At 61.1% G+C, this 54,262-nt stretch carries 66 protein-coding genes (2 of these 66 only partly in view); 44 read left to right on the top strand and 22 right to left on the bottom strand.

The annotated features are described in order from the left end of the window. From G453_RS0100885 to G453_RS0100795, 18 genes are all read left to right on the top strand, one after another. Positions 1-1,084: the 3' portion of a type 4b pilus protein PilO2 gene (locus G453_RS0100885; protein ID WP_027189513.1), read on the top strand. It extends 164 nt beyond the left edge of the window; 1,084 of the gene's 1,248 nt are visible here — the last part of the coding sequence; the start codon falls outside the window, past its left edge; its stop codon occupies positions 1,082-1,084. A 392-nt stretch (positions 1,085-1,476) separates the two neighbouring features. Then, complete coding sequence (gene pilP, locus G453_RS0100880; protein ID WP_027189512.1) at positions 1,477-2,106, top strand: type IV pilus biogenesis protein PilP; 630 nt, start codon at positions 1,477-1,479, stop codon at positions 2,104-2,106. Positions 2,107-2,116: 10 nt separating this feature from the next. Next, positions 2,117-3,658 carry a GspE/PulE family protein gene (locus G453_RS0100875; RefSeq protein WP_027189511.1) on the top strand — a complete coding sequence of 514 codons (1,542 nt, stop codon included), beginning with the start codon at positions 2,117-2,119 and terminating at the stop codon, positions 3,656-3,658. Beyond that, positions 3,655-4,719, top strand: a complete 1,065-nt coding sequence (locus G453_RS0100870) for a type II secretion system F family protein (RefSeq protein WP_027189510.1) — start codon at positions 3,655-3,657, stop codon at positions 4,717-4,719. Before G453_RS0100875 ends, G453_RS0100870 begins: the two co-directional genes overlap by 4 nt. A gap of 1 nt (position 4,720) precedes the next feature. Beyond that, complete coding sequence (locus G453_RS0100865; RefSeq protein WP_027189509.1) at positions 4,721-5,194, top strand: type 4 pilus major pilin; 474 nt, start codon at positions 4,721-4,723, stop codon at positions 5,192-5,194. 2 nt (positions 5,195-5,196) lie between these two features. Continuing rightward, the gene (locus tag G453_RS0100860) at positions 5,197-6,219 is read left to right on the top strand and encodes an ATPase, T2SS/T4P/T4SS family (RefSeq protein ID WP_027189508.1); all 1,023 of its coding nucleotides are present in this window, start codon (positions 5,197-5,199) and stop codon (positions 6,217-6,219) included. Then, positions 6,216-6,638 carry a type IV pilus biogenesis protein PilM gene (pilM, locus tag G453_RS0100855; protein ID WP_027189507.1) on the top strand — a complete coding sequence of 141 codons (423 nt, stop codon included), beginning with the start codon at positions 6,216-6,218 and terminating at the stop codon, positions 6,636-6,638. The genes G453_RS0100860 and pilM overlap by 4 nt, the downstream gene beginning before the upstream one ends. A 14-nt stretch (positions 6,639-6,652) precedes the next feature. Beyond that, complete coding sequence (gene pilV, locus G453_RS0100850) at positions 6,653-7,759, top strand: shufflon system plasmid conjugative transfer pilus tip adhesin PilV (protein WP_027189506.1); 1,107 nt, start codon at positions 6,653-6,655, stop codon at positions 7,757-7,759. Positions 7,760-8,606: 847 nt separating this feature from the next. Continuing rightward, the gene (locus G453_RS27650; protein WP_156920743.1) at positions 8,607-8,765 is read left to right on the top strand and encodes a hypothetical protein; all 159 of its coding nucleotides are present in this window, start codon (positions 8,607-8,609) and stop codon (positions 8,763-8,765) included. A 59-nt stretch (positions 8,766-8,824) separates the two neighbouring features. Beyond that, entirely contained in the window at positions 8,825-9,469 is a 645-nt protein-coding gene (locus G453_RS0100840) for a lytic transglycosylase domain-containing protein (RefSeq protein ID WP_235731656.1), read from the top strand. A 1,032-nt stretch (positions 9,470-10,501) separates the two neighbouring features. Further along, positions 10,502-11,083 carry a hypothetical protein gene (locus tag G453_RS0100830; protein ID WP_027189502.1) on the top strand — a complete coding sequence of 194 codons (582 nt, stop codon included), beginning with the start codon at positions 10,502-10,504 and terminating at the stop codon, positions 11,081-11,083. A gap of 142 nt (positions 11,084-11,225) precedes the next feature. Next, positions 11,226-12,893 carry a type IV secretory system conjugative DNA transfer family protein gene (locus G453_RS21620; RefSeq protein WP_169725268.1) on the top strand — a complete coding sequence of 556 codons (1,668 nt, stop codon included), beginning with the start codon at positions 11,226-11,228 and terminating at the stop codon, positions 12,891-12,893. Between the two features lie 452 nt (positions 12,894-13,345). Next, entirely contained in the window at positions 13,346-13,795 is a 450-nt protein-coding gene (locus G453_RS0100820) for a single-stranded DNA-binding protein (protein ID WP_043643887.1), read from the top strand. A 92-nt stretch (positions 13,796-13,887) separates the two neighbouring features. Then, positions 13,888-14,571 (top strand): SprT-like domain-containing protein, encoded by a 684-nt coding sequence (locus G453_RS0100815; protein ID WP_027189500.1) that lies wholly within the window; start codon positions 13,888-13,890, stop codon positions 14,569-14,571. An 834-nt stretch (positions 14,572-15,405) separates the two neighbouring features. Further along, positions 15,406-17,235, top strand: a complete 1,830-nt coding sequence (locus G453_RS25810) for a DUF3560 domain-containing protein (protein ID WP_051271328.1) — start codon at positions 15,406-15,408, stop codon at positions 17,233-17,235. A gap of 496 nt (positions 17,236-17,731) precedes the next feature. Next, a complete protein-coding gene (locus G453_RS0100805; RefSeq protein WP_027189499.1) occupies positions 17,732-17,968 on the top strand; it encodes a hypothetical protein in 237 nt (78 codons plus the stop codon). 12 nt (positions 17,969-17,980) lie between these two features. Next, positions 17,981-18,214 carry a hypothetical protein gene (locus G453_RS21610; RefSeq protein ID WP_043643885.1) on the top strand — a complete coding sequence of 78 codons (234 nt, stop codon included), beginning with the start codon at positions 17,981-17,983 and terminating at the stop codon, positions 18,212-18,214. Positions 18,215-18,305: 91 nt separating this feature from the next. Further along, positions 18,306-18,524, top strand: a complete 219-nt coding sequence (locus G453_RS0100795) for a hypothetical protein (protein WP_027189498.1) — start codon at positions 18,306-18,308, stop codon at positions 18,522-18,524. Positions 18,525-18,899: 375 nt separating this feature from the next. On the opposite strand, the gene G453_RS0100790 is transcribed toward G453_RS0100795, so the two are convergent. Continuing rightward, positions 18,900-19,193: a BrnA antitoxin family protein gene (locus G453_RS0100790; RefSeq protein WP_169725267.1), complete on the bottom strand. Its 294-nt coding sequence runs from the start codon at positions 19,191-19,193 to the stop codon at positions 18,900-18,902. Next, complete coding sequence (locus G453_RS0100785) at positions 19,165-19,446, bottom strand: BrnT family toxin (RefSeq protein WP_027189496.1); 282 nt, start codon at positions 19,444-19,446, stop codon at positions 19,165-19,167. The genes G453_RS0100790 and G453_RS0100785 overlap by 29 nt, the downstream gene beginning before the upstream one ends. 160 nt (positions 19,447-19,606) lie before the next feature. On the opposite strand from G453_RS0100785, the gene G453_RS0100780 reads away from it, so the two are divergent. The 10 genes from G453_RS0100780 to G453_RS0100740 all read left to right on the top strand — a co-directional run bounded on the left by G453_RS0100780 (position 19,607) and on the right by G453_RS0100740 (position 24,064). Continuing rightward, on the top strand, positions 19,607-20,350 hold the full coding sequence (locus G453_RS0100780) for a ParA family protein (RefSeq protein WP_027189495.1): 744 nt from the start codon (positions 19,607-19,609) through the stop codon (positions 20,348-20,350). Position 20,351: 1 nt separating this feature from the next. Then, a complete protein-coding gene (locus G453_RS0100775) occupies positions 20,352-20,702 on the top strand; it encodes a hypothetical protein (RefSeq protein ID WP_027189494.1) in 351 nt (116 codons plus the stop codon). A gap of 22 nt (positions 20,703-20,724) precedes the next feature. Next, positions 20,725-21,243: a hypothetical protein gene (locus G453_RS0100770; RefSeq protein WP_027189493.1), complete on the top strand. Its 519-nt coding sequence runs from the start codon at positions 20,725-20,727 to the stop codon at positions 21,241-21,243. Between the two features lie 11 nt (positions 21,244-21,254). Next, complete coding sequence (locus tag G453_RS0100765) at positions 21,255-21,581, top strand: hypothetical protein (protein WP_027189492.1); 327 nt, start codon at positions 21,255-21,257, stop codon at positions 21,579-21,581. 30 nt (positions 21,582-21,611) lie between these two features. Beyond that, positions 21,612-21,836 (top strand): hypothetical protein, encoded by a 225-nt coding sequence (locus tag G453_RS0100760; RefSeq protein WP_027189491.1) that lies wholly within the window; start codon positions 21,612-21,614, stop codon positions 21,834-21,836. A 38-nt stretch (positions 21,837-21,874) separates the two neighbouring features. Further along, entirely contained in the window at positions 21,875-22,369 is a 495-nt protein-coding gene (locus tag G453_RS0100755) for a thermonuclease family protein (protein WP_051271322.1), read from the top strand. 129 nt (positions 22,370-22,498) lie between these two features. After that, positions 22,499-22,642: a hypothetical protein gene (locus tag G453_RS27645; protein ID WP_156920741.1), complete on the top strand. Its 144-nt coding sequence runs from the start codon at positions 22,499-22,501 to the stop codon at positions 22,640-22,642. A gap of 115 nt (positions 22,643-22,757) precedes the next feature. Continuing rightward, the gene (locus tag G453_RS27640) at positions 22,758-23,150 is read left to right on the top strand and encodes a hypothetical protein (protein ID WP_156920739.1); all 393 of its coding nucleotides are present in this window, start codon (positions 22,758-22,760) and stop codon (positions 23,148-23,150) included. 86 nt (positions 23,151-23,236) lie between these two features. After that, positions 23,237-23,482, top strand: coding sequence for a hypothetical protein (locus G453_RS0100745; RefSeq protein WP_027189488.1), 246 nt, complete (start codon positions 23,237-23,239; stop codon positions 23,480-23,482). Between the two features lie 189 nt (positions 23,483-23,671). Then, complete coding sequence (locus G453_RS0100740; RefSeq protein WP_027189487.1) at positions 23,672-24,064, top strand: hypothetical protein; 393 nt, start codon at positions 23,672-23,674, stop codon at positions 24,062-24,064. Positions 24,065-24,300: 236 nt separating this feature from the next. Here G453_RS0100740 and G453_RS26895 read toward each other — a convergent pair whose 3' ends face one another. The 10 genes from G453_RS26895 to G453_RS21600 all read right to left on the bottom strand — a co-directional run bounded on the left by G453_RS26895 (position 24,301) and on the right by G453_RS21600 (position 36,485). After that, the gene (locus G453_RS26895) at positions 24,301-25,014 is read right to left on the bottom strand and encodes an IS30 family transposase (protein ID WP_424991852.1); all 714 of its coding nucleotides are present in this window, start codon (positions 25,012-25,014) and stop codon (positions 24,301-24,303) included. A gap of 295 nt (positions 25,015-25,309) precedes the next feature. After that, positions 25,310-26,305 carry a phosphonate dehydrogenase gene (locus tag G453_RS0100730; protein WP_027189486.1) on the bottom strand — a complete coding sequence of 332 codons (996 nt, stop codon included), beginning with the start codon at positions 26,303-26,305 and terminating at the stop codon, positions 25,310-25,312. Further along, on the bottom strand, positions 26,302-27,093 hold the full coding sequence (phnE, locus tag G453_RS0100725; protein WP_027189485.1) for a phosphonate ABC transporter, permease protein PhnE: 792 nt from the start codon (positions 27,091-27,093) through the stop codon (positions 26,302-26,304). The genes G453_RS0100730 and phnE overlap by 4 nt, the downstream gene beginning before the upstream one ends. Positions 27,094-27,104: 11 nt before the next feature. Further along, a complete protein-coding gene (gene phnD, locus G453_RS0100720) occupies positions 27,105-27,962 on the bottom strand; it encodes a phosphate/phosphite/phosphonate ABC transporter substrate-binding protein (protein WP_027189484.1) in 858 nt (285 codons plus the stop codon). 68 nt (positions 27,963-28,030) lie between these two features. Next, complete coding sequence (gene phnC, locus G453_RS26890) at positions 28,031-28,843, bottom strand: phosphonate ABC transporter ATP-binding protein (RefSeq protein ID WP_072312567.1); 813 nt, start codon at positions 28,841-28,843, stop codon at positions 28,031-28,033. A gap of 124 nt (positions 28,844-28,967) precedes the next feature. Further along, positions 28,968-29,693, bottom strand: a complete 726-nt coding sequence (locus G453_RS0100710; RefSeq protein ID WP_235731676.1) for an ATP-binding protein — start codon at positions 29,691-29,693, stop codon at positions 28,968-28,970. 93 nt (positions 29,694-29,786) lie between these two features. Continuing rightward, positions 29,787-31,748, bottom strand: a complete 1,962-nt coding sequence (locus G453_RS0100705; RefSeq protein WP_027189481.1) for a hypothetical protein — start codon at positions 31,746-31,748, stop codon at positions 29,787-29,789. Between the two features lie 1,332 nt (positions 31,749-33,080). Beyond that, entirely contained in the window at positions 33,081-34,259 is a 1,179-nt protein-coding gene (locus tag G453_RS26885) for a tyrosine-type recombinase/integrase (RefSeq protein WP_084502012.1), read from the bottom strand. Next, positions 34,174-35,313 carry a methyl-accepting chemotaxis protein gene (locus G453_RS29085; RefSeq protein WP_205620040.1) on the bottom strand — a complete coding sequence of 380 codons (1,140 nt, stop codon included), beginning with the start codon at positions 35,311-35,313 and terminating at the stop codon, positions 34,174-34,176. The genes G453_RS26885 and G453_RS29085 overlap by 86 nt, the downstream gene beginning before the upstream one ends. A 287-nt stretch (positions 35,314-35,600) precedes the next feature. Next, on the bottom strand, positions 35,601-36,485 hold the full coding sequence (locus G453_RS21600) for a GGDEF domain-containing protein (protein ID WP_156920735.1): 885 nt from the start codon (positions 36,483-36,485) through the stop codon (positions 35,601-35,603). A 214-nt stretch (positions 36,486-36,699) separates the two neighbouring features. On the opposite strand from G453_RS21600, the gene G453_RS21595 reads away from it, so the two are divergent. After that, entirely contained in the window at positions 36,700-36,990 is a 291-nt protein-coding gene (locus tag G453_RS21595) for a hypothetical protein (RefSeq protein ID WP_043643882.1), read from the top strand. A gap of 77 nt (positions 36,991-37,067) precedes the next feature. Here the strand turns inward: G453_RS21595 and G453_RS0100675 are convergent, their stop codons facing one another. The 5 genes from G453_RS0100675 to G453_RS0100655 are packed head-to-tail and all read right to left on the bottom strand — an operon-like array spanning position 37,068 to position 38,711. Continuing rightward, complete coding sequence (locus G453_RS0100675) at positions 37,068-37,319, bottom strand: hypothetical protein (protein ID WP_027189476.1); 252 nt, start codon at positions 37,317-37,319, stop codon at positions 37,068-37,070. A 6-nt stretch (positions 37,320-37,325) separates the two neighbouring features. Beyond that, complete coding sequence (locus G453_RS0100670) at positions 37,326-37,580, bottom strand: hypothetical protein (RefSeq protein ID WP_027189475.1); 255 nt, start codon at positions 37,578-37,580, stop codon at positions 37,326-37,328. Positions 37,581-37,585: 5 nt separating this feature from the next. After that, entirely contained in the window at positions 37,586-37,741 is a 156-nt protein-coding gene (locus G453_RS27630) for a hypothetical protein (protein WP_156920726.1), read from the bottom strand. A 17-nt stretch (positions 37,742-37,758) separates the two neighbouring features. Then, complete coding sequence (locus tag G453_RS21590) at positions 37,759-38,238, bottom strand: thermonuclease family protein (protein ID WP_043643880.1); 480 nt, start codon at positions 38,236-38,238, stop codon at positions 37,759-37,761. Then, a complete protein-coding gene (locus G453_RS0100655; RefSeq protein ID WP_156920722.1) occupies positions 38,226-38,711 on the bottom strand; it encodes a lytic transglycosylase domain-containing protein in 486 nt (161 codons plus the stop codon). The genes G453_RS21590 and G453_RS0100655 overlap by 13 nt, the downstream gene beginning before the upstream one ends. Positions 38,712-39,085: 374 nt before the next feature. On the opposite strand from G453_RS0100655, the gene G453_RS0100650 reads away from it, so the two are divergent. The 5 genes from G453_RS0100650 (at position 39,086) to G453_RS0100630 (ending at position 42,830) form a co-directional block, all read left to right on the top strand. Beyond that, positions 39,086-39,805, top strand: a complete 720-nt coding sequence (locus G453_RS0100650; protein ID WP_027189472.1) for a DVU0298 family protein — start codon at positions 39,086-39,088, stop codon at positions 39,803-39,805. A gap of 68 nt (positions 39,806-39,873) precedes the next feature. Next, the gene (locus G453_RS0100645; RefSeq protein ID WP_027189471.1) at positions 39,874-40,218 is read left to right on the top strand and encodes a DVU0772 family protein; all 345 of its coding nucleotides are present in this window, start codon (positions 39,874-39,876) and stop codon (positions 40,216-40,218) included. 121 nt (positions 40,219-40,339) lie between these two features. After that, entirely contained in the window at positions 40,340-40,723 is a 384-nt protein-coding gene (locus G453_RS0100640) for a response regulator (protein WP_027189470.1), read from the top strand. Continuing rightward, on the top strand, positions 40,633-41,472 hold the full coding sequence (locus G453_RS0100635; RefSeq protein ID WP_084502009.1) for a metallophosphoesterase family protein: 840 nt from the start codon (positions 40,633-40,635) through the stop codon (positions 41,470-41,472). The genes G453_RS0100640 and G453_RS0100635 overlap by 91 nt, the downstream gene beginning before the upstream one ends. Then, positions 41,469-42,830 carry a protein kinase domain-containing protein gene (locus G453_RS0100630; protein ID WP_027189468.1) on the top strand — a complete coding sequence of 454 codons (1,362 nt, stop codon included), beginning with the start codon at positions 41,469-41,471 and terminating at the stop codon, positions 42,828-42,830. The genes G453_RS0100635 and G453_RS0100630 overlap by 4 nt, the downstream gene beginning before the upstream one ends. A 27-nt stretch (positions 42,831-42,857) precedes the next feature. On the opposite strand, the gene G453_RS0100625 is transcribed toward G453_RS0100630, so the two are convergent. The 4 genes from G453_RS0100625 to cbiR are packed head-to-tail and all read right to left on the bottom strand — an operon-like array spanning position 42,858 to position 46,231. Then, complete coding sequence (locus tag G453_RS0100625; protein ID WP_051271307.1) at positions 42,858-43,880, bottom strand: HD-GYP domain-containing protein; 1,023 nt, start codon at positions 43,878-43,880, stop codon at positions 42,858-42,860. Beyond that, the gene (locus G453_RS21585; RefSeq protein ID WP_205620039.1) at positions 43,877-44,965 is read right to left on the bottom strand and encodes a DHH family phosphoesterase; all 1,089 of its coding nucleotides are present in this window, start codon (positions 44,963-44,965) and stop codon (positions 43,877-43,879) included. Before G453_RS21585 ends, G453_RS0100625 begins: the two co-directional genes overlap by 4 nt. A gap of 7 nt (positions 44,966-44,972) precedes the next feature. Next, positions 44,973-45,479 carry a bifunctional adenosylcobinamide kinase/adenosylcobinamide-phosphate guanylyltransferase gene (locus tag G453_RS0100615; RefSeq protein WP_027189466.1) on the bottom strand — a complete coding sequence of 169 codons (507 nt, stop codon included), beginning with the start codon at positions 45,477-45,479 and terminating at the stop codon, positions 44,973-44,975. Further along, complete coding sequence (cbiR, locus tag G453_RS21580; RefSeq protein WP_051271304.1) at positions 45,476-46,231, bottom strand: cobamide remodeling phosphodiesterase CbiR; 756 nt, start codon at positions 46,229-46,231, stop codon at positions 45,476-45,478. Before cbiR ends, G453_RS0100615 begins: the two co-directional genes overlap by 4 nt. Positions 46,232-46,362: 131 nt before the next feature. On the opposite strand from cbiR, the gene G453_RS28280 reads away from it, so the two are divergent. Then, positions 46,363-46,506 carry a hypothetical protein gene (locus G453_RS28280; protein ID WP_169725266.1) on the top strand — a complete coding sequence of 48 codons (144 nt, stop codon included), beginning with the start codon at positions 46,363-46,365 and terminating at the stop codon, positions 46,504-46,506. A 439-nt stretch (positions 46,507-46,945) separates the two neighbouring features. On the opposite strand, the gene rpmB is transcribed toward G453_RS28280, so the two are convergent. Continuing rightward, positions 46,946-47,179: a 50S ribosomal protein L28 gene (rpmB, locus tag G453_RS0100600; protein ID WP_027189465.1), complete on the bottom strand. Its 234-nt coding sequence runs from the start codon at positions 47,177-47,179 to the stop codon at positions 46,946-46,948. A gap of 148 nt (positions 47,180-47,327) precedes the next feature. Between rpmB and G453_RS0100595 the strand changes: the two genes are divergently transcribed. The 9 genes from G453_RS0100595 to G453_RS0100555 all read left to right on the top strand — a co-directional run. Then, on the top strand, positions 47,328-47,864 hold the full coding sequence (locus G453_RS0100595) for a YceD family protein (protein ID WP_027189464.1): 537 nt from the start codon (positions 47,328-47,330) through the stop codon (positions 47,862-47,864). Positions 47,865-47,876: 12 nt separating this feature from the next. Then, positions 47,877-48,062: a 50S ribosomal protein L32 gene (gene rpmF, locus G453_RS0100590; protein ID WP_027189463.1), complete on the top strand. Its 186-nt coding sequence runs from the start codon at positions 47,877-47,879 to the stop codon at positions 48,060-48,062. Continuing rightward, positions 48,046-49,098 (top strand): phosphate acyltransferase PlsX, encoded by a 1,053-nt coding sequence (plsX, locus tag G453_RS0100585; RefSeq protein WP_027189462.1) that lies wholly within the window; start codon positions 48,046-48,048, stop codon positions 49,096-49,098. The genes rpmF and plsX overlap by 17 nt, the downstream gene beginning before the upstream one ends. Before the next feature lie 13 nt (positions 49,099-49,111). Beyond that, positions 49,112-50,107 carry a beta-ketoacyl-ACP synthase III gene (locus tag G453_RS0100580; protein WP_027189461.1) on the top strand — a complete coding sequence of 332 codons (996 nt, stop codon included), beginning with the start codon at positions 49,112-49,114 and terminating at the stop codon, positions 50,105-50,107. 153 nt (positions 50,108-50,260) lie between these two features. Then, entirely contained in the window at positions 50,261-51,007 is a 747-nt protein-coding gene (gene fabG, locus G453_RS0100575; RefSeq protein ID WP_027189460.1) for a 3-oxoacyl-[acyl-carrier-protein] reductase, read from the top strand. Between the two features lie 45 nt (positions 51,008-51,052). Further along, complete coding sequence (gene acpP, locus G453_RS0100570) at positions 51,053-51,286, top strand: acyl carrier protein (protein WP_027189459.1); 234 nt, start codon at positions 51,053-51,055, stop codon at positions 51,284-51,286. A 65-nt stretch (positions 51,287-51,351) separates the two neighbouring features. Beyond that, the gene (fabF, locus tag G453_RS0100565) at positions 51,352-52,596 is read left to right on the top strand and encodes a beta-ketoacyl-ACP synthase II (protein ID WP_027189458.1); all 1,245 of its coding nucleotides are present in this window, start codon (positions 51,352-51,354) and stop codon (positions 52,594-52,596) included. Between the two features lie 119 nt (positions 52,597-52,715). After that, positions 52,716-53,954 (top strand): serine hydroxymethyltransferase, encoded by a 1,239-nt coding sequence (glyA, locus tag G453_RS0100560; RefSeq protein WP_027189457.1) that lies wholly within the window; start codon positions 52,716-52,718, stop codon positions 53,952-53,954. Positions 53,955-54,067: 113 nt separating this feature from the next. After that, a protein-coding gene (locus tag G453_RS0100555) for a deoxycytidylate deaminase (protein WP_027189456.1) crosses the window boundary here: on the top strand, positions 54,068-54,262 show its 5' portion. 267 nt of this gene lie beyond the right edge of the window; 195 of the gene's 462 nt are visible here — the first part of the coding sequence; the start codon lies at positions 54,068-54,070; the stop codon falls past the right edge of the window.

Here is a 54,262-nt window from a genome sequence, read left to right as displayed (position 1 = left end):
CGGCGGGGATGAGCGCCGTTGGCGCGGCGTGAGGCCCTTGGCATCGAGTCTGCGCATCCCGTCGGATGGATTCCTGGGCTTTTTCCGCCTGGAGGATGCCCAGGGGCCGTACTGGTGGGTGTTCTCGCTGTTCCGTGGACAGATCGACGTGAAAGGCGACCTGGTGTTTTCGGAGCAGGACAAGGCCGAAGCCTGGTTCCAGGGACTTGCGGGGATACCTGAGACGGAATTCGAGTCGAAGCGCTGCGAGGACGTGGAAGAAAGCGTGCGGTGGATTACCGCCCTGCTGCCGCAGTTTTCACTGGAGCTGCCCTTCGTGCGAGGGGCCGCGCTCACTCCATTGCGGGACGGCTATGGGTTGCGCCCGGGCATGCTGTGGGCGGCAGGCGGCGTGGTGGTCCTCATGTGCGGCGGCTTCGGCTTGAAGCTGTACCTGGAGCATGAGGAGCAGCAGCGCGCTCAAGCTGCGGCGCAAGCGCTGCTGGTGGGAAAGGAGGAGCGCCGGCGCGAGATCGAGGCGCGCCCGGAGATGTATTTCCCGAAGCAGTGGGAGTCCGCGGGCGCTGTTGGTCCCATGCTCGATGCCGGTATGGCCGCGATCCTGGGGCTGCCCGTGACGGTGAGCGGTTGGGTCCTCGATGGCGCATCGTTCACGGGCAACGAGGTGTCGGGCTGGTATGCGCACCAGCCTGGGGCCAGTTTCCTGGCCCTGCCGGCAGGAGCGCGTCTTGAGACGCCGCAGAAGGCGGTGCTGTCCTGGCCGGTGCGAGTGCCCCAGGGGGAACGCCCGAAGGGGCTCCTTCCCCGGGAGCAGGCATCCCGGCGGCTGTACGAGAGCGCCCAACTGCTGGGAGCACATCTGAAACTCTCCTTTGCCGGGGCTCAGCGCCGTGAGGTGGATGGAATCGAGGTTTGGTGCCCGTGGCTTGAGGGGCAATGGGAGCTTGCGGGGGTGCCGTCGCTGGTTGTGTCGGACGGTTCGTTCCCGGAAGGCCTCACATTATTCCCGGGACTCACGCTTTCGAGTGTTTCCAATGACAAAGGCGCATGGGCGCTCAAAGGGAAGATTTATGCCCTCAGATAAAGACAACGTGATGCTTCCAGGCAAGGGCGACGCGCCCGAGAAGAAGCCCTCTTCACGCGAAGCGTGCAGGCTCTTTGCGGAGCGTACCCAGCCCGGACAGGGAACGCCAACTTCAACAAGCTGTCCCTATTCCCCAGGGCAAGCCTGTCCACCTCGCGCCCTCCCAGGCCTGCCTTTGAACAGTCCAGGCAGCCGAGCTGGCAACACTGCCCGGGCGAAGGGCACGGGCTCCGGCCCGCTTCGGGCCGGTGGGGGCCTGTGTGCCTTTCTCCCGGAGGCGCCTGAGCAGCAGCGCAGAGAAGAAGCGTACCGGAAGGCCATTGCTGACGCCATGCGTTCGGACCCGAGCGTGCTGTTGAGCGGTGAGATCAGATTCCCTGAGGAGGCTTCCAATGCTGCTCGGTGAAGGACGCAACAAGCGCAAAATCATTATGTGGATCGGGGCGCTGGCGCTGGTGGTGCCGTCGCTGTGGATGATCGTCGGGGAGGTCAGGCAGAGCTTTTCCCCTCCAGCGCCTCCAATCAAGGCCGGGGCGTCGGCTCCTTCTTCGCCTGGCGTAAAAACCTCTTCCGCTCCGGCTTCCGCGCCGAAGGCCGAGGCCCCGGGCGCAGCTACAGTTGCGCCGTCTCTCCAGGCTGGAGCGCCGTCCGTGACGGTGCCGGTGGCAGGTAATCTGAAGGAACTGACGAGGTTGCGCGCGGAGTTGGAGGAGGCGCGCTTGCAGGCTTCGATAGCTCAGGAGCGGGAGAAAGGGGCTCCGAAGGCGGCGGCTGCTCCGGTTGTGATCGCACCTCCTCCGGCCGTGACCTCACCCGTGCACAAGGAAGCCCAGACCGGGCCGGTGGTTGAAAGCGTCCAGGGAGCGGATGGACGCCTGACGGCAAGGGTCCGGCTTGGTTCCGGGAAGGTGGTGGGGGTTCGTCCTGGCGACCGGCTGGCCGACGGCGTTGTGGAAGCTGTGGGGCGTGACGGAGTTTCAATCCGGAAAGGCCGAAGCCTAACCATGATCGGATTTGAATAGGGAGACGCCCATGGAGACCGCGAAGATATTCGAAAAGATTCCGTCCAAGCTGCGCAGCCGTGTGGCGCTTGTGGACGGCGTGCTGCACGTGAGCGCCGAGGTGCGCGACGAACCAGAGGTACGGGAATGCTACAGTCATTTATACCACTCGTGGGGGGCTATTAAATACGAATTCCACCCGCCTGAGGAGTTCGACAAGCAATACGCCAACCAGTCCGCCAGGACCGGACAGGGCGAAAACGACGTGGTGCAGTACGCCATGGACCTTCTGGCCAAGGCGTACGAAGCGAACGCGACGGACATCCACATCATCGACTCCGGCCCGTATACGATGATCCGGTTCAGAATACTTGGGATGCTGGCGAACTACACGCACCTGGAAGGACCGTTCGGCCGCCAGGTGATCGCGTGCCTGTACCAGAAGATGGGGCAGTCGTCGGACACGAGCTTCAGCCCGTCGGAGCGGCAGGAAGGACGCATCGCCAAGCGGGAGTACCTGCCGGGCCCCGTGCATTCGGCGCGTGTTCACTGCGAGCCCATCGAAATCACCCAGGCGCAGGATAGCGTGGGCACGTCCATGGCCTTGCGGCTCCTGTACGACTCGACGCTGGCCCAGGGGAGCCTGGCCGAACGGATGGGACGGCTGGGATTCACGCCGGAGCATTGCGAGACCATGCAGTTCCTCACCCGGCGCACGGGTTTGACCATCATCTCCGGCCCGACCGGGCACGGAAAGTCTACCCTGCTCAAACACATCATGGAGGCCATGGTGGAGCGGACTCCGGAAAAGGCGTTCTTTTCGGTGGAGGACCCGCCTGAGTATCCATTGCGGGGCGTGCGGCAGGTCCTGATCGAAAAAGTCAAGGACGATAACAAGCGAGCCCAGGCGTACAAGGACGCCATTGCCGGGGCCATGCGTTCGGACCCGGACGTGCTGATGATCGGCGAGATTCGCTATGACGCGGCGGCATTGGCGGCCATAGACGCGGCGCTGACGGGGCACGGAGTGTGGGCCACTCTGCACGCGAACAACGCCTTCGGGATCATCGCCCGCTTGGTGAGCATCCTCTCGGGAAAAGCCATGAACGCCTTGGATCTTCTGTGCGACCCGAACGTGCTGGCGGGCCTCACCTATCAGCGCCTTTTGCCGGTGCTTTGCCCTGAATGCAAGGTGAAGATGCTGGAAATGAAACCCAAGGAGCTTGCGCGGTTCGTGCCTCGGGATGTCCAGCAGCGGCTGGACATCGTTTTGGCCGAGCAGGAGGGCGTGCATGTGCGCGGCCCGGGCTGCGAGAAGTGCCATGGGCTCGGGCTGGTGTCGCAGACAGTGGCGGCGGAGGTGATCGCCCTCGACCAGCGGATGCTGGCGCACCTGCGTGCGGAAAAGATGGCCGACGCATACGACTACTGGCTCAACGAGAAGCACGGCAAGAGCTACGTGCAGCACGCCTTGGACCTGATCCGGCAGGGAGTGGTGGACCCGTACTTGGCCGAAGAACGCCTTGGGGTGCCTCTGGACTTCAACCAGATGTTCCTGGAGGGGCGGCCGTGAAAAAGACGGAATACCTCTCGGCGCGCTTGAGCTTTGGTCCGGGCGTCCGCCAGCGCGCATGGCGCAAGCTGGCGGCGCAGACGAACCACGGCCTGAACCTGCTGCGCGCGGTGGAGCTCTTGCGGGCAAGAGCTGAACAACGCCAGTCTCCGGTGAGGCTGGTGTACGCTCAGGTGCTCGAATCGCTTTCGCTCGGCCTCGACCTGGGGACGAGCCTCACCGGTTTCGCCAGTCCGGAAGAGATCATGCTCATATCCGCCGGCCAGCGCTCGGGCACACTGCCCGAGGGCCTCCAGCTGGCGGCCGGACTGCTCACGGCCAAGGCTGCCATGCGCCGCGCAGTGTTCTCCGCCTTGGCCTACCCCGTGTTCCTGTTCGCCATGGTGGGCGTCGTGCTCGCCGTGGTGTCGATCATGGTCATGCCCAACCTGGCAGCGCTCTCCTCGCCCTCTTCCTGGACCGGCGCTGCCTGGGCTCTGTACGCGCTGACCAGCTTCGTCGCATCGCCGGCAGGAGGCATGGCCCTCGCGGTGCTCCTTGGGGCCATCGCCTGCGGAACAGCTGCCCTGCCGTTCTGGACCGGCAGGACGCGCCAGGTGGCCGACGCGATCCCGCCCTGGTCGATCTACCGGCTCACCGTGGGCTGCACCTGGCTCTATACCCTGGCCACCATGATGCGGGCCGGCGTGCAGCTGTCCCGTATCCTGGAGAGCATCCTCGATTCGGAATCGACCACGCCGTACCTGCGTGAGCGGGTTTTGGCGGCTTCTCGGGAGTTCGGCATGGGCAAGAACCTCGGAGAGGCCTTGTATGACTCAGGCTTTGATTTCCCCGACAATGAAATCGTTGACGATTTAAGGGTGTACGCGGCTTTGCCGGGCTTCCACCTGCGAATGAACGAACTGGCCACGGAGTGGATGGACGATGGGGTGGAGCGCGTGAAACGGCAGTCCCGTGTGCTCAACCTGTTCGCTCTTGTGCTGATTACGGGTCTGGTAGGCCTTATCGCCGCGTCGATAGGCTCTCTGCAAACACAACTGCTGCAAGCTGGAGGAATGTAAAATGAGCTTTCTTGAAACCATTGGCGCGATTCTCGTGGCGCTGATCGTCCTGGCCGGAGCGGCCTTGGGGCTGCAAAAGGCTTTTACCGGCGTGAAGCTCAACGACACCGAACAGAATTTAATCGTCTTGCGCATGCAGACGCAGCAGTTGTTCTCGGGAAGCCCCGGCTACACGGGTCTGGACAATACCATGGCGCTGAACGCGGGCCTGGTTCCCAAGCAGTTCGTAAAGGGCACGGAGCTGGTCAACCCATTCGGGGGAACCATCACCCTGGCCGCGTCTTCGGACGGCTCGTCGTTTACCATCACACTCACTGGAGTCCCGAGGGAGGAGAGCACCAAGTTGGCCACCTTCCAAGCGGACGCATGGCTTGGCGTGAGCGTCAATGGCACGGACGTGACCGGAGGCAGTGTCTCGGACATCCAGTCGGCGTGCAGCAGCTCGAACAACACCATCATATTTGCTGCGAGGTAGGCATGCCGTTGTCGGATCTTGTGTTCTCCGACCTGTTGATCCTGCCGGACGGGACGGGGCGGCTGAAGGGCTGCCCCGATTCGGGGCAACAGCTGGTGGAGCTGCCCGGAGAGTATGCGGATGAGATATCCGATCTGCCCAACAAGCTGACGGGAGCGTTCCTGACCTCGCGCCGTGATCCGGAGACAGGGGCGCGCGTAGGCAAAACCACTATCCGGTTCCTGCACCAGGACGTGCACTACCGGGCGGCGGACTTCGAGGACGTGAACGGCGGCCGAACCTGGTTCTTGCGCCGGCTGCCCGAAAAGGTGCCCGGTCTTTCGACGCTGGGGCTACCTCCCTACTTATGCGAGTGGCTGCTCATGCGCCAGCAGCGTCACGGGCTGGTGTTGGTGGCCGGAGCGCAAGCCTCCGGCAAGACGACCACGGCCAGCGCCCTGGTGGCAGGCCGTCTGGAGCACTTCGGGGGCCATGGGGTGACGTTTGAGTGCCCGGCGGAACTCCCTTTGGCCGGGGCCTGGGGGGAACACGGCTACTGCTTCCAGACCGAAATCGACTCGGAAGCCGAGCTGGCCGTCCACATCGAGCGGGCGCACCTGTACGCCTCGCCCAACGTGATCTTCATCGGGGAAATCCATACGCGACACGCGGCCACGGAGTCATTGCGGGTGGCCATGGGATCGCGTCAGCAACTGGTGGTGGCCACCATCCACGGCTTTGATGTGCAGGCCGCCTTGGAGCGCCTGCTCAACTGGGCCAGGGAGACCGATGGAGCCAATGCGGCCGGGCACCTGGCCAACTCGCTCCTGGCGGTCATCTTCCAGGACCTGGAGTGCGAGGAGCGGTTGCAGAAGGTGCCTCAGTTCCTTTTGCTGCCATTCCCCTATCCTGGCCAGTCGAATGAATCCCTGATGCGCGTGCAAGGCACACGGGCCAAGCTTCGCAGTTGCCAGCTCCACTCCCTTGGCGACGACATGCGCCAGATCAAGAACATCATCGGCCGCGACGGGCTGGAGGCCATATGAAGGCCTTGGCCATTTTGATGGTGCTCATGGGGGTGATGGCCCTGATCCGGTTCGTGGAAGAGGATGCGCCGCAAGCATTGCAGGCCCGGGCGGTGGCCACGAACTACGCGGTCTTCAGAAACGAGGTCTACCGCTACGTCTTCGACGGGCACAAGGGCGCTGGGGACGTGCCGACGGCGGCGCTGACGCTGCCGGCCGGCTACGTACCCCTGCGGCCCTGGCGAGCCCGGGTCGATTCCGGCTGCCTGTATGTCTGGGGGACTGCCTCATCCGACGAAATAGAAGCCACACGCGAGCTGTTCTGGGGAAGTAAAGCAGTGGGCCGCGCAAGCGCCGGCTTCATGGTGCCGGATGGCGTGACGCCGGTCCCGGGCTTCGTCCCCGAGGGGAGCTTGGTCAGTGTCACAGGGACGGAATAAGGCCCGGAGGTCCAATGAAGATCATTGAAGTCATAGCCTCACTACTCGTGATGTTCGTGCTGTTGCCCGCGATCGCGTCACTGTGGCAGCACGGGGCCACGGAAATGCAGAAGCGCCAGGCTGCGGACCAGTTGACCCAGGTGAGCCGCGCGGCGGCGTCCTATGCCCGCAAGCACCAGACCACGTTACTGGGCTCTACGACCGCAACCAGTGGCCCCGTGATCACTACCGGCCCGCTCGTCACGGAGCAGTTCCTTCCGGCAGGCTTCACGGGGAAGAACGTCTGGGGTCAATCCTATCAGGTCTATTTCCGCCAGCCGTCGGCGAACGCGATCCAGGCCGTGGTCCTCACGACGGGCGGCCTTGGCCATGACCCGGGCCAGCCGAAATTCGGGACCGCAGTTGTGCCGTCGGCCGCATCCATGGCGGGCGGTACGGGTGGCTATATCCCGACAGGCGCGATCACCGGACAGTCCACCGGCGTCCTGCAGGGAGCCTATGGAGGCTGGACCCTCGACCTGGCCAGCGTGGGCGTCCCTACGCCCGGAGCCGGGCATCTGGGCACCCTCTCGACCTACGACTCCAGCAGCCTTGGCCAGGATTTCCTCTACAGGATCGCTGTCCCGGGCCATCCAGAGCTGAACGCCATGCAGACTGAGCTGGACATGACGGATCACGCCATCCGCAAGGTCCAGGAGGTGCAGTTCACTGCGCGGACGCTTGGCACGGAAACCTGTGATGCCGACACGGAAGGCAGGGTTTTCCTGGATGTGACTCAGGGCCTCTACATTTGTCGTAATGGGCAGATGGAGGTTGTCGCTGATACCGGGAACTCACTCCTGCTCAAGGGGACCCAACTGGCGCAGGATGGGGACCTCATCACCATGCCGTCCTGCCCCCCCGGCACCGGCATGACGCCACAGATATTCGTGACTCCCACTCTCGCAGCTGCCGGAGCTGACGCTCCTCCCATCACAGCGTTCCAGAGCTGGGCCGAGACTGCCAGTGCCACACAATGGCGGGTTCGTTTGCGCCTGCTCACCACGGACGACAATCTCGGTTGGGTCAACCCTGCGTCTTCCTACGGGCGAATCCTGGTTTGCACAACATGCGCCAAATGAAGTCACGGAGTATGAATATGAGAAGATGCATCTTTTCGCTTGTTACAATCGTCATGCTCACGGCTGCCCACTCCCTTGGGTTGGCCGCCGATTCGACCAGTTTCAACCCCACAACGGTCCCGATCACTGCGCAGAGCACGATCGCCGTCGGGACGGTGGTCGCTTGGCCTGCGAACTCCAGTCCCTTCGATGTGTCCAAGTGGCTCGAATGCAACGGCCAGGCCGTTCCGGCAGGCAGCCAGTATGACCGCTTGCGCGTGGTCTTGGGCGGTGGGGCGGTTCCTAACTTCAACGATCAATTCCTGCGCGGCACGACCACGGCAGGGCTCGTCGGCACGCAAGTTTCGGACACCATCAGGTCGCATACCGTGTCCGTTCCTGGGCAAAACGCACCTGTCAGTGGTGGGTTGAATTCGACATCTTTAAGCGGATCAGCGTCATCCCAAACATATTGGTTTACGCAGACAGTAGTTAATACAGGAGGGGATTATACAGGTGGTGGAGGCATGGGTGCTGTTACTGGTGCAAATTACAACACAGAAACTCGTTCAACATCAGGCGGCTCAATTTCCGGGTCGCTCAATAGTGGATCGTTGACGGGCACAGCCTTTGTCAGCGCTCAAACCGGGACATACTCCGGTAGTTCCGAAACCGCTCCGGTCCACACGCGGGTCCGGTATCTCATCCGCGCGGTCCAGTGATGCAAGTCCACCCCCAGATGATGGCTCACAACCTGCTGAGGTCGATGCAAGGACCTTTCCCGGCTCTCGATGAATTGAGGATCGGGCGGGCGTTTCTTCTCCTGGAGGTCTCTGCTGACGGCCAGCTCCATGTCGCGGAAGTGATCGTGCGCCAAGTACGCAACCTCCAACAGGGGGTCCAGGTCGTCGTGTTCATTGTCTACTCCACTGACGGGCAAGTCCTGACCCCGGGCGATACCATCGAGCGCCAGGTGGACCTGGAAGCCGAACAGAATTGGACGCTGGCCCAAATCCATTACTACTAGCCGCACGGCGAACAGGTCTCATGACATTCCATCCCGTAAACTCCCATTCGGCTGATCCCATGACACCCATCCTGGCCATGCTGAGAACCCTGGCGCCCTGCACCGCGCTGATCCTTCTGCTCGCCGTGTCTCCTGCTCACGGCCAGGCCCTGGACACGCTCTTTGACGCGCCATGCGAGCGCTACGGCGTTCCGAAGCAGCTGGCGCTGGCCATCGCCACTAAGGAATCCGCCATGCGGCCCTGGGCGCTCAACATCCAGGGCCGGACGGTTCAGACATCGAGCAGGGAACAGGCGCTGGAGGTGAGCCGGGCGGCCATGGCCGCCGGACTCTCCTTCGATATCGGCGTCATGCAGGTGAACTCCCAATGGCTGCGGCGCTACAGGCTGCCCCTGGAGAGCGTTCTTGACCAACCAGGCAACATCCAGGTCGGCGTCTGGATATTGGGCCAGGCCATCAAACAGCATGGCCTGACCTGGCGCGCCGTGGCCGCTTATCACACGCCGGGCGTCGATACGGAACGCGGCCGTGCCTATGCCGAGGATGTCATCAGGATTCTCAGAGGCGAGCCGAGGGCTCGCGCCGTGACTGCAAGCCCGAACGTGTCAGCCGCGTCGGCTGCATCGCCGATGCTGGTGAAACGGTATCGGGTCGTGGCCGAGGATACCGAGCGTGTGGCCAGGCCTGATGGCAAAAGGAACTGAGTGGGGCTTTCTCTCCGAGCCCTGGCGGGCGGCTTTGCGCCCGCTGGGGCCGGAGAGTCCGAGCGGAGCGAGGGGGGCCATTCCGGCGGCCCGGAGCCGGTGCACAGGCCACACAGGGAACGTCAGGCAGATCAAGCCAGGTTGACCAGGTGGTTCGAGCCGACCACTCCGCTTTCACAGGCCCATGGTCGAAATGGCCAGAACCGGAACGAATTGGAAAGGAATTGCCCTGTTCCGGCACGTACTGGAACCACATTGGAACAAGCTTCCGCGATTCGGACAGAACTGGAGCGAATTTACATGAACCAGAACGGTATTGCCCCCAAGTGGAACGCAATGAACCTCATTTGGAGCGTAGTGGACACTATGCAGGTGAAAACGGCCTCGCAAAGCCACCTAACAGACGCGGCGGAGGGGCTGAAAACCCGAACACAAACCCGAATCCGGGATTCGGGTTTTAAAGGCAAAATAGTGAATGAAATCATATATTAGAGCCCGCCGCCCCGTTCCAGACCACCCCCTCCCAACAAGTTGAGAGAGGGTGGTCTGGAACGGGGCGGCGGGGAAGAAGAAAGACAGTGAAAGACAGTGAAGAGTAAGAAGTAAGGAAGAAGAGTTATTAAGAGTAGGTCAGTAGAGTTAGTAAGATAATGAAAAGAAAGAAAAAGAATTAAGAATAAGAGGGGTAATCAGCTGATGGGGTAATGGCACTCGAAGACTCGTGCCGATTACCCCATCAGCTGATTACCCACCGAAGGAAGGATGTGCCGCGCTGGATGATGCGGCACATCGAAAGGCAGAAAGGCACAAAGACAGAAAGGCAGGAAGACGAAAAGGCAGAAAGGCGGGAAGACGAAAATACAGAAAGGCACAAAGGCATGAAGACGGAAAGGCATAAATGCGAAAATCCGCAGAGAGACGGAGGGGGCGTTCGGAAGGCGCGGTTGTGAAGAGTACGATGCACTTTTCACAGCAGGCACAGAGAGTCGTCCCATTCGCATGTGAACGTACCAGGATCAGAAAGGCGGCGTTGTGACACGGAAAGAACAGGAACTCATCGAACTCGCGCATCAATGGGGATACTGCACCCTGGATGATGTGACGCTCTTCTTGGAAGTGGCGAAGTCAACTGCGAGCGAACGACTTAAGCGGCTCGTTTCAAGCAACAAGCTGAAAATGACGCAATCCCGGCTCGGCGTGAACCTCTATCATCTGGGCAAAATGAAGTTCAACATTTCGGATTTCGACCACGACAGGAAATGCAAGGAGCTTTGCAAGCACATCCTCGGGAAGCTCGATTGCGAATACATCGGCGGCGCGAAGCTGCGGAGCCTGATCATCGAAGAAAAAGGAAGGAGGGGCCTCACCGAGAAGATACCGGACTTCGTGATCACATTCCAAGGGAAGAGCGCCGCTATCGAGGTCGAACTGTCGCAAAAAAGCCTGAAGCGGCAGGAAGAGAACATTTGGAAGTATGTGGCGGCATTGCGCAACGGTGAATACTTCAAGGTCGTTTATTATTGCGGGTCGGAGGAAATCAGGGACCGCGTGTTGATGCTGGCGAGCGACAAGGTTGTTCGCGATTACATTGAAGCGAAAATGATGCCGCTATGAGGAGTGTTGCATGATCAGAAAAGACGACGCGAAAACGACCCTGCTGGGCGTCCTGCCCATCGCATACTTCATCTTCAACTTCTGGTTGTCTCCCATCCCATTATTCTTCGGCGCGGTCGCGTACTGCCTGGTCATGCTTCGCATGAAAGACCCGGACACCAAGCGGACGCTAAAAAAAAGTCTGGCAGTGGCCTTTGTGGTGTTATTTTCAAGCTCGTTCATTCTGTACCGAGGCAATGCGTTTATTCAGACTTTGGCAATCTGGCACTACGAATATTTCAGCATGGAGGCCATTGCAAATACCGACGCGCGAAGCATTCCTTACTTCTTCACCCATCAACCCATGTATGACTGGCTGGTGGTTTTCATCGTTCCGTCCATCCTGCTTGCCCTGACAACCGCTTGCGCCTGTGGGATGGCCGGTCTGTCACTCAAGCAGCATGATTCCATCAAGGGTGTTCTCGCGCAACACAGGGGCGAGAAGCGGCTGAAGCCGCGTCACTGGAAGCGCTTCACAAGGCAGACGGAAAACACCGTGCCCATCGGGTTGAGCTTCAAGACGGCATTGCCCGTGGCCATTCCCCACGAGTGGCTCACGCAGCATCTCTGTCTCATAGGGACTACAGGTGCGGGCAAGACCGTGAGCCTCTACAACTTCATCATTAACGCCGCGCTGAATCGAAAGGCCATCGTCTTCGTGGATGGCAAGGGCGACCGTGGCAATATCCGAAAGTTCAAATCCACAATGGCTGACTATGGAATTCCCTGTTCCGTCATCACCATGGACGGAGATACCGCGTACAATGCCTTTTCGTCAGGCACCCCGGATGAACTTACGGATAAGATCATCGGCCTGTTCGACTGGAGCGAAGAACACTACAAGCTCGGAGCCAGGAGCTTCCTGCAACAACTGCTCATCGCGTTCACATTGCGCGGAAAACGCCCCTCCCTTTCCAACGTGGTGGAATACTGCGATCGCCGGAACGTGAAGCGGCTTCTGGGCATAAAAGACGATCCCAAGAAGGCAAAGAAGCAGAAGGAGGACGCGAAGGTCGAACCCTTCGGTCCTGAGGACGTGGACAGGAAAATGCCTGAGCAGGTGGTGGAGCCTGAAGCGCTCCGCTGCTGGCGGCTGATGGAGAATGTTGATCCCAAGGCCGTATCCGGCCTTCAGGGACGCATTTCAGCGCTGGCCGAAGGAGATCTTCGGCCGATCTTCAAGGATGGCGGGTTGAACCTGGCCGACTCCATCGAGCGCAAGGAGGCGGTTCTCTTCAGCCTCGACAGCCTGAGGTATCCTGAACAGAGCCGGGCGCTCGGGCGGCTCATCGTCAACGACCTGAAAACCGCCATTTCCGTCCACTCCCGAAACAGTCAGGAAACCCCCGAGCCGGTGGCCTTGTTCTTCGACGAATTCAACGTCTTCGCTTCGCACCAGGTCGTGGACATCATCAACAAATCCCGCAGCGCGGGATTTGAAGCGCTCCTCGCCTTCCAGAGCCTGGCGGACATCGACAAGCTGGAGAGCGGCGAGGCTCTTCGCCGGCAGATCATCCAGAACTGCAACACGCTCATGGTGCAGAAGCAGAACGACCACAAGGATGCCGAAGAGCTTGCAAGCTTGTTCGGCACAAAGGAGGCGCTCAAATCCACAGCACAGTCAGACGAGGACGAGTTCACCGGCATGATGAGCAACCGCCTGGTGCGGGAGTTCGTCGTGCACCCGGACGACATCAAGCGGCTGGAGACCGGGCAGGCCTTTGTCAGGCACGGCGTCTATGAAGACAAAGTGCAGATGGCTTCCAACTAGGACGGGGAAAGCGAGAGGGGGTGTCGCCCCCCTCTCGCGCTCTCCCACGACCATGGCCAGAGCCTGGCCCTGGACCCGGCGATTGCCCCGGACGCTTGGGGGGTCCGGGGCGAAGACCGGCGGCTCCTCGCACGCCTCAAAGACATACAGCCGAAGGCAGGAACCGATGAACAATGAACCGCTAGGCGGTGGCGGGCTGAAGGCTTGGCCAAGGGCAATGCACGGCTTCGCGCCAAGCCCTCCGCAAAGCCTCCAGGCTTGTCACTCGCCCTGCTACCTGCCCTCGGCCAACAGCCCGCATTTTCCAGATTTCGCGGCCCTTCGGCGGGATGGGGGAGGGGCAGGCCTTTTGAAGATGAAAGGCCCTGCCCCTCCCCCCCTCCGCCGAAGGAACGGTGGGGGTAAGGCAGAAAGCAAAAGACGAAAACCCTAAAGGCATAAGGAGTAAAGACATGAGCAGCCTGAACAGCATGAACAAGGTGTCCCTCATCGGCAGATTGGGCCAGGACCCCAAGCTCACATACCTGCCCTCCGGGCGTGCCGTGGCCGAAATGAACGTGGCCACCAGCGAAACCTACAAGAACCAGGCCGGGGAGAAAGTCCAGGCGGTGGAGTGGCACCGCGTCAAGGTGTTCGGCGAATCGGCAAAGTTCTACGCCGAGCATCTTTACAAGGGCCGCCTGGTCTACGTCGAAGGCTCTTTGAAGACTCGTTCCTGGGAGAAGGACGGCCAAAAGCACTACATGACTGAAATCGTTCTGGCCAACGGCTCCCACTGCATCAAGTTCCTGGAGAAGAAGAAGTCCGAGGGCGAGGACAGCAAGAACAAGTCAGGGGGCGAAGATGACTACGGTCCGGCTTTCCCGTCCGAGGCCTCGGGCATGGATGACGTGCCGTTCTAGGGAATAGGCAAGGGCGGCGTGTCCGGCTGGATGCGCCGCCCATACGGGATGATGGGACCTAAAAGTGTTTCGTACTAATCAAGAGGAAGATCATGGGCGCTAAACCGGAACTTACTGGCAGGGAATACACCGGAATCGAGCGTGCTTACGCCTTTTTCAATGAGCGCCTGTTCGATGGTGAGCTGCCCGATTTGCTCATCACCTACCAGCGCAAGGCGGGCTCGTGCGGGTACTACTCGCCGGGACGGTTCGAGCGCCGGGACGGTTCCGGCAGTGTCCCGGAGTTGGCTTTGAACCCCGCAGTCTTTCGGAAGCAGACGGACGTTGAGATATTGCAGACCCTCGGGCACGAAATGGCCCATCACTGGCAGTGGTGCTTCGGCAAGCCCACCCGGGGCGGCTACCACAACAAGGAATGGGCGGGGAAGATGGAGGCAATCGGACTCATACCTTCCGACACTGGCCAGCCTGGGGGCCGTAAAGTCGGCCCGAGCATGTCCGACTATGTGATGCCCGGCGGACTGTTTGAACAGGTCTGCCAGGAGCTACTTGCCGCCGGTTTCCGCTTCAACTTTCAGAGCGTGGATTGCTTGCCCACGGCACCGGTCCAGGCCGATGGCGAGGAGGGCGAAGGTGGTGAGCCCAAGCCCAGAAAGCCCAGGCAAAGCAAGCTCAAATACACATGCCCATGCGGGCAAAACGCCTGGGGCAAGCCCGGTCTGGCCATGATGTGCGCAAAGTGCGAGGGGGCTTTTGTCGGGGAAGGTTCTGCTTAAGGCTGGACAACCCCTGCCAGGGATGAGTAAGGAGGCATTGTGACGGCAGTATTGAAGCGTTTCGCGGATGCCTTTGAAAAGGTCGCGGCTGGCTCTTTGTTGGTAGGCTTCTTTCAAGATCGGCCGTTGGGAATTTGGATAGGCATTGGATGCCTAGCAATTTCGCAAGTTATAACCTGGAGGGTGTGCAAATGACATACACCGAAACCCTCTTTGTCGTCGTGTTGGCGCTCATGGCCACAGTCGCGCTTATCCTGACCTTCCGGCTTCCGCCACGGAAGGGCCGTCACCGCCGTCACTCGCACAACCACTGTTGATACCCCGGGCCGCAAGGCCCGGTTTCCCCCTTTTGAGCGCGCCTGGCGTGAAACGCCGGGCGCGCTTCATTTTTACTGCTTCAATCCGCAGCCGGCGAGAGGGGGGTGCCCCCCTCTCGCGCTCTCCCGCGACCAGGGCCGGTGCCCGGCCCTGGACCCGGCGATTGCCCCGGACGACCGGGGCGGAGATCGGCGAGTTCTCGCCTCCTCAAATCCGAACAGCCAGAGCCCAGGAGTCTAAGAGCAAAGAACCGCTGGGCGGTGGCGTGCTGAAGGCTTGCCCGTGACCAATGCACGCCTTCGCGCCAGGCCTACGCAAAGCCTTCGGCCTGTCACTCGGCCTGCTACCTGGCCACGGGCAACAGCACGCATTTTCCAGAGTTCGCGGCCTTCCGGCGGGATGGGGGAGGGGCAGGCCTTTGAAGAGTGAAAGGCCCTGCCCCTCCCCCCCTCCGCCGGAAGGATGTTGGGGGGAGAGAAGGCAAAAAGCAAAGACACAACCCCCCGGAGAAGAGCCATGCAGACCATGACCGCCACATATTCGCCCGAAGACAACAAGTTGCGGCTGTACGCCTCAAGCCGCCTGGACGCCGGAACATACGCCCGCGTGAAGGCCGCCGGGTATAAGTGGGCACCGCAGCAAGAGCTTTTCGTTGCCCCGATGTGGACGCCCGAGCGTGAGGATCTCGCGCTTGAACTGTGCGGCGAGATTGGCGACGAAGACACCAGCTTGGTTGATCGTGCCGAAGATCGCGCCGAGCGGTTCGAGGGCTACTCCGAAAAGCGGGCAGCGGATGCGCACAGCGCCCGCAAAGCCGTTGACACGCTCGCGGACGGCATCCCGCTTGGCCAGCCGATCCTTGTGGGGCACCACAGCGAGAAACGCGCAAGAAAGGACGCGGAGCGCATCGAAAACGGCATGCGGAAGGCCGTAAACCTTTGGGAAACGTCAAAATACTGGACCACCAGGGCAGCCGGTGCCTTGGCCCATGCAAAATACAAGGAACTCCCCGGCGTGCGCGCTCGCCGCATCAAGACCCTTGAAGCAGACAAGCGGAAGCAGGAGCGCAGCAAGGCGCAAGCGGAAATGTTCCTGAAACTGTGGGCCAACGACGCAGCCGCTATCAAACGTAAGGACGGCGAGCCCCTGACCTTCCGCGAGCGGGCGCTTTACATCACCGACCGTGACCATATCTCACGCTGCTTCCCGCTCTCCGAGTACCCGCGCACGGAAAACACCTACGAAGGATCGCGAAGCCTTTGGAGCGCCTTAGAGGATAACATAATCACGCCCGAGCAGGCCCGCGACATCGCAGTGGAAGCACACTCCAGGATGATCCCCTGGCACGACCGATGGATTGCCCATTATGACAACCGGCTGGCCTACGAAAAGGCCATGTTGGAAGAACAGGGCGCAAGCGCGCTGCTGGAGAAGAAGCCGCGCCCTAAGCAACTCCCCATCTGCAACTATCGCGCGCCCGAAGGCATCGCCATCACGAGGTTCGACGGACGCGGCCAGTCTGAGCCCTTCGCACAGGTAGAGATGACGCAAGCCGAATATGCGGCCATCTGGCGCGACTATAAAGGCACACGAATGGTGGACAATTCCCACCGCGTCAGGATCGCCATCGTCAAGAGCGCGCTTGTGTGCGTCTACCTGACCGACGCCAAAGTGCACGAACGCCCGGCCACGATCGAGGTTGAGGCCCCCAAACCCCAACCGCGCCCGATTGTCCCCGCGCCGTCCAAGGAAGAAAACGAAGACGACAAAGCCTTTCAGGCTCTCAAGGAGGCTGCCAAGAAGCCCGTGGAGGTCAAGGCCGTGCCCCAGCTCTTCCCCACCCCGAACGCGATCGCCGAGCAAATGGTGGACCTGGCCGACATCCACCCCGATCACCGCGTGCTTGAGCCCAGCGCAGGCACGGGCAACCTGCTCCGGGCCATCGGCGACCAGCCCGACAAGGTAGCCGTGGAAATCAACCTGGACCTCGCCGAGGGCCTGACGCGCTTGGGCCTGTCCGGGCTCCACATCCACCGGGCGGATTTCCTGGCCTGCAACGGCGACCTTGGCACCTTTGACCGGATCGTGATGAATCCGCCCTTTGAGAACGGCGTGGACATCAAGCACATCAAGCACGCCTTGCACATGCTCCGCCCTGGGGGCGTCCTGGTGGCCCTGTGCGCCAACGGGCCGCGCCAGAATGACGAGCTGAAGCCCCTGGCCACTACCTGGGAAAACCTCCCGGAGGGCTCCTTCAAGGAAGCGGGAACAGGCGTCAGGGTCGCCCTGCTCACCATCAGTAAACCCCATGTCCGGGAACGTGCTGAGATGCAAAGCCTGATCTAGTCCTTCTACCTCTTCCATCGTCCAGGCCTTCAGGCCTGGACGGGGAAGGGAACTTCAAAATCGGGCGAGAGGGGGGAGTCGCCCCCCCTCTCGCGCTCTCCCGCGACCAGGGCCGGTGCCCGGCCCTGGACCCGGCGATTGCCCCGGATGAACCGGGGCGGAGATCGGCGCCTTGTCGGCTCCTCAAATCCAAACAGCCGGAGCCCAGGAAGGCTAAGAGCACAGAACCGCTGGGCGGTGGCGTGCTGAAGGCTTGCCCGTGGCCAATGCACGCCTTCGCGCCAGGTCCTCGTCAAAGCCCGAGGCCCTGTCACTCGGCCTGCTACCTGGCCACGGGCAACAGCACGCATTTTCCAGAGTTCGCGGCCTTCCGGCGGGATGGGGGAGGGTCAGGCCTTTTGAAGATGAAAGGCCCTGCCCCTCCCCCCCTCCGCCGGAAGGATGTTGGGGGGGAGAGAAGGCAAGAAGCAAAGACACAAAACCCCGGAGAAAAGCCATGCAGACCAAAGCCCCGAACTACTACAATGGACTCAAGCCCGAAGAGCTTTGCCTTGTGCGTTCAGTGTACGGCGGTTTGCACTACGTGGCCGCGTACCAGCTCGCGCAAGAGAAACGCCCGGCCCTTCGGATGTTCAACCGCGACGGATTCCCTACGAACACGGACGGCGGAAAATGCGGCTCGATTCACCGGGACAACATCGCCACAATCTACCCTTCAAAGTCCGAGCAATAAGGAGTCCCCACCATGCCCACGAACGAAGAACGCCGCGAACGCGCAATGCAGGCCCTGGAATTCTACAAGGCGCAATGCCTCGGGGAAGGTGGCCAGGTCGGGCAAGACGACTTGACCGATCTTCTTTCGGACCTCCGCCACCTGGCCGCTCACGAGGCCGAGGACTTCGATTTTGCCGATGCGGTGCGCCTGTCCGAAACGCATTTCGAGGAGGAACAGGACGAAAACCCCGACACCGAAGACTAACGGCCCGTTTCTGGCCCAGCACGCAATCCAGGCGCGTCTGTGTGCCTGGATTGAAGCAGGAACAGAAACACTAAATTGAGGGAGCAGTGTCATGAACATCAATTGCCTAGAGGGCATGGTTTGCCCGAAATGCGGCAACGAAGGTCCGTTTGACATCGTTGGCACGACTACCTTTCGCGTCTCGGACAATGGTGTTGAAGACTACGAGGGCGCAGAATGGGAAGACACCTCTTTTTGCGCCTGTCCCGAATGCCACCATAACGCCACTGTGGGGGCCTTCAAAAGCCCCGAGACGGTTGACCAGGTTTGAACCGCAAACCAGCCCACCAAGAAAGAACGCCGTAAACGCGCAATGCCTGGCCCTGGACGCTTTCGCGAAAACCTCAGCGCGACCGTCCAGGGCTGCCCTTTTCGGGCGGCTACCTCCAGCGAAAAGCACACAGGCCCCCACCGGCCCGAAGCGGGCCGGAGCCCGTGCCCGCGTATGACCAGGTGCAGCATGTTCGGCTACGAGGACCATTTTAAAGGCAGGCCGGTGAGGGCGCGGGGTGGACTAACGCAAGCCATACTCTAGCGCAGCTCGTGGCCATGGACCGACGCTGTATGGCTTGGGTACGCTCCGCGAAGAGCCTACACGCCGAAGCGGCGTGAAGAGGGTTTTCGCAGAGCCAGGGGGTGCCTTAGGTTAGGGCCGGGGCCGATGTTCCTGGGAATCTATGAAGGCTCGCAAGGCGGCATTGATCTTGGTTTGATACCCGCGCCCACGGGCACGGAACCATGTCACCACGTCCTGATCCAGCCGCAAACAAACTTTTGCCTTGGTAGTTGGCAAAAAATCATCCAGGCGCATCCGTTTTGCTTGCGCCAACTCTTCGTCCGTCATGGGTTGGGCGTCAGGGTCTTCCAAAGCAATTCGCTCTATGTCAGCGTCAGACATGGCCCGAACGCGGCTAAGGTCGCTTTTGGTGGGATTTGGCATACGCTTCACGCTCCTTTCTATTGGCCGGGCGCATGGAAATGATGCGAACTGCATCCCTTCGGGGCGTGAAGGCGATGTAGACTATCACTCCGTCAAGCTCCCCCAAGGCTTTGTATCTCAGCTCGCCATAGTCGCGCCGCGCATCCGGCGTTATCACGACAGGACGGGAAAAAACTTTCTTGGCATCCTCGAAATCCAAGCCGTGCTTGTCCAGGTTAGCCTGAGCCTTTGTTTTGTCCCATTCAAATTGCATGGTCAAAATGTATAGACAATTCCGCGTCGTGTCAACCCCCCCGGCCAGATTTGTGATGAATCGTACCATACAATTATCAAATTCTCATTTTACAATTTATTACTTGACGAAAGTATGCCTTTGTGGAAATATGACTCATCACATTTAGTGAGGTGCCAATATGCGCAAAATAGCTTTTGTGAACCAAAAGGGCGGGGTCGGGAAGACGACGACCGTTCAGAATGTCGGGGCGGCCCTTTCACGGGCAGGGTGCCGTGTCCTGCTGGTGGACCTGGACGCCCAGGGCAGCCTGACCGCATCGTGCGGCATCGAACCGGATGAACTGGAAGCGAGCGTCTATGACGTCATGGACGGGCGGGCCAGCATGGGGGAGGTCGTCCGCAAGGGCGAGCTGGACCTTCTTCCGGCTACCATGAGCCTGGCGCAGGCCGACCTTACCTTTGCGGGCAGGATCGGGCGAGAGAACATGCTGAAGAAGGCGTTGAGCGACATCGAGGCGTATGATTTTGTGCTCCTGGACTGTCCGCCGAACCTGGGCCTCGTCACCGTCAACGCCCTGGTGGCGGCGGATGAGATCGTTATCCCGGTACAGGCTGAATTTCACGCCCTGAGGGGGCTGGAACTGCTCCACAACACTGTGGCCATGGTGCGGGACCTTAACCCCATGCTGCGTGTCCTGGGCATAGCCGTGACGTTCTACGACAAGCGCAAGACTTTGAACCGCGACGTGTTCAACGAGTTGCGCCGAGCCTTCCCGGACATCCTTTTCGAAACGAAGATTCGCGATGCCGTGGCCTTGGCCGAGGCACCCAGCCACGGCAAGGACATCCAGGCTTACCGGCCAGGAAGCGCTGGCGCTGAGGACTACGACAGGCTTGCAAACGAAATCGCACGGAGGGCGTGACATGGTACTCGGGAAAGGAATCAAGGGCGGGGAGCTGTTCAAGCGGACGGACGTGACCGAAGAGGAGGGGGGCCAGTCTTCACAGATACGCGATGGTGAAAAGGCGCAAGGTCGTGAAGACGCAAATCCTGATTTGCGTAAGTCTGGCAAGGCGAAAAAGCAAAAAGGCGATGATGATAATTTGATCAAAGACACAGATACGAAAGAGCAAAAAGGCGAAGTGAGGAAGACCGTCGTTTTCTCAGATGAGCTTTATGACCGGCTGCGGAGCTATTGCTACAACCAGCGCATGAAAGAAGCCTGGGCCGTTCGCGAAGCATTGGACGAATATCTTCGTAAGCACGGCTTTTAGGGCGGAAGCAAAGGAGGTTCCCATGCTTATCATCAACTGCATTCTCGTTGTGGTAGTCGTGCTGTTTCTGATTCGCATAGGAGTCAACATCCTGTATTCCTTCATCTTGGCATTGGTCTGGATAGGTGTGCTCTTCGCGGGTGCGGAGGGACATCACATCCCTAAAAGGTTTCTGCTGTACAACTCAGAATTCGTAACAATGGCATTCGCCAGCCTGCTGATCACCGTTGTTGTCGTTATGATTCAACGTACGGTCAACTTTGAAAAAAAGATGCAGAATGGTGGCGTGGACGACGAGGAAGAAAGACCCACCCTCCCCGGAAGATACGTGTACGGGAAGACCGATGAGGAGACTTGGACCGTTGGCTTTTTCCTGCCGGACGGAGCCTGGATGCCGGAGAGCGACCACACCGATCCTGATGCGGCGGCCGAGAGGGTGAACTTCCTGAACGGGCAGGAGCGGCAAGGCGTTCTGCGTAAGGCTGGCAAAATGGTTTCCACGCCTGAAATAGCAAGTTCGGAAACACCAAACGCAAGATAAGGAGAAGTACCGTGCGTGATGAATTAAATTGGAAAGTACTGGTTGGAATTGTTGCATTATTTGTCGTTGTCACGGTTATGTTTTCGAATTGCACTGGCAGCAATTACGACGAAATAACGGCTGATCAGTATGCCGAAGTCGTCAAGCTCTCTGAAGCGTGCCCGAGTGTTTTGGCGATCAGCAAGAATTTGATGGAGGTTGGACGCATAGTGAAGAAGGATTACGAAAAAATTATAGAGGCCGGAGAAGAATGCAAGAAGGATGGCAAGGCCAAGAGCGATGCGGCGAAGATAAAAGAGCAGAAAGACAAGCTGCTTAGGATGATGAACAACCAATGATCTTGATTCCATCAAGAAGGAGTACTCATCATGCCTGACTTCGATCACGTCGAATATATTTTCGATGCAAAACCGGACGATGAAGTTTTGGAACGCTTTGAAAGGCTTGGCCTGGACCATGGATTCGCCGGGGAGTGGTACGTCTTCAAAGGGGCTCTTGCACCACGAGAGGCTTACAATGCGAGGCGGTATGTTGATAGCCTCAGAAAGAAGATGCCGGACAATAACATCATGGAGCATCATCTGACGGTTTGAGTCAACCGGCGAAAGACGCACAAGCAAGGCAAAAGAAAATGAAAGACATGAAGAGAATCTTCCCGGCGTTTATTGCGCTGATCCTCACGGTTCTGGTGCTGCCGGTGGTGGCCATGGCGTGGGAGGCTGGCCAGGTCAGGAAGGTGAGCGACGGCGACACGTTGCACGTTGGGAATGCCCGCGTGCGTCTGTACGGCATCGACTGCCCGGAGAAGGACCAGCCTTTTGGCCAGGAGGCCAAGGACTTCGTGACATCAAAGATCGTCCAGGCCGGGGGCCAGGTCTTCCTGGATGTTATCGACAAGGACCATTACGGGCGCTTAGTGGCCGTTGTGCGGCTGGGCAAGCCCGATGGGCCTGTATTGAATCAGGAGCTGCTTCGGGCAGGCCTAGCCTGGCACTATACCCGGTATTGCAAAACGCCGACGTGCGAAGCCTGGAAGGAGACTGAGGCCTCGGCACGCACCGCCAAGGCCGGGCTTTGGGGCCAGCCCAATCCTACCGCGCCATGGAATTGGCGCAGAAAGCATTAGCAGCAAAAGGCGCAAGACATGAAGGCCAGGAAGCAACGGTACAAGAGAGCAAAGCCGGGCGAGTTGTGCCTGTCCTGGGGCTGGCATCCTCACGAAGGATACGACTTTGTAGCGGATCATGGTGAAGGAGTGAACAGAGCCAGCGCCAACTACCTTTTGAACGTGCTCAACGACGACGTGCGCACGGAACTGGAGAGGCGCGGCTTCGACCTGTCCACCTTGAAATTCAGCATCATGAAGAAGGCTCCGGGGGACCAGGCTCCGAGATCGTGAACATCTTCCCTCAAGAGGCGCAGCCTCGAAGAGGGAGCTTCTCTGCTTAGCTGCGGGCGAAGGTTTATAGCGCCATTTGGGCAGAGCATATGAAGCATTCGGAGGTGTATTAGCTATGCTCAGTATTATTGGCTTAATTTTGAATACAGTTGGCTCAATCTTGATTGCTGTTTATGGATTGCCTATTTCTAGGGTGGTTTCTAAGGATGGTAGGATAATTATCCCAACTCTTGAGTTGCCTGATGAAACAGAGTACGTTGAACTTTCTCGTACTAATGCAAAACAATATTCCACGGTGAGAATTGGTGCAATAAGTGCTATCTGGTTAATGGTTGCTGGTTTTGTTTTGCAATTTGTATCAGCAATAAGCGATTATTTTCCTGCGGTACAAAAGCTCTTAGATAGCTTATACCCCGTGGATGCGTGGGGCTTCATTCTGACCATCCAGGCAAGCGGCCTGTTGCTTTGGCTCTTTGTCCGGTATGCGTTCAAGTATTCGGAGTCTTGAACTCCCCCCCAAGGGGCGCAGCCTCGCAGGGGGCTTGGGTTCCCTGTCCGCACAAGAGAACAGCCGAAAGGCAGAAGAGAAAAGACATGAAACTGAACATCACCATTGCCCTGGACATCGAGGAGTCCGACGACCTGGGCCAGGTCATCCCCGACCTGTTCAAGGCGCTTGCTGGGGAATATGCCCTGTTCCCGAAAGACGCTTTGGCCATAATGGCCAGACACGGGATTGAATCGACCCTCTCCGAAGACGCGGCGGGAAAGCCCACGGGAACGATCAAAATTTCCACGGCCAGCAGTGACACGCTAGATGTTTTTCGTGGCACATCGTAGCACGATTCCGGGTGGCCACCGTGCCGGTGACGGGGTTTGCAGGACAGGGGGCGGGGACCGTCCAGGTGGACGCGCAAAGTCCTGCCCAGGCCCGACAGAACGGGGCTCATAAGTGGTTTTATGTAGACTTCGGCAAGAATTTCAGCGGTTGAACCAGCATAGCACGAATCAAGGGAAAGGAACCATGCCGTGATCGAATATCCTGAACTCGTCGCCCAACGCATCCAGGCCATCCTTAACGCAGCCCCCGAAAATGGTCCTATCAAGGCCCTGGCCGAAGACGCCTTGCAACTCCTGACGGCTCCCGAGGCCTACGGCATGGCCGAAGAACTGGCCATGACCGAAGAAGAACGCGAGGCAGCTTACGCCCGGCACCAGGAACTGGCCTGGACCGTCCAGCAACTGAAAGACAAGCTGGAAGATTTAAACCCCGAGGCCAAGATCGTCGCCACCTTTTACCGGACCTTGGACAACTCTGCCGAATGCACCCACTTCGTAGGCCTTCAAGATGGCCGGGTGGTCACTCTGCTTATCTCCCAAGACCCGGAAGACAGTCTCACGGCTGAAATAGGGAAAGAATAGCGCCCAAGTCTTCCCCCTTCGAGCCTGGCGGCTCTCAGGGGGGCATTCGCGGTGGGAAAACGCACCGCTCAGAACCCTACAATTGCCCCCGTGAGTGGGAAGGATTTAACGCCGTTGACCTCCTGCAGGAGCTGGCCAGGCCGAATCCACCTAGTGCGCCCAGAAGCTAAAACCCCGAAAAGACATAACTACGTTCGTGAAAAAATTTACCACTTTTACGCAACGCGGTTTCAAGTTCAAAGTGCAACACCCAGTCCTTGGGTATTGGCGTCTTCTAAAAAAACTTCATAGGGTGTCTTAAACCCAAGGCATTTTCTAGGCCGCCAGTTCAAGCGGCACATTGCCGCTATGATCTCATCTTGCGTGACCGATGCCAAGCTTACCCCCTTGGGGAAGTATTGGCGTAGAAGGCCATTGGAGTTCTCGTTCAAGCCACGCTCCCACGAATGGTAGGGGTGCGCAAAAAATCCCTGAGCCTCGAGTGTAGCTGACACATCGGCATGGTAGCTGAACTCCTTGCCGTTATCATAGGTAATAGTCTGAACAAAGTCCTTAATGGGTGTCAAGAGTCCTTCAATGACCCGCCTTACTTCGCTGGCGCTTTTGTTGGGAGCCTTGCCAAACAGGAAAAGACGACTTTTACGCTCTGCAAGTGTCACCAAAACGGGGCCTCCTTTACTGCCTTCAACGGTATCAGCCTCCCAATCACCAAGGCGTGAGCGCTCGGCAACAATGGACGGGCGTATGTCTATGCTGATACGCCCCTTGATTTGACCTCGTCTGTCGGGTTTGCCATATCGTCGTTTGCGTTTGCGCTGGCAGCGCAAATGGCTGTGCAGCGTTCCTCCTCGTTTTTTGTCCGCCAGAATGTACTGGTAAATGGGGGTATGAGCAGCTGAAACTGTACGGCGTGTATGTACAGGAACCGCCCCGCCCCCTGGACCCGGCAGAAACGCTGACCCCCTATCTGGAGACAACCATCTACCGCCTGGACCGCACCCAGGACGGCATCGGGGTTGTCAGCTTTAAGGCTGGGCACGAAAAGCCTTTATGGCGTCATGTCCAATCGGCCCCGTGATGACACGCGTTATGTGCAAGGTTCGCCTGCAAGCGAACAGCCCCGCCTGCTTTTAGCACGAGACGTTTCGGCTTGTACGTACGGGGGGAAAAAGAGCGCCACCCGCGTGTATGCATCACGGGCGGCGTTTTTTGTTTATTGGCAAAAAGCCAGGTCGCAAACGTTTTTCAGATTGTGTTTACGGGATTTCGGGGCGCTTTGCCGCAGAGCACGTCCACAATGTTGCGGGCTGCTTCCATGGCGATATCAATGCGCACCTGTTCCACGGCCGATCCAAGGTGCGGGGTGAACACAGTGCGCAGACCGGGGTCCCGCAGGGCCTCGGGCACATCGCGGGGGCGGTCTGCCAGCCCCCAGTCTTCAAAGGCAAAGACGTCGGCGGCATAGCCTGCAAGATGGCCTTTTTCCAGGGCTTCTGTCACGGCCTCTTCGTCCACGCACGAGCCGCGCCCGGTGTTGACAAGAAACGCGCCGGGTTTCATAGCGGCCAGTTCGGCCGCGCCCAAAAGCCCTTTTGATTCAGGGGTCAGCGGGCTTACGCACACCACCCAGTCGGCAGTGGCAAGCAGCGTGGGCATATCTGTTTGCGCCAGCGCAAGTTCGCGTTTGCGTTCATCCGGCAGTTCGGCAATGTCATAGCCAATAAGCTTCACGCCCCAGCCTGCCAGGCGTTGGGCCACGGCCTGGCCCAGGCGGCCCAGACCGATGATGCCCACGGTGGAGCCGTGCAGGCCCTGGCCGTAAAAAATGGGCCGCCAGCCTTCAAAAGCCCCGCTGCGCACCCGTTTGTCCCCTGGCAGCACATGACGTCCCAGGGCCAGCATAAGGGCAATGGTCAGCTCTGCCGTGGGAATGGTCAGAAGGTCCGGCACGTAGGAAAGCCACACGCCCCTGGACGTCAGCGCGTCCACATCAAAGTTGTCATAGCCCTTGAGGGCTGCCCCCACGATTTTAAGGCGGGGGGCATTGTCCAGCAGTTCGGCATCCACCCAGTCAGGCATAAACATCATGGCGGCGTCCGCCTCTTTGAGATGGTCAAAGAGGATCTGGCGCGGCCAGGTTTCGCGGGTTTTGTTAACGACAAGACGGCAATGCGGTTCAAGATAGTTGATGATTTCAGGGTGCACCCAGTGGGTGACCACACAAAGGGGTTTTTGACTCATGCGCATTTTCCTCGCAACCACGACCCAAGGGCGTCTACCAGTGTCACCATGACAAGAATAAGCAATAATATCGCGGACACTTCGCGATATTGCATAAGCCTGAGGGAAGCCATAAGTTCAAACCCTATGCCGCCAGCGCCCACCATGCCCATGACAGTGGAGGCGCGAAAGTTATATTCCCAGCGGTACACGGTAATGTCGGCCAGTTGCGGAAGCACCTGCGGCATGACGCCGTACACCAGCACTTTCAGGGGGTTCGCGCCCGTGGCCCGGATGGCCTCAACGGGTTTGGGGTCGCAGTGTTCCACAGCTTCGGCAAAAAATTTGCCCACCATGCCCACGGAATGCAGACCCAGGGCCAGCACGCCCGGTAATGCGCCAAAACCCACAGCCGCCACAAAAAGAATACCCATGATCAGTTCCGGCACGGCGCGCAAAGTGTTCAGCAGGCTGCGTGCCAGACGGTAGACAACGGGGTGGGGCGAAACGTTGGCCGCCGCCAGAAAGCCCAGGGGCAGCGAAAGGCATACGGCCAGAAACGTACCGGCCACGCTCATGGCGATGGTGTCCATAAGCGGACCCAGCCACGAGCGCCAGTTGCTGGGGTCCGGGGGTGTCATCTCGCCCAGCAGGTGCCACAGGGCGGGGCCGCCCTCAAGAATGCGCGGCACATCTGCCAGGCCGGAATAGGCAACGCACAGGGCTATGCCCAGGGCGATGCAGCCTATCAGCACCAGGCGTTCGCGGTAATTTTGGGCGACGTTGTTGACAATAAAGGTAGATTCCACCGCGGTCATCCTTACATTTTAGCCAGGTCAAGGTTCAGAATCTTCGCCAGGTCGCGCACCACGTCGTAATCTTTGTCGGTGATCCGGGTAAAACCGTCGGCTTTGAAGGGCTTCAGCACCGCGGGATCAGTCAGATCGACAAAGGCATCTTGAATGCGTTTTTTCAGCGCGGGGGAAAGGTCGCTGCGCATGGTCCAGGGGTATTCGGGAAATTCTGCCGACACGGCAAGAACCTTTACTTTGTCTTTGGAGATGGTGCCTTTTTCCACCAGGGCTTCAAATATGGTTTCTGAAAGGCCGCCAGCCTGGGCGTTGTTGTTTTGGACATTCAGGGCCACGGCATCGTGGCTTCCCACAAAGTGGGCTTCATAGTCGCGGCGCGCTTCCAGACCCTTTGCCGCCAAAAGTGACTTGGGGATCAGGTGCGAAGAGGTGGAGGCGGTGTCGCCATAGGCCATCTTCTTGCCCTTGATGTCTTCCAGGGTGTTGATGCCCGCGCTGGTGTTGGCGATAACCACGCCGCGATAGGTATTCTTGCCTTTTTTCTGCATGGCGGCAAACGGCTCTATGTCGCATTTGGACTTTGCCATGACATAGGAAAGAGGACCGAAGAAAGCCAGTTCAAGGCGGCCGTGGCGCATGGCCTCAATCATGGAGGAATAGTCGGTCGTCACGACCAGGTCGACTTTTTTGTCCAGGGCTTTTTCAAGATAGGCCTTCAAGGTCTGGTTGTTCTTGATGATGGTACTGGGGCTTTCGTCGGGCAGCAGGGCCACCTTCAACACTTTGGGGTCGGCGTCGGCGGCCACGGCTGTGCCGTGGGCAATAAGGGCGCAAAACAGAAAAAGGGCGACAAGCAAACGATGCACGGTGGTATCCTCGCAAAAGAAAGAGTTGATGTAGATATAAAGACCTAACGGAAAGGCCCGCACAGGGTTCAACTGGCCCGCGCGGTTTGGTTAAAAGCGACAGGCGGTTCGGTGGGGCGTTGCGGTTTTATGGCAGAACAAAGGGGTGTTTCAGTCTGTGGCGCATAAATGTGCGTCAGGGCTTCCTGCGTCAGAACCTCTGGCGTACCGTCAAAAACGACGCGGCCCGCGCGCAGGGCAATGATGCGGTCGGCAAAGCGTTTGGCAAAGCGGACCTGGTGCAGGCTTACCACCGCGCACAGGCCGTCTTCGCGGCAGATGTTGTGCAACAGACCCAGCACTTCTTCTGCCCGGGTCGGGTCAAGGCTGGCCACAGGCTCGTCTGCCAGAAGTATGCGAGGCTTTTGCATAAGCGCACGGGCAATGCCCACGCGTTGCTGTTGCCCGCCGGAAAGGCTGCCGGCCCGTGTCAGGGCATAGTCTTCAAGGCCAACGCGTTCAAGGCAACGCAGGGCGTCTTCTATGTCGGCCCTGGGTGTGGGAAGAAGGCCCGCCCAAAGAGGACGCGCGCCCACGCGGCCATTAAGCACGTTGGTCAGTACGCTTTGCCGCAAAATAAGCTGGTGCTGCTGGAACACACAAGCCGTCATAAGGCGCAGCTGGCGGCTTTGGCTTTGCGAGCGCACAGCACCTATGCCGTCAGCCTCTACATATCCGGTTGAAGGTTCCGCCAGAAGGTTACAGGACCGCAACAGCGTGGATTTGCCCGCGCCCGAAGGCCCCAGCAGCACGTTGAAAGCGCCGGGCGCAAAGGTAAGGGTAGTGTTATGCAGGGCCACATGGTCCTGGTAGTGTTTGGAGATGTTGTGCAGTGTCAGCATGTTGCGCCTCCCACAAAAGTGTGTCTGTACATTTGCGGGAACTATGCCTTGGAGCTGTTGCACAACCATGTCGGGCCTGTGGCGTTTTTGTGTCGTCACAGGCCCTGTGGAAAGTGGAAATCGCTTATGCCGTCATATCCACCCCGCCCCGTGACAGCACGCGTTCTTCCAGGCGGCAGGCCGTGCCACTGGCCTGGTGGGCTGTGCGCACGGCGCGCACCAGGCCGCCGCAACAGGGTACTTCCATGCGCAGCACCGTGCAGGACCGAAGGTCTGCCTGCCGGAATATGGCGGTCAGTTTGTCTACCGTTGCGGCGGTGTCTTCAAATTTCGGGCAGCAGATCAACAAGGCTTTGGACCCCAGCAATTCTTGAAACTGCGGGGTAACGGGCGCGGCGCAGTCCGCCGCGATAAGCAGGTCTGCACCATGCAGAAAAGGCGCGTCCGGCGCGACCAGGCGCAATTTGACCGGCCAGGGGGCAGCCCCTGGCGTCCAGCCCGGCCCAGATCCGGGGCGGGTGCCGGGACAGGTGCCGCGCAGGGGCGATGCGCCCAACTGGGGCGTTAAGGCATGCAGGGACGGTGCTGCGTGCGGGGAAGGTGCAACACCATTTTTTCTTTCGTCTGTCTTCAGCGTGGCAAGCTGCGCCAGGGCAGCGGCCTCGTCAAAGGGGGGCGCTTCGCGCTGGATAATGCGCAAGGCGTCGGTCGGGCATCTGCCGATGCAGGCCCCCAGTCCGTCGCAAAAGGAATCGGAAATAACCCTGGCCTTGCCGTCTATAATGGCGATGGCCCCTTCGGCGCAGTCCGCCACGCAGTTGCCGCAACCGTTGCAGCGTTCTTCGTCAATTTCAATAATATGAAATGCACAGCTTGCCCATACACCGACCCAGACCTGGCCACCGTGGACCCGACCGGAAATCCGCCGGAGCTTAGAGGCGAATCAGGGTACGGCGTGCGGATCGAACACCGCCACGGCCCCCCATGGAGCGATGGTGCGCAGCACCGGCCGCCACCCGGCATCGTTCGCGCAGGTCATAGCGATCTCGTATTCCATTACCACCACTTGATCGAAATGTTCGCCCAGTTCCCGAAATCGCGCGCATTCACGGATGTCGAAGACTTCGCCGTCTATGCGCGTCAAGGGGTTATCCTCCCCTGTGACCACCCAGCGATGTTCGTTGAAGAATAGCACGGGATACACCCAACTATCCTCACTGGCTGCAAGTAGAATATGGCGATTCGGAAACATGCCGCGCGCCAAGTATTCCAGGAATACGTTGCTGTTGAAATGTTCATCGTACACGCCACGGCGGTCACCATCCCTTCGGGAGAGAGCCTTGGCCCAGTCAAATTTATCTCCGCCCAGGACCTCGTGGTCCAGAAGGGGCTTTCCCTGATTGAGGACCAGCGCGGAGGCCAGGACCAAAAGGCTTGTGCCCAACACACTTCGCCTGATCCATTCGTGACCCCACCACCAGGGGGCGGCCCAGGCCAAGCATGCGGACGATGCCGCGAATACCAGGGCAAAGAACCGGCCGTTGAAACTCATCCATACCACGGTCCAGACCAGGAAAACCGAAGTTATCGCAAGGGTCCAGGCCACTGCGCGAGCAAAGCGGTCGCGGGAGAAGAGAGCTCCAAACATGCAGGGGATAACCAGGATGAATGCAACGGGACCGAACCAGCCCACATCCTCTGACCACCAAGCTCCTAGACCATGGAGGGGCACGAAATCCATTGCCGCCCCCGGGCCACGAACCGAGCCGATAATCCATGCGTGGGTTTGGCTGATCACGCCAGACCACCAAGTTCCTGGCAGGTCTGGCAGTTGGAGCGCGTAGCGCAGCAGGTTGGCCGTGAACCCCGCAAAGCCATTTAGGTTGCGATGGGCCGATACGTGAGGCTCGGGGCCGAACGGATTGCCGAATTGCCAGAGGCACACGAACTGGCTGGACATAGCAAGGCATCCCCCGGCGGCGAGAAGCAGGATTCCAAGGGCGACACTCCGGCGGGAGTTCCGCCAAGCTTGCATGGACATATCCAGCAGTTCACGTCGGAAAATAGCCCCAATCGCCAGGGACATCGCGAGAGCAAAAAAGGCGAAATAGGTTTTCACAGACAGCCCGAACACAATACATATACCCAAAAACGCTGCGTCCGACACGCGCGACCGCCGCATCAGCGCGCCGACCCCCAACACGCAGGCGCATGCCATGGCTGCGGCCCCGATGTCATTCTTGGTGGACGTGGCTTGCAGCGCCAGGAGCTTGAAAGAACCCGTCACTAGCGCAACGGCCAAACCCAGCGATTCTGGGCCTTGCCGTCGGCCAAATGAATAGGCCGTCGCGACTACGCAGCACCATGAAATCCAAGAAAAAACCGCTACGCCAATGTCTGTACGAAGCCGCAAGAAGAAAAAGTGAAGCAGATCAAACCCAGGGCTAAAGGCCAGTTGCCTGAAGGTACTGTAATTTTCCAAGGCAAGTGTGTTCTCCTGGTACATGAGGAGCACGCGTGCTAGATTATAAGTCATGGAGTCCCAATTGGCGGGCGGGACGGCCAGGGCCTGAACCAACAGAACCAGAGCCGCAAGGATTATGCAGTAGGCCAAAGGCTCGCGATGCAGGAGCAGAACCGCTCTGAGATCCGACCCCAGGGAGCGCTGCCGCCGCCGCATTGCATGGAAGGCGAAGACAGCAATCCCGACGTCTAGGGCATGGTGCAAGTGAGTCAACCGCGCGGAGAAAAGGGCTAAAATGGCTAAGCCCAGGGAGGCCAGGGTCAAAGCCATGGCGCGGGCCAGGGCCTCGGAGGCGGGCTGATCCCGGTCTTGGAGAAGGTACCAAGAGGCAGTGAGCAGGCCGAGTTCGCCCAGGAGGATGGAGGTCTTAATAATGTGCATTGTTGCGCCAGGTTAAGGAATTATGGCCGACGGCGAATGAAGGGGTGCCCAATGTTTCGGATTGGACGACCAGAGCAGGATGACCTGAGTGGAAGTGCTCTACCGAATGAGCTACGCGGGAGTTGCGAGGAGGATTTGTTCGCTTATCCTGGGCAGTTCGTCAACCTTCTGGATTGTAACTGACGGAGCAATACCTGTCGGGAACCAAGTTCGCGGTTTGAGGTCCCAAAACCGCGAACCTGAACTCTAATAGTAATGGATCTTCGCGAGGGTCCAGTTCATCCTCTCGCCGTTGGCCAAGTCCACATGGCGCTCAATGGTATTACCCGGAGGCAGAGCTTGGCCGTCAGTGGAGTAGACGATAAACACGGCGACCTCGACACCCTGTTGAACACTTTGGGGTCTGCTCACGAAACGGAGTTTATTGTACGCTAAGGGGCGAATGCCCGCTTAGGGTATACCTCAACCGGGCGTCAGGCTTGGAGCGTTGAGCACGTCAGATTAGGGCCGATTTTGCATTTTCTGACATCATCCGCCCGATCTCTTAGGCTTCAACCTGACGGTTTGGCCGCTAACGTACGATTTTTTCCGTTTCGTGAGCGGACCCCTAGAGGGGCCATTCGCGGTGGGAAGTCGCACCGCTCAGAACCCTACAATTGCCCCTGTGAGTGGGAAGGATTTTGCGCCGAAGACTTCCTGCAGGAGCTGGCCAAGCCGGATAAACCTGGTGCGCCCAGAAGCTAAGACCCCGAAAAGACGCAACTACGGATCGTGAAAAAATTTACCACTTTGAACAATCATCGGCGGGCACCATAAATGCGGGATATATTTCATTGCAGGCAATGCGGGCGCTGTTGTCTCAATCTTGTCGGAGCGAGCCAGACAAGTTGTTGCGATGAGGACTGGAAAAGATGGAAGCGAGAGATGCGTTTTGACATCCTCAGCCGTATTGAACCGATCATAGTAAACGGCAGGGTTTTGGCTCGTGATATGTGGTTTAAGCTTACCAGGGACGGATACCGTGGTGAAATGGTAGCTCGGTGTCCTTGGCTGAGGAAGAAAGGAGACATTTACATCTGCCGCATCCACGGGACCAAGCCGGTGCATTGTCGTGAGTTTATTCCTTCGCCAAGCTTGGCGGAAAGGATTGGATGCCCAGGATGGGATGAAGAGTAAGCGGCTGACAGCTAAGAACCCTGAATGAACAAGCACGTTGACTCTGTTTTTAGGGCGCAAGACATCCTGCCGGACGACGTGAGCAATTAAAGGCCATGACCTTTAATTGCGAAAGTTTCCGGGATAAGGAGAACTGTCCAGGAAGAGACAGAGGTACTACTTAGAAAGGAACAACTTCATATAGCTGAATGGGGTTGAATCCTCAGCGGAATTGAATGTGACTTTGAATTTGTCAAGGCTGCCCACTCCAGTGATCCCCGGAGGCCAATCCATCACGTCTTGCAGGCAAAGAAAGCAGGGATCAACTATGGATTGGAACGTTGACCTGAAGAGCAGATTTCTATTTATGCAGCCCGAACAAGGCTGAAGGTTCTGGGCAAAAGTCATACGCGGTGCGTGCGGTGCCTCACTGGATGTTTGCGCTTTAGACTGATCTTCCGCCGTCCCCTTCGTGGGCAGGGCAGCGGGCTCCTTGCTGAGCGAGAGAAGGGCGTCAACCGCATCTCTCCCTTGCTTTGGTGCGAGATGTGAATAGCGCATGGTCATCTCCGTGGACGTGTGCCCCAGTAGCTTGCTGACCGTGAGCAGGTGGACGCCACGTTGTACAAGCCAGCTTGCGAACGTATGTCTCAACGTATGAAATACGACCCTATGCCGTCTATCCGTGACGCCTAAGTTGAAACCGCAGGCCTCGACCGCTTTCCAAAAAGAGTTTCCAGGACGATTTAGCCGTTTTCCATTGTACGTAAATATGAATTCTTGTTTTGACTTGTTTAGAAGCAGCACCTCATACGCCTTGTCATTTAATGGTATGCTCCTGTTGTTGCATGACTTGGTATCCCGTACATGAATTATTCGATTTGATTCGTCAAAATTATGCGCGCGGAGATTGCGCATTTCGCCAAACCTGAGTCCAGTATGGACGCATAGGACTGTGATGTCATGCCAAAGACGAGACCGACTTTTCAAAACTGAGAGCAGTTGTTCGACTTCATCTTCGGACAAAAAACGATCGCGCTTATTGTCAAACCTCTGAATCTCAAATTTCGGGACAGACTTAATCATTCTCCATTCAAAAGCACGGTTTAGCACCCGACGCAACAGGCCGAGGATATGCCGGACAGTCTGAGGGCTGATGTTTTTAGTGGAAAGAACCCCACGGAACTCAAGTATCTTTTCAGACGTAATCTTGTTGAGCTTGCAGCCTGCCCCAAAAAAGGGTAATATGTGATTGTTCCACATGCCATGGTCAGTGCGTAAAGCGTGCGGCCCTGCCCCATGCCGGACAAGCCTCAGGTAAGTGGGCCAAATTGTTGAAAGAGTCGCAACCGTCATGTTTCCTCCTTAAGGACTGGCGGATTAAGGATGAAGAAGTACAATAGCCTAAATCCCCTTCAGAAGGAAATTCCCCCACTCGCGCCGCCTCGATGGCGGCGTTCAGGGCCAGCAGGTTGGTCTGATCCGCAATGTCGGAGATGACGTTCAACACCTGCCCGATCCCCTGGGCCTGCTTGCCCAGGGCCGTCATGTCCGAGCGCATGCCAAGCGCCTGCTCCTGCACCGCGCCGATGCCCTTCACCACCTGGGTGACCACCTGCGCGCCGTCCAGGGCCTTGTGCCTGGCGTTCTCGGCGGCCTGCGCAGCCTGCGACGCGTTGCGCGCCACCTCGAACACCGTGGCGTTCATCTGCTCCATGGCCGTGGCGGTTTCAGCCACCCGCTGGGACTGCGCCTCCGAGCCCCGGCTGGACTGCTCGATCTGGGCGGAGAGTTCCTCGGACGCCGAAGTCACGACTTCCACCACGCCCTCGAGCTGGCTCGCGGCCTGGAGCATCCCCTCGGCCATGGCTCGCTGCGCCTCTTCCTTGGCGTTCACGACCTCCGTCTGGTCAAGCCAGATGGAGACCGTTCCCAGAAGCGTGTTATCGGTATCGAAGAACGGGGCCGTGGATATGTGCACGTGGCGCACCTTGCCGCGCCGGGTCTCCACTGTGCGGTCCGCAACCTTCAGCTGCCTGTCGCGCAGGGCCACGCTGGACAAGGTGTCCCGCCCCTTCACGCCCCACATGTACTCCCCGGACTGCTTGCCGATCTGGTCCTCGGGGCGGCCTTCGATCTCCATGAGGTCCATCATGTGCCGGTTGGTGTAGAGCACGGTGTCCTGGGCCGTTATGACCGAAAACGGAACCGCCACGCCGTTCATCAACCCGGACAGGTACGCATCCTTGCTGGTGATGGTCCTGGCCATGGAGCGCAGGCTTTCAGCCAGACGCCCGGTCTCGTCGCTGCCCGTCACGCCGAGCCCGCCCGCAGCGCGCCCGTTTGCTGCGGCCTCGGCGAACGCCGCGCATCTGGCGATCTTCCGCGTCAGGCGAAGCGCGTACACCATGCCGAGCACAATACCCAACACAGGACCGGCATACGCGACAGGACCGAATTTTCCGCCTGATGCGACGGCGGCCGACAAGAGTGCGACGACGACATAACTCCCGAGGAGTTTCCATTTCAGGCTCATGGTATTCAAGATACAGCTCCGGTCTGAAGTTCTCCGACATATGAACAGTGACCATGACATCGCCGTGTTCGGACAGTGTTACAAACGGTTTACATCTCCCCTGTGTTGCGGGTTTCATCGCGCCGACCGGCGTCCTGCAGCGCTCGCCGGGATGAGTTCAGTCAGCGCAGGCTCACCGCGTCCCCGCCTGCGCTCTTGGCTGCGTAGACTGCCGCGTCCGCCCTGGCGATCACCTGATTCCAGCAGATTCCCGACGCGCCGCAGACGGTCATTCCCGAGGAGAGCCCGATGGACAGGGTGCACCCCTGGCCGTTGGATTCCTTGAAGCGCTGGCGGATGCGCTCGGCCACCTCGCGCGCCTGTGCCTCCAGACAGGGCAGCAGCACCGCGAACTCGTCCCCGCCCAGCCGGAAGGCGCTGTCGCACCCTTCCCGCACCGACTCCCGGATGATCCTGGCCAAAAGGCGCAGCACCTCGTCGCCGGTCTGGTGCCCCAGCGTGTCGTTGACCTGCTTGAACTTGTCGCAGTCGATCATGAGGAGCCAGGTCTCCTTGTCCGGGTCCAGCGGGCACAACGCCTTGGACTGGAGCATCTGCTCGAAATGGCGGCGGTTGAAGAGCCCCGTCAGCGAATCCGTGCGGCTTAAATCCTCCATGACCCGGCGCGCCTGGTCCGTCTCCTCCAGACGCCAGATGAGGCGGTTCTCGCGGTCTTTCAGCTGATGCAGCATCCAGTTGAGGTTGCGCTTGAGGCGAAGCAGCAAGTGCTCGTCTTCGCGCTCCACGGGCAGCGAGAAGGGCTCCGGGAAGCCGCCCCCCCGCAGCTTGGAGGTAAAGGCGTCCACCTTGGAGAGCTCCCCGAGCACGCAGAAGTGCAGGGCCAGCTTGGCTAGAAACGGCATGAGCCCGAGCCCCAGCGACCCGTGCAGCGCAAGCACGGCCACCGCCGCAGAGGTGCGGCCCGATTCCAAAAGGGCCAGGGCAGCCAGGATGGGCAGGGATACTGTTACGACCAGAAAGGCGGCGAGCTTGATGTGTGGACTCACGAACTGCTCCAGCGTGAAAATGAAAATCAAAATCAGTTCCCAGCTGCTACCCTGCCGGGGAAAGGGAGTCAAGCGCGCGTCGGTGTGCAGAAATCGTTACCGCAGGAGAAGCAACTGTAACCGGCGCACGGCGGCAATTTCTACAAGCACTTGAAATATATTACAATCACCCTTGGCACGTTCCGTGATTATGAGGGGTGGGAGGTGAAACACCATGAAACACCTGATATTGGCCGCCGTGCTGTTATTGGCCTTTTCCTCGCAAGCCTGCGCGTATAATTCCGGCCCTTCCTGGGGCTTCAACGTCTCCGTGGGGACACCCCCGCCGGTGTACGTTCCCCCGCCGGTGTACGTCCCCGCTCCGGCGTATCCTTCCGGCTACGCCGCCGGGTATGAGCGCGGATACGCCGCTGGCGCGTGGCGCGGTTATGTGCCGCCGCCCCCGCCGGTGTACGTCTACGAGCGCAGGCACAAACGCCACCCCCACTACTACCGCCACTGGTAGAACCACGCCCCGGCCTCCCTGGCCTCGCACATTCTTCCCGCCACAAAAAACCGGGGGGCGAAATGCCCCCCGGCCTCTTACTCGCAGCCTGGCTTGCGATCTATGCCGGTGACCACGAACACCCGCGACGCCTCACCCGGAGCTTTTTGTTCTCCGGATTCCGTCTGCCGGGCTATTTCCTTGATCTCCTTGGCCGCAGCCAGCTGCACCTTGTCGTCCCCCGCCTCAAGCAGGCGCTCCAGGACGTCCAGCACCTTCTCGTTCAGGAGCTTCGCGGCCCGCGCGCAGACCGGTCCCTTCCTGGTTTGGGTCTTGCGAACGGCTGCCATGGGGGCTCACTTCAGCGCCTGGCGGATCAGTCTCTCCCAGACCGCCAGGCCAAGCCACACCAGCCCGCCGCCCACCACCGAGGTGATGACCGTGTTGAGCACCTGGCTGCGCAGCGAAAACGCCCCGCGCAGCAGCTGATGGTGCCTGGCATGCTCGCCGGGGGCCAACTCGCACGATGAGCAGCAGCCCGAACGCATCAGGCCCTCTTCGTGGGCCTCGCGCAGGGCGTCCTTGATGAGGGGTTTCAGCCCGTCGCTCATGGCGGCTACCTGATCGGCTCGCTGGTGGTCATACGCAGGGCCGCGTTGGACACGGCCAGGATGGCCGCCTGCAGGGCCGGGTCCATGGCCGTCTTGCCCATGGCCGCCTGCACGCCGATGGCCCCCAGGGCCGCCATGTTGGCCCACAACGTCTTGGACATATACCATCTTTTCCCGTTCATCGGGTTCTCCTGTGTTTTTTGCGCCACACCCACGGCGGAACCGGACGCTTCTGCGACCACAGGCCCAGGCCCTTGAACCTGGCCACGGTCTGCGACAGGCTCAGCGCGTAGCAGTTGCGGCAGTATTGTGTGTACACCCAGGCATGCCCCGCCGCGACCATCAGGGCGTTCACGTCGCGCCCGTCGGGCAGCCGCAGCACGGCCACCGTGCGCCCGTAGGAGTCGGTGTCCTTGGGGATCACCTCCACGCGCTGCCCCTCCACCAGGGAGGTCAGGTAGTCGCGCGAGGCCTTGCCTCCGGCCTGGGCGAGCTCCGGAGCATCGATGCCGTAGAGGCGGATGCGCGTGGCGTCCACGGTGACGGTGTCGCCGTCGTGAACGTGCTCGACCATGGCCGTGAAGGCCCATGCCTGGACGGTCCATGCCGATAAAACCAGAGTCAGAATCAGAGCCAGGGATTTCTTCACTTGGGCCATTCCCCGCCCAGGGCCTGGGCGATCTTGTCCACGTAGGACTGGTTGACGAAGCCCCCTCCGGGAGCCAGACGCACACTGCCGGCGTTGTATGCTGCCACCACGCCGGGCCAGCCATGGCCTGCTTCGTGGCGCTTGGCAAGCTTCGCCAGCAGCCTGCATCCGTACTCCAGCCCCACCTCGGGCCGGGTGAGCCCCGAGAGGAACGCGCCGGGATATCCCAGGCCGCGCGCCGTGGCCCCCATCACCTGCATGAGGCCCCAGGACGTGGCCTGGCCCATGCGTTCGGTCTCCAAAGAGCACGGCCTCACCCCGCGAACTGCGGGATTGCCGCGTATGTATCTCTCGAAGAAGCCCGGTTCGTACCGGAAGGCGCACGCATCGCCTCCCGATTCCACCTCCACCACCGCCGACACCAGCCCCACGGGCAGGCCGTGCGTCCTGGCGGCGGCTTCAATGAGCGTCTCATGCTCCATATCCACCTCGCCGGATGTGATGTGGTCCGGCCCGGAGCCGTCTGGCTCATGATGTGCGGGGCCGCTCTGCCCCGGGCTGGATGTGAGGGGGCATCTTAGCGGGGAAGCGCGATTTGAGAAGGGCACATAGGGGCATGGCCCCATTTGTTTCGCTCTGCCGCGCAGAACGCCTCTTCAGATGGCGGCGTCATGGACAAAGCGGCCCAAGCGCCTTAATTTCTGCGGATGTCGAGCGTGCGGAAAGCAGGAGCCCGTTTTCCGCACGCAGTTGGAATGGTTCCCTCGGGTCAGGTTCAGCCTTGTCTGGATGTCTCCCGAAGACGCCACCCGAACCTGCAACGTACGCTTGGACGACAGGCATCAAGGAGATCCGGATGGGCAGACTGCGCGACCTGAGAAAAACCGTCCTGGCGGCGCTTGAGGCCGATCCCTGGCCTGCCGGGCTCGCAGCCCTGGAGGACGTGCGGCCCAAGACGCTGCTTGGCCCGCTCTACGCCTGCCTGCTGGAGCCGGACGAGCGCGTGCGCTGGCGGGCCGCCTCGGCCTTCGGGCGCACCGTGGCCAGACTGTTCGACGAAAAGCCCGAGGACGCGCGCCAGCTGGTGCGCCAGTTCATGTGGCGGTTGAACGAGGAGTCCGGCAACGTCGCCTGGGGCATCCCCGAAGCCTTCGGGGAGATCCTGGCCGCCCAGCCCGAGCTGGCCCGCGAGTTCCACCGGGTGCTGGCCTCCTACATCAACGACCGCGACTGCGCGACCGGCGACAACTACCTGGAGCTCTGCCCTCTGCGCCGGGGCGTGTACTGGGCTCTGGGCCGCCTGGCCGAGGCCCGGCCCGAACTGGCCCTGCCCGCCCTGGACGACCTGCTCCTGGCCTTTGGCGGCGACGATCCCCAGAGCAGAGGCTTGGCCGCCTGGGCCGTAGGGTCGCTCCTGCCCCTGGCCGGGGAGAAATCCGGGCCAGCCCTGGACGCCCTGGACGCCCTGGCTTCAGGCGAATCCGGGGGCTACGCCTTCGATTTCTACCACGGTGGAGAGCTGTCTCCCGTGAGCATCGGCGAGTTGGCCCGCGAGGCCATGAAAAAAGTCGCTTGACCCAGTTCTAGGAATGTTTATTACTTTCCTCATCACCCTGAACAAAACACACCGGTGAGGAGAACTCCATGGCTCAGCTCGAAAATTTCAAGGAATACGACGTGGACTGGGAAATGACCCCTGAAGCGGCCGTGACTCTTTATCTGGAGTGGGGCAACAACTGCTGGCTGAACGAATTCAAGCCGGTGCGCCACCGCAGCGACTCAGTGACCTACTTCGTGGTGAACACCTGGGAGCCGGCACCCAAGCTCACCCTGATCAAGCGCACCTGCGACGAGGCCAAGGAGCTTGCGGAGTTGCCCCTGCCCGAGCATCTTCGTCCCAGGTTCATGAAAGAGGTGGGTTGCAACAAGGGAGTGTACGCCCCCACTCCTGAAATCAAGGAATGGTTGCGGACCCAGATGAGCAACTAGAAAAGCCCTGAAACGCCTGAAAGGCCGGGAAACCGGCCTTTTTTGTTGCCTTGCTCCCTGCGCGGGATGTAGAATTTCTCAACCGGCGGATTTTGGCGTACAATCCGGGTTGGAGGCTTAAATGGACAAGGCGTGCATCCTCATCGTCGAGGACGAACGCATCATCGCTCTGGATCTGCGCAGCAAGGTGGCCAGGCTGGGGTACGTGGTGGCCGGGATGGCTCATACCGGGCAGGAGGCCATCCGCTTGGCGGAAGAACTGACCCCCGACCTGGTGCTCATGGACATCATCCTGGACGGCGGCATGGATGGCATCGACGCCGCCACGCAGATCCTGCAAAACCGCACAATCCCCGTGGTGTTCGTGTCCGCCTGCAACGATCAGGGCACCCGTGAGCGCGCCACAATCCTGGGATGCGCCGGATTCGTCTCCAAACCCGTGGACTCCAGGGAGCTGGCCGCCCGTTTAAGCGACGCCCTGAGCTGCGCCAGAGGCCCCGACTGATAATCCTCTCCGACATCCACGCCAACCTGGAGGCCCTGGAAGCCGTCCTCCAGGACATCGCATCCCTGCCCGAGCCCCATTCGCTAGGCGAGATAGTCTGTCTGGGAGACATGGTCGGCTACGGGGCCGACCCCGAGGCCGTGGTGCGCCGGGTGCGCGAAGCCGGAATCGTCGCGGTGCTTGGCAACCACGAGGACGGGGTGCTCTCGCCCAAGTCGCGCGGGCATTTCAACCCCCAGGCCTGGGACGCCGTGCGCTGGGCCGCTTCGCACCTCTCCGAGGAGAGCCTCGCCTGGATCGCCGGACTCCCCTTCAGCCTGAGCGTCCAGGGCTGCCATCTGGTGCATGGACTGCCCCCCGCCGACCCCCACGCCTATCTGGCCCAGGCCGACGAGCCGTGCCTGCGCCGCCTGATGGGCCAGATTTCCGAGGACGTCTGCTTCGTGGGGCACACCCACCGCCTGAAGCTCGTGACCATCCGCCCGGACGCGCTCACCCGAAGCCCCCTGTACGAGGGGACCCTCCGGCTGGAGCGCGGCCCCAGGCACATCGTCAACGCCGGAGCCGTGGGCCAGCCCCGCGACGGCGACCCGCGCGCCAAATACCTGATTTTCGACCCCGTGAGCCGCGCGCTTACCGTGCGCTTCGTCCCCTACGACGCCGGGACCGCCGCAGGGAAGATCCTGGCGTCCGGCCAGCCGCGCGTCTATGCGGAGCGCCTGGTCGAATCACTGGAAGGCTCTGCGTGAAGCGCATCGGCAGGTACGAGGTGCTGGGACTCCTGGGGCGCGGCGGCATGGGCGCGGTGTACAAGGTGGCCATGCCCGTCACGGGCAAGATCATGGCTCTCAAGCTCCTGGCCCCCAATCCCTTCCTGGTCACGCTGCTGGGCCGGGCGGTGATCGAGCGCCAGTTCATCGCCGAGGCCGCCGCGCTGGCCAGCCTGAACCACCCCAACGTGGCCGCCGTGTGGGATTTCGGGCGCATGGGACGCCGCCCCTTCTTCCTGATGGAATACTTCTGCCGGGACCTGGGGCAGGTGATCGGCGAGACCGCCGACGTTGAAGCCCCCACCCGTCGGCTCTCCCTGCCGCGCGCGGCCAGCTACGCGCTCCAGACGCTGGAGGGCCTGGCCCGGCTGCACCACGCGGGCATCGTGCACCGCGACATCGAGCCCTTCAACCTGCTGCTCACCGACGAGGACCAGATCAAGATCACGGACTTCGGCCTCTCCAAGGTGCGCGGCGAGTCCCTGGCCGAGTCGCCGGGACTCAAGGTCGGCTCGCCCTACTACGCCGCCCCCGAGCAGGAGGACGACCCCAAAAGCGCCGGGCCGCGCGCGGACCTGTACTCCGTGGGCGTCACCCTGCACCGCATGCTCACAGGCAGGCTGCCCCGTTGGCCGCTGGAAGGGGCCGACGCGCCCGGCAGGCTCTCGCGCGACCTGGACGGCGCCTGGGAGGACTTCCTGCGCCGCGCGCTTTCCCCCGAACCAAAGGAGCGCCACCGCGACGCAGCCTCCATGGCTGCCGAGCTGCGGGTGCTGCTGGACGCCTGGCGCAGACGCCTGGCGCGCGCATGCAGCCTGGAGACGCCGGACGCATCGCCCCCCTGCCCCGCTCCGGGACCGGAAGGCGCGCCGAAAGCCCGCCGGGAGCCGCGAAAAATTTCCGGAAAGAACGCCCGCGAGGAGCTGGGGTTGGACGCCCTGTGGCGGCCCAAATGCTACGCGGTCCAGCAGCTTCGCCCGGGAGCGGGAGTCATAGCGGACGAGGCCTCGCGGCTCATCTGGCAGTCCGGGGGCAGCCCCTACCGGCTGAGCTGGTGGGAGGCCCACGAATACGTGGCAGGCCTGAACGCCGCGCGTTTCGCCGGAAGCTGCGAGTGGAGGCTGCCCACAGTGGAGGAACTGGCCGGGATCCTCACCCCGCCGCCGGAGTTCACCGGGCACTGCCTGAGCCCGGTCTTCAACCCGGAGCAGCGCCTGCTCTGGAGCGCCGACCGCCGCGCCTTCACCCAGGCCTGGTTCGCGGACACGGAACTCGGGGCCGTGGCCTGGGCGGACATGACCTGCCTGCGCAGCGTGCGCGCCGTGCGATCTTCCTGATACGTTTCGCGAGGGGAAAAAACCGCGTCAGACGATGCGGGCGTTGCCCAGCACGTAGACCAGCCGCTTGAACAGGGCCGGGTCGAAAGCGCCTTTCATATCTTCCTGCATGATGGACAGCGCCTTGTAGGGCGCGAGGGCCTTGGCGTAGGGCCGCTCCGAGGTCAGGGCGTCGTACACGTCGCACAAAGACAGCACCCGCGCGTACACCGGGATGCCCTCCCCCCCTATGCCGCCGGGATAGCCCGCGCCGTCGAAGCGCTCATGGTGGAAGAGGATGGCGTTGGTGGCCACGTGGCTGATGGGCATGGAGGCGCAGATGCCCAGCGCCCGCACCGGATGGGTCTTCATCATCTCCCACTCGGCCTGGTTCAGCGGCCCGGACTTGTTGATCACCTCGTCGGGGATCTGGGTCTTGCCGATGTCGTGCAGGGCCGCGCCCAGGCCCGCCTCGAACAGGGTGGTCTGGTCCATGCCGGACAGGCTTTGCAGCACGGAGATGGTCAGCACCATCACGTTCAGGGAGTGGCTGTAGGTGTGGTACTTGTGGGAGAGGAACTCCGAGAGGCTTTTCAGCGATTCTTCCTTGGACAGCAGGGCGATGCCCCGCTTCACCAGCAGCTGCATGGCCTGATAGGTCTTGTCGTCCAGGCCCCTGGGCAGCTTGCTGGCGAAGCTCTGCTTCAGCATGCCCGAGGATATCTGGTAGAACAGTTTGGAGCGCTCCTCCATGGGTAGCTGGTCGTTCAAAAGCATGTTGCCCAGGTTGCGGGCCAGATAGGTCTCGTAGTCGAAGCGTTGATCCACCCTGATGTAGAACTCGCTGACGTCCAGCAGGTCCTTCAGCTTGGGCTCGATGGTGAAGTGCTCGCCCTTCTTGGCGTACAGGACGAACCAATCGCCCCGCTTGAGATACAGGTCGAACAGGCCCGCCGTGCCGGGCAGGATGGTGCGGGGATGGATGGGAAAGTAGTCCTCCCGGCGCTGGGAGACCTTGGAGCCGGGGCTCCCGGCCCCCGGCTGCGGCCCTGCCGGATGGCGCACGGTCATGCTGTTTCCTCTGGCAGGGCCTCGGGCATGTCCCTGAGTTCCTCCGGACGAGCCGGAGCGGTCTTCACCGGGCAGGACTCGCCGTCGGCAGGGTCCCAGTCGCCCTGGAGCCTCTGTCCGGTCAGGCGCTTCCACAAAAACTGCTCGGGGTCGAACCCGGCAAGCTTGGTCAGCTCGATCTCGGCGCGCGCAGCCATCTTGTGTCCGCCCGCGCAGCCGAAGTCCGCAAACCAGGCCTGGGCTTTCTTGCCCATATTGCGGCGCAGGCCGTCGGAGCGCATCACGGCTATCAGGCGCTCGCCGTAGAGCCCGGCGATGCAGTTCCAGGAGAGCCCGTGCACCCGCAGGAAAAAGTCGGCCAGCACCACCAGCACGTCCGGATTTTCCACCCGCCCCACATAGACGAACATGCCGTCGCGCCCCACGGGGCGGATGCGATCGAAGGCGCGAGAAAAGTACTTCAGCCACTTGCGGTGGAAATCCGCATGCACGATGCGCCGCAAGAGCATCTTGTCCGCGAACTTGGAGAGATAGCTGAAGGCCTTTACGTCCACCTCGGAAAAATCGCGCTCAAAGGAACCGGTGTCGGTCTTGATTCCGTAGAGCAGGGCCGTGGCCAGCAGTTTGCCGGGCTTAATCTTCAGGTTGTACAGGTATTCGGTCAAAAGGCTGGAGCAGGCCCCGTACCCGGTGGGGATGTCCACGAACCGGGCCCGCACGGGGTGGGAGGGGTCCAGCCCGTGGTGGTCCAGGATCACGTCGAAGTCCACATCGGGAAAATCCGTGCTGTGGTGCGGCTGGGAGTCCACCATGGCGAACCGCGTGCAGCAGCGCGAGATCTCCGGCGTGACGCGCACCAGGGGGATGCGCAGGGTGCGGATCATGGCCAGGTTGTCGGGCCTTGAGATCTCATTGGGGTGGGCGATGTCCGCAAGGGCGCCCTTGGAGCGGATGATCTGGCGCAAGGCCATGGCCGAGCCCAGGGCGTCGGGATCGGCGCTTATGATGATGAGCCAGTGCTCATGGGGGACGATCAGGCTGGTGAGTTTCGCCAGCTTGTCGGTGAGAACCCTGAAAAAGGGCATGTGCTCCTCACTTGAGTGTGACGGACAGGCCCGCAACTGCGAGCTTCACGCTGGAGGCCATCCCGGCCAGCGCCTGATTGAGCGCCCCCTGGGCGCGGGCGAAACGCCTGACCAGCGATGTCGATGCAACAGGCCCCAGGCCCACTTCGCAGCTGACCAGCACGCACTCCGGGCCTGCGGGGGCCTCGAACCCGGCCAGGGCCTGAAGCAGCTCCCCGGTGCGGTCGCGTCCGACCTCCAGGCATGCGAACACCCAGAAGTCCAGGCTGTCCACCAGGACGTTTCGACCTTCCCGGAGCGCTCCCTCAAGGGCGGCGGCCAGCTCCAGGCCCGGCTCGACCACGGGGATGGCCGGGTCGCGCCGCAGGCGGTGGTCCAGGATCTGGCGGCGGAAGGCCATGTCGCGGGCCAGTCCCATGGCCAGTATGAGTCCAGGTCCTGGGGCGTCCCGGAACAGGCCGTAGGCCATGTCGGACTTGCCCGACTTCTCGCCCCCGAGCACCAGACGGATCATTTGGCCCCGCTTTCCTGCGAAAGCTCCCGGCACAACGCGTAAAACGTTTCCAGGCTGCCGCGCAAGTCGGATTCGCTGAAAACCTCAAAGAGAATGCGGGTGTCCGGGCCGAGCCGGGCAAGAATGCCCTTTATGATCCGGCGCTGGCTGGGGCTGAGTTCGGTCAGGGACAGGTGCTCGTGGCGCTGCTTGACCATGCCCGGCGCGTAGCAATGCACCAGCTCCACCCGCTCGAACAGATCGGGCGCGTCCAGCAGCCAGTCCTGGTCGAAGGCCATCTGGTGCCCCACGTCCAGGCAGACCGGCAGGTCGTATTCCTGGACGACGGGCCAGTGGGCGCGCAGGTCCTGGCCGGGGATGTTCTCCACCATGAGCCGCCAGCCGGGCGCGGCCTCGCGCCAGATGCGCGCGACTCCCGCCAGCCTGTCCGGCTGCGCGGGCGGATGGAGCACCCCGCCCCAGGGCGAGAGCGCGCCGGGAACCGCCATCAGCCGGTCGAGCAGTTCCCACACGGCCCGGGGGCCGTCGTCCCAGGGCAGGTCCAGGGGCAGGTGCACGTGGGAGGAAAGGCCCCGGCCGGGCTCGAACTCCTTGGGGAGATAGGCCAGCGAGGGCGCGTGCTGGTAAAATAGAAGCGCCACCTCGGAGACGGGCAGCTTCCAGGAGGCGATGCGACGCAGGTTCTCGCTCAGGGACTTGGGCCACAGCCAGCTGGTGGCGGACAGACGCCAGGGGGACGGATTCGTGTTCATTGTTTCACTTGCGTGCCGCAGCAGTCTCCGGTAAGAATTTCTCCTGTTCGCGGCGTGGCCGATTGTGGCAAAAAAGCGTTGCGGACGAAAGCGTTTTTCCCCGACGTTTTGTTCCCAGCGGAGGTAAGATCGTGACGCGCTTTCGAAATGCCTTTCATCATGTTTTCAACCCCTTGCACGTCTTCTGTCGCCTGAAGGACATGGGACTGCCGAGCCCCGTCGCCCACAAGATGTGCCGCGCCTACGAGCGCTTCGTGTTCAGGCTGCTGCCCTGAAGACCGGCCCGGCATCCAGACGGACACTGCCGGACTGATACACCCGCCTGAGCGCCCGAAGCTTCCGCCCGACATGCCTCGACCAGTCTCCTGACCGCCCAAGACAGCATCCCCGGCCTCCCGGCCCCCGCCTCTGCTGACAACGATCAATTCGGACATATTTTTATCTTTGCGCGCCATGGCCCGAGGAATGGGACACGTGCCTGAGCGGCAGTTCGTCGCGAGGACGCAACGAAGAGAGCGCATCATGCCCGTGGGCCTGCGCCAGAAGACCGCGCCGCAGCATGAACGCGCGACGAGGTTATTTTCGGGAATGCGAAAAGAAACGAGTAAGGCCGGACCGGGAATATCCCGGACCGGCCGTCTCGGTAACGGATAGGAATGCGTGGCCTGCCAACATCCGGACGCCTGGCGTCCGAAAAACGCGGGCGGCTTTTCTTTAGGAACCGGAAACGGAGGCCGCTTCGGGAACCACGCGCACGGAGGGCTTCACCACCACGCCGGAGCGCAGGCAGCGGGTGCACACAGTCATGGTGTACACTTCGCCGGAAGCCTTCACGGCCCGGACCTGACGCAGGTTCGGGATGAAACGACGCCGGGACTTGTTGTTGGCGTGGGAAACGTTGTTTCCCACCTGGGGCTTCTTGCCGCAATTATCGCACACCTTGGCCATATCGCACCTCCAGCGGGGTCATGCCCCTGGATAAAATATACCCGTCAAAGGGAAGCGATGCTTACACGCACTTTTTTCGGCTGGCAAGCTTTTTGTTGACAGAAGCCTGGGGCGCGATTACTCACCGTTGTTTCCCGGAGGGCGAAGCATGACCGAACGCTGGCTTGACATAACTGACGTCCAGGCGCAAGGACGCGAATTCGTCTTCGACGACCAGGAACTCTGGGCCGAGGGCGCAGGTGAATTCGACATGGAATTCGCCACGCAGACACCCCTCTCGGCCACGTTCACCGTGACGCCCGAGACGGACGGGGCGCTGGTGCGCGGCAGGCTTACAGGCATGCTGAGCGTACCGTGCGACCGCTGCACCGCGCCGACCGAGGTGAAGATCGACCAGCGCTTCGACCTGTTCGAACAGGTTCCGAAGCATGGCGAAGAGGTCCTGGAACCGAGCCTGGTTCGTCGGCGCGGACATCGACTGGAGCTTGACGTAAACGGTTTGCTCTGGGAAGAGTTCGTGTTGGCCCTGCCGGTGAAGCCCTTGTGCTCGGAAAACTGCAAGGGCCTGTGCCCGGAGTGCGGGCAGGATCTGAACGCAGGTGGCTGCGGCTGCTCCGAAAAGCAGCTTGATCCGCGCATGGCCGCCCTGCGCGGGCTAACTATTGTCAAGAAAGACCACTCATAGAGGTATACGGAAATGGCCGTCCCCAAGAAGAAGATCTCCAAGTCCCGTCGAGGCATGCGCCGCTCCCACGACGCCCTGACCCCCCCCAACGTCATTCTGTGCTCCTGCGGCGAGCCCACCCTGTCTCACAGGGTCTGCCCCAGCTGCGGCACATACAAGGGCCGCCAGGTGCTCAAGCGGGATGAATCCCAGTCCTAGCAGGCCCCGCATCGCCGTGGACGCCATGGGAGGGGACTTCGGTCCCCACGTGGTGGTTCCCGGCGCAGTGCAGGCCGCAAAGCGCAAGCAGCTCGACCTGCTCCTGGTCGGGGATGAGCCCCGTATCGCGGCAGAGTTGTCCAAGCTCGACACGCGGGGAATCGTCGTGCGCGTCGTGCACGCCACCCAGGTGGCGGAGATGCACGACAAGCCCTCCGAGGCCCTGCGCAGGAAAAAGGACTCCTCCATTCAGGTTGCCTGCAACCTGATCCGCGACGGGCAGGCCGACGGAATCATCAGCGCCGGGAACACCGGCGTTGTGCTTGCGTGCAGCCTTTTCACGCTTGGCCGCATGGACGGCGTGGACCGCCCCGCCCTGGCCACCATCCTGCCCACGGAGCGCGCCCCCCTGGTGCTCGTGGACGCCGGAGCCAACGTGGACTGCAAGGCGATAAACCTGTTGCAGTTCGGCATCATGGCCGACGTGATGGCCCGCCTTCTCCTGCACCGTCCGGAGCCCGAAGTCGCCATCCTCTCCAACGGAGAGGAAGAGGGCAAGGGCAACCAGCTGGTGAAGGAGGCCTTCGAGCTGTTCAAGCACTCCTCGCTCAACTTCGTGGGAAACATTGAGGGACGCGACCTCTTCACCGGCGAAGTGGACGTGGTGGTGTGCGACGGCTTTGTGGGCAACGTGGTCATCAAGCAGGCCGAAGGCTTGGCCTCCTCGCTCGGACGGCTGCTCAAGGGCGAACTCCGCAGGGGTTTCTTCGCCAAGATCGGCACCACCCTGGCCCTGTCCGCCTTGAAACGCTTCTCGCGCCTGATGGACTACGCGGAGTACGGCGGCGCGCCGCTCCTGGGGCTCAAGGGCACGGTGATCGTAGGCCATGGCGCTTCCAACCAGAAGGCCATCGCCAACGCCGTGGACATGGCGGGGACGCTCATCAGCCTGAAGGCCCCGGAGCTTCTCAAGGAAGGCCTCGCCGCCAACAAGGACTTCGCACACTTTTTAAAACGACCGGCCAGCGCCGAGTAAACGATCCCCCCACATGCACGGACGCTTCACCATAGAAGGCTTCGGCCGTCACGTTCCCGAACGTGTGCTCACCAACGCGGACCTTGAGGCCATCGTCGACACCAGCGACGACTGGATCACCACACGCACCGGCATCAAGGAACGCCACATCGCCGCCCCCGGCGAGACCTCCAGCGACCTTGCCGTGGTGGCCGCGCGCAACGCCCTGGCCCAGGCCGGGCGCACCGCGCAGGACCTCACCCACATCTTTTACGCCACGTTCACCCCGGACGCGGTCTGCCCGCCCGCGTCGAGCATCCTCCAGGAAAAGCTCGGCATCCAGGGCCGCAGCGCCGTGGACATGAACGCCGCCTGCTCCGGCTTCCTCTACGCCCTGGAGGCCGGCATGGGAGCCCTGGCCCTGCGCCCCGGCTCCACGGCCCTGATCACCGCCTCGGAGATCACCACCTGCCGCACCAACTGGGCCGACCGGGGAACCTGCGTCCTGTTCGGCGACGGCGCGGGCGCGGTCATCCTGTCCGACAAGGAACCCAAGCCCGGACAGGCCGTCATAAAGGACATCATCACCAAGTCCGACGGCTCGCTCTGGCCCCTGCTGACCGTCAAGGCTGGCGGTTCCGGCTGGCCGCTGAAGCTCGGCGAGCAGGTGAAGGAAGACTACTTCATCGAGATGAACGGCCCCGAGGTCTACAAGAACGCCGTGCGCTCCATGGGCCAGGTCTGCGAGGAGATCGTGACCAGAAACGGCCTCGCCATGGACGACGTGGACCTGTTCATTCCGCACCAGGCCAACCTGCGCATCATCGAGGCCGTGGGCAAGCGCCTGAAATTCACCGGAGACCGGGTCATGGTTACCGTGGACCGCTACGGAAACACCTCCGCCGCGTCCGTGGCCATCGCCCTGTCCGACGCCGTGAGCGAAGGACGTGTGAAATCCGGCTCCACCGTGCTGCTGACCACCTTCGGCGGCGGTTTCACCTGGGGCGCGGCGATCCTGAAGTTCATCTGATCGATACCGGGTCGGCCACGGGGCTGGCAGAAATATTTCGAGCCGGAAACGCCTCGAAATAGCTTCCCCAAAGCCTCCTGGGCAGCTAAATTGACATTTGAGTTTGCAGATCATTTGAGATAGGAACAATCCTCACCTCATACCGGAACATCTATGAGCAACCCACCCCGCCTTACCGCACTCGTCACCGGAGGCTCGCGCGGCATCGGTGCAGCCGTGGCCAAACGCCTGGCCAAGGACGGCTATTCCGTTCTGTTCACCTATGTCTCCAAGCCCGACGAGGCCAAAGCCGTGGCCGCCCACATCATGTCCGAGGGCGGCGAGGCCCAGGCCCTGCACCTGGACATCTCCGACCGGAGCGCCATCACCGCGTTCTTCAAGGAGCACATCGAGGGCAAGACCGAACTGGAAGTGCTGGTGAACAACGCCGGCATCACCAAGGACGGCCTCCTGGTGCGCATGAAGGACGAGGACTGGGACCGCGTGATCGGCGTGAACCTCACCGGGGCCTTCACCTGCCTGCGCGAGGCCGCCAAGATCATGATGAAGCGCCGCTCCGGACGCATCGTGAACATCGTTTCCGTGGTGGGCCAGTCAGGCAACGCCGGGCAGGCCAACTACGTGGCCGCCAAGGCCGGGCTCATCGGCCTTACCAAGACCGCCGCGCTGGAGCTTGCCTCCCGCAACGTCACGGTCAACGCTGTGGCTCCCGGCTTCATCGAGAGCGACATGACCGCCGGGCTTCCCGACGCCGTCAAGGCCGCCTTCCTTGAACAGATTCCGCTGAAAAAAATGGGCATGCCCGAGGATGTCGCCTCGGCCGTGGCCTATCTCGCATCGCCGGAGGCTTCCTACGTCACCGGCCAGGTGCTCGCCGTCAACGGCGGCCTGTATCGCTAAGACCGCAACGAACAACCACCCCGCACATTCCCCAAGGAGAACACCATGTCCGTCGTAGAAAAAGTCAAAGAGATCATTGTGGACCAGCTGGGCGTGTCCATTGACGAAGTCAAGCCCGAAGCCAAGTTCGTTGACGACCTGGGCGCCGACTCCCTGGACCTGACCGAACTGATCATGGCCATGGAAGAAGAGTTCGGCGTCGAGATCGCCGACGAGGACGCTCAGAAGATCGTCAAGGTCCAAGACGCCATCGACTACGTGTCGAACAAGCAGGCCTAACGCCGCGCCGGCGGCCGGACTCCAACCCCCGGCCGCCTCATTTTTCCCTCAAGGTGCCATAGACCATGAAGCTCAAACGTGTCGTCGTCACCGGCATGGCCGCGATCACGCCCATCGGCAACGATCTGGCCACCAGCTGGCAGAACCTTCTGAAAGGCGTTTCAGGGGCGGGTCCCATCACCCGCTTCGACGCCACGGGATTCGATACCACCTTCGCCTGCGAGGTGAAGGGGTTTGATCCCAGTCAGTACTTCCCGGCCAAGCAGGCCCGCCGCATGGACATTTTCACCCAGTACGCCGTGGCCGCCGCCCTCATGGCAGTCAAGGACTCCGGGCTTGAAATCACCCCGGAGCTGGCTCCCGAAGTGGGCGTGCTCATCGGCTGCGGCATGGGCGGACTGAACGTCATCGAGGAGCAGCACAAGAAGCTCCTGGCTGGCGGCCCCGGTCGCGTGTCGCCTTTCTTCATCCCCGTGCTCATCGCCAACATGGCCGCTGGCCAGGCCGCGATCTTCACCGGAGCCAAAGGCCCCAACGTCTGCACCACCACCGCCTGCGCCTCCGGCGCGCACGGCGTGGGCTACGCCTACACCGACATCATGCTTGGCCGCGCCAAGGCCATGATCTGCGGCGGCGTGGAATCCACCGTGGCCGCCCTTGGCGTGTGCGGCTTCAACGCCCTGAAGGCGCTCTCCACCCGCAACGACGACCCCACCAAAGCCTCGCGCCCCTTCGACAAGGACCGCACCGGCTTCGTCATGGGCGAGGGCGCGGGCATCCTCATGCTTGAGGAGCTGGAGTTCGCCAAGGAACGCGGAGCCAACATCCTGGCCGAAGTGGCCGGTTTCGGCGCTTCCGGCGACGCCTACCACATGACCGCGCCCCCGGAGACCGGCGAAGGCGCTGCCCTGGCCATGAAGGCGGCCCTGCGCGAGGCTGGCATGCAGCCCACGGACATCGACTGCGTCAACGCCCACGGCACCTCCACCCAGCTGAACGACCTGTGCGAGACCCGCGCGCTTAAATCCGTATTCGGCGACTACGCCTACAAGTTGTCGGTCACGGGCAACAAGTCCATGATCGGCCACTGCCTGGGCGCTGCCGGAGCCATCGAGAGCGTGTTCTCCGTCAAGACCATGCTGGAAGGCATCGTACCGGGCACCATCAACTACGATACCCCGGACCCCGAGTGCGATCTGGACTACACGCCCAACGAGCCCAAGGTCCGCACCGTGAACACGGTGCTGAACAACTCCTTCGGCTTCGGCGGGACCAACGCCTGCCTGGTATTCAAGAAGTTTGAAGCGTAAACGCCAGGGGGAGCCTCTTTCCGGAGGCTCCCCCTCGCTCATTTTTGCGACACCTTCGACGGACTTTGCGGGTTTACCCAGAAGCGAAGTCCGTTAAACGTTTCCGAGGAGGACGAGACATGGACGAAATTTTCATCCGCGACCCGGAAATCGCCGCCGCCATTGCCAGCGAAATCGACCGCCAGGTCGGCTGCCTGGAGCTCATCGCCTCGGAGAACTTCGTCTCCACCGCCGTGCGCCAGGCCCAGGGCTCGGTCATGACCCACAAGTACGCCGAGGGCTACCCCCACAAGCGCTACTACGGCGGCTGCGAATTCGTGGATGTGGCCGAGGATCTGGCCCGAGACCGCGTCAAGCAACTCTTCGACTGCCCTTACGCCAACGTGCAGCCCCACTCCGGCTCGCAGGCCAACATGGCCGTCTACTTCTCGGTGCTCAAGCCCGGCGACACCGTCCTGGGCATGGACCTGTCCCACGGCGGACACCTGACCCACGGCAGCCCCGTGAACTTCTCCGGCCGCTTCTTCAACATCGTGTTCTACGGCGTGAAGAAAGAGACCGGCATCATCGACTACGAGGCCCTGGAAGCCCTGGCCCGTGAGCACAAGCCCAAGATGATCGTGGCCGGAGCCAGCGCCTACCCCCGCGTCATCGACTTCGACCGCTTCCGCGCCATCGCGGACGAGGTCGGCGCCTTCCTGATGGTGGACATGGCCCACATCGCCGGTCTGGTGGCTGCCGGACAGCACCCCTCGCCCATCGGCAAGGCCCACTTCACCACCTCCACCACCCACAAGACCCTGCGCGGACCGCGCGGCGGCCTGATCCTGGCCGGTGAGGAGGACGCCAAGAAGATCGACTCGCAGATTTTCCCCGGCATCCAGGGCGGACCGCTCATGCACGTGATCGCGGCCAAGGCCGTGGCTTTCGGCGAGGCCCTGCGCCCCGAGTTCAAGACCTACCAGGAGCAGGTGGTCAAGAACGCGCGCGTGATGGCGGCTGGCCTCGTGGCCCTTGGCTACGACCTGGTCTCGGGCGGCACCGACAACCACCTGATGCTCGTCGACCTGACCAACAAGGACGTCACCGGCAAGGACGCCCAGATCGCGCTGGACGCGGCCGGCATCACAGCCAACAAGAACACCGTCCCCTTCGAGACCCGCTCCCCCTTCGTGACCTCGGGCATCCGCCTGGGCACGCCTGCGCTCACCACGCGCGGCATGAACGAGAAGGACATGGAGAAGGTGGTGGCCTGGATCGACGCGGCCATCAAGGGCAAGGACAACGAGAGCGCCCTGGCCCAGATCAAGGCCGACGTGAAGAACTTCGCCCGCCAGTTCCCGCTGTTCGCCTGGTAATCGCCAGAACGTTTCGACGCTTCCGGGCCGCGCGGCGAAAGCCGCGCGGCCCTTTTGCTTGACATCCGGGGCTGCGGTCATCACTTTCCAAGAAATAACGGAGTACCTCCATCATGGACCAACGCCTCCCCTGGCCCGACTATTTCATGGGCATCGCCGCCCTGGTGGCCGAGCGCTCCACCTGCCTTCGCCGCAAGGTGGGGGCCATCGCCGTAAAGGACAAGCGCATCCTGGCCACCGGCTACAACGGCGCGCCCGCCGGGACCGCCCACTGCCTGGACATCGGCTGCCTGCGCGAGAAGCTCGGC

It is taken from the genome of Fundidesulfovibrio putealis DSM 16056 (assembly GCF_000429325.1).
Taxonomy (GTDB): domain Bacteria; phylum Desulfobacterota; class Desulfovibrionia; order Desulfovibrionales; family Desulfovibrionaceae; genus Fundidesulfovibrio; species Fundidesulfovibrio putealis.
The sequence above is the reverse complement of the archived record's forward strand: the minus strand, read 5'-3'. Positions and strand labels throughout refer to the sequence as shown.

Excerpts from the sequence above, each read along its gene's own strand:
- G453_RS0100805 (WP_027189499.1), top strand. The coding sequence starts at position 17,732 with ATGCAGACCAAAGCCCCGAACTACTACAATGGACTCAAGCCCGAAGAG.
- G453_RS0100640 (WP_027189470.1), top strand. The coding sequence starts at position 40,340 with ATGGACAAGGCGTGCATCCTCATCGTCGAGGACGAACGCATCATCGCT.
- G453_RS0100645 (WP_027189471.1), top strand. The coding sequence starts at position 39,874 with ATGGCTCAGCTCGAAAATTTCAAGGAATACGACGTGGACTGGGAAATG.
- G453_RS0100790 (WP_169725267.1), bottom strand. The coding sequence starts at position 19,193 with ATGCCAAATCCCACCAAAAGCGACCTTAGCCGCGTTCGGGCCATGTCT.
- G453_RS21595 (WP_043643882.1), top strand. The coding sequence starts at position 36,700 with ATGAAACACCTGATATTGGCCGCCGTGCTGTTATTGGCCTTTTCCTCG.
- G453_RS0100865 (WP_027189509.1), top strand. The coding sequence starts at position 4,721 with ATGAGCTTTCTTGAAACCATTGGCGCGATTCTCGTGGCGCTGATCGTC.
- G453_RS0100595 (WP_027189464.1), top strand. The coding sequence starts at position 47,328 with ATGACCGAACGCTGGCTTGACATAACTGACGTCCAGGCGCAAGGACGC.
- G453_RS0100655 (WP_156920722.1), bottom strand. The coding sequence starts at position 38,711 with ATGGAGCATGAGACGCTCATTGAAGCCGCCGCCAGGACGCACGGCCTG.
- G453_RS0100650 (WP_027189472.1), top strand. The coding sequence starts at position 39,086 with ATGGGCAGACTGCGCGACCTGAGAAAAACCGTCCTGGCGGCGCTTGAG.
- G453_RS0100705 (WP_027189481.1), bottom strand. The coding sequence starts at position 31,748 with ATGCACATTATTAAGACCTCCATCCTCCTGGGCGAACTCGGCCTGCTC.
- G453_RS21620 (WP_169725268.1), top strand. The coding sequence starts at position 11,226 with ATGAAAGACCCGGACACCAAGCGGACGCTAAAAAAAAGTCTGGCAGTG.
- G453_RS0100615 (WP_027189466.1), bottom strand. The coding sequence starts at position 45,479 with ATGATCCGTCTGGTGCTCGGGGGCGAGAAGTCGGGCAAGTCCGACATG.
- plsX (WP_027189462.1), top strand. The coding sequence starts at position 48,046 with ATGAATCCCAGTCCTAGCAGGCCCCGCATCGCCGTGGACGCCATGGGA.
- G453_RS0100775 (WP_027189494.1), top strand. The coding sequence starts at position 20,352 with ATGGTACTCGGGAAAGGAATCAAGGGCGGGGAGCTGTTCAAGCGGACG.
- G453_RS0100745 (WP_027189488.1), top strand. The coding sequence starts at position 23,237 with ATGAAACTGAACATCACCATTGCCCTGGACATCGAGGAGTCCGACGAC.
- G453_RS21585 (WP_205620039.1), bottom strand. The coding sequence starts at position 44,965 with ATGCCCTTTTTCAGGGTTCTCACCGACAAGCTGGCGAAACTCACCAGC.
- G453_RS26885 (WP_084502012.1), bottom strand. The coding sequence starts at position 34,259 with ATGACGGTTGCGACTCTTTCAACAATTTGGCCCACTTACCTGAGGCTT.
- G453_RS0100795 (WP_027189498.1), top strand. The coding sequence starts at position 18,306 with ATGAACATCAATTGCCTAGAGGGCATGGTTTGCCCGAAATGCGGCAAC.
- G453_RS0100675 (WP_027189476.1), bottom strand. The coding sequence starts at position 37,319 with ATGGCAGCCGTTCGCAAGACCCAAACCAGGAAGGGACCGGTCTGCGCG.
- pilV (WP_027189506.1), top strand. The coding sequence starts at position 6,653 with ATGAAGATCATTGAAGTCATAGCCTCACTACTCGTGATGTTCGTGCTG.
- G453_RS0100755 (WP_051271322.1), top strand. The coding sequence starts at position 21,875 with ATGAAAGACATGAAGAGAATCTTCCCGGCGTTTATTGCGCTGATCCTC.
- G453_RS0100780 (WP_027189495.1), top strand. The coding sequence starts at position 19,607 with ATGCGCAAAATAGCTTTTGTGAACCAAAAGGGCGGGGTCGGGAAGACG.
- glyA (WP_027189457.1), top strand. The coding sequence starts at position 52,716 with ATGGACGAAATTTTCATCCGCGACCCGGAAATCGCCGCCGCCATTGCC.
- rpmB (WP_027189465.1), bottom strand. The coding sequence starts at position 47,179 with ATGGCCAAGGTGTGCGATAATTGCGGCAAGAAGCCCCAGGTGGGAAAC.
- G453_RS21610 (WP_043643885.1), top strand. The coding sequence starts at position 17,981 with ATGCCCACGAACGAAGAACGCCGCGAACGCGCAATGCAGGCCCTGGAA.
- G453_RS0100815 (WP_027189500.1), top strand. The coding sequence starts at position 13,888 with ATGGGCGCTAAACCGGAACTTACTGGCAGGGAATACACCGGAATCGAG.
- G453_RS0100635 (WP_084502009.1), top strand. The coding sequence starts at position 40,633 with ATGCGCCGGATTCGTCTCCAAACCCGTGGACTCCAGGGAGCTGGCCGC.
- cbiR (WP_051271304.1), bottom strand. The coding sequence starts at position 46,231 with ATGAACACGAATCCGTCCCCCTGGCGTCTGTCCGCCACCAGCTGGCTG.
- G453_RS0100625 (WP_051271307.1), bottom strand. The coding sequence starts at position 43,880 with ATGACCGTGCGCCATCCGGCAGGGCCGCAGCCGGGGGCCGGGAGCCCC.
- rpmF (WP_027189463.1), top strand. The coding sequence starts at position 47,877 with ATGGCCGTCCCCAAGAAGAAGATCTCCAAGTCCCGTCGAGGCATGCGC.
- pilP (WP_027189512.1), top strand. The coding sequence starts at position 1,477 with ATGCTGCTCGGTGAAGGACGCAACAAGCGCAAAATCATTATGTGGATC.
- acpP (WP_027189459.1), top strand. The coding sequence starts at position 51,053 with ATGTCCGTCGTAGAAAAAGTCAAAGAGATCATTGTGGACCAGCTGGGC.
- phnC (WP_072312567.1), bottom strand. The coding sequence starts at position 28,843 with ATGCTGACACTGCACAACATCTCCAAACACTACCAGGACCATGTGGCC.
- G453_RS29085 (WP_205620040.1), bottom strand. The coding sequence starts at position 35,313 with ATGGTGTACGCGCTTCGCCTGACGCGGAAGATCGCCAGATGCGCGGCG.
- G453_RS0100730 (WP_027189486.1), bottom strand. The coding sequence starts at position 26,305 with ATGAGTCAAAAACCCCTTTGTGTGGTCACCCACTGGGTGCACCCTGAA.
- G453_RS0100875 (WP_027189511.1), top strand. The coding sequence starts at position 2,117 with ATGGAGACCGCGAAGATATTCGAAAAGATTCCGTCCAAGCTGCGCAGC.
- G453_RS0100820 (WP_043643887.1), top strand. The coding sequence starts at position 13,346 with ATGAGCAGCCTGAACAGCATGAACAAGGTGTCCCTCATCGGCAGATTG.
- G453_RS0100580 (WP_027189461.1), top strand. The coding sequence starts at position 49,112 with ATGCACGGACGCTTCACCATAGAAGGCTTCGGCCGTCACGTTCCCGAA.
- fabG (WP_027189460.1), top strand. The coding sequence starts at position 50,261 with ATGAGCAACCCACCCCGCCTTACCGCACTCGTCACCGGAGGCTCGCGC.
- G453_RS0100840 (WP_235731656.1), top strand. The coding sequence starts at position 8,825 with ATGACACCCATCCTGGCCATGCTGAGAACCCTGGCGCCCTGCACCGCG.
- G453_RS0100785 (WP_027189496.1), bottom strand. The coding sequence starts at position 19,446 with ATGCAATTTGAATGGGACAAAACAAAGGCTCAGGCTAACCTGGACAAG.
- G453_RS0100760 (WP_027189491.1), top strand. The coding sequence starts at position 21,612 with ATGCCTGACTTCGATCACGTCGAATATATTTTCGATGCAAAACCGGAC.
- G453_RS27640 (WP_156920739.1), top strand. The coding sequence starts at position 22,758 with ATGCTCAGTATTATTGGCTTAATTTTGAATACAGTTGGCTCAATCTTG.
- G453_RS0100770 (WP_027189493.1), top strand. The coding sequence starts at position 20,725 with ATGCTTATCATCAACTGCATTCTCGTTGTGGTAGTCGTGCTGTTTCTG.
- G453_RS25810 (WP_051271328.1), top strand. The coding sequence starts at position 15,406 with ATGCAGACCATGACCGCCACATATTCGCCCGAAGACAACAAGTTGCGG.
- fabF (WP_027189458.1), top strand. The coding sequence starts at position 51,352 with ATGAAGCTCAAACGTGTCGTCGTCACCGGCATGGCCGCGATCACGCCC.
- pilM (WP_027189507.1), top strand. The coding sequence starts at position 6,216 with ATGAAGGCCTTGGCCATTTTGATGGTGCTCATGGGGGTGATGGCCCTG.
- G453_RS0100670 (WP_027189475.1), bottom strand. The coding sequence starts at position 37,580 with ATGAGCGACGGGCTGAAACCCCTCATCAAGGACGCCCTGCGCGAGGCC.
- G453_RS0100860 (WP_027189508.1), top strand. The coding sequence starts at position 5,197 with ATGCCGTTGTCGGATCTTGTGTTCTCCGACCTGTTGATCCTGCCGGAC.
- G453_RS21590 (WP_043643880.1), bottom strand. The coding sequence starts at position 38,238 with ATGGCCCAAGTGAAGAAATCCCTGGCTCTGATTCTGACTCTGGTTTTA.
- G453_RS27630 (WP_156920726.1), bottom strand. The coding sequence starts at position 37,741 with ATGTCCAAGACGTTGTGGGCCAACATGGCGGCCCTGGGGGCCATCGGC.